The sequence below is a fragment of the Nannocystis punicea genome (assembly GCF_026965555.1).
GTDB lineage: Bacteria > Myxococcota_A > Polyangia > Nannocystales > Nannocystaceae > Nannocystis > Nannocystis punicea.
The window spans coordinates 5232024-5289694 of the sequence record NZ_CP114040.1; the positions used below are offsets into that span (position 1 = coordinate 5232024).

The window sequence follows — 57671 nt, forward strand, 5'->3', positions numbered from 1 at the left end:
GGTCTCGCCCGGGTGCCAGCGGAGGTTCTCGAGCAGCACGATCTGCCCGGCCCGCGTGTCGTGCACCAGCTTGGTGACGCCGTCCCCGACGACCTCGTCGGGCAGCCGCACCTCGCACCCGAGCAGCTCGGCGAGGCGAGCGCCGACCGGCTCCATCGAGTACTTCGGGTCAGGTGCGCCGTCGGGCCGGCCGAGGTGCGAGCCGAGGATCAGCCGCGCGCCGCGCTCCTGCAGCTTGCGAAGGGTGGGGAGGGTGGCCCGGATCCGGGTGTCGTCGCGGACCTGGCCGTCCTTCAAAGGGACGTTGAAGTCGACCCGTACGAACACCCGACGATTGCCGACGTCGAGCCGGTCGATCGTGTTGATCGCGAGCGGGGCGTCTGCGGTAGTCGCCATGGCGGACCCATACCGACCCTCCGCGGGCAAGTCCACGCCGACAGGCGTGAGTTCTCAGGGCGCAGGCAGGGGCCAGACGGACGACGGTCGCAACATCCGAACGAGAATGCGTCGGGCCCGCTCACTCGGCGGCCCAGCGGGCATCCGTCGCCTCGCGGACCTGGCGAAGATCGTGGCTGACGAGCTCGAGCAGCTCTGACGACAGCGCGACGATCTGCTCCGGCGAGTAGCCTTGCTCCCGCATCTGGCGGAACAGGGATCGGGCCAGGATGTTGAGGGCGCGGCGATTGTCGGCGCGGGATGCCCCCTCGGGCGACGGTGCTTGAGCGACTGGAATCATGCGGCGTCCTTCTCGGCCAGGCCGCCCTGCAAGCCTCGGGCAGGGTCCAGAGCATATGCTGCCAGCTCGCCGGAAGAGTCAATATTGGCGCGTGGTTAGAGCGGTCACGACCGGCGGGCCGAGGCGCGGAGTCGCTGCCCGTGCGCATCTGGATGCACGCCGACCGCAACATCGTCCTTCCCGGCGCGCGCACACCTGTGCGCAGCGTGTCGCGATCTGCACCCCCGCGCGTGCGCGCGCCGGGCGATCAGCTCGCCGCCGGGGTCGGCAAGTTGATCTGGCCGAACAGGATCTTCAGCAGCACATCGAACCGCTGCCACACATCCGGCGTGGGCTGCGAGAACGCGACCCCGACCTGGTATCGCCCCTCGGTCGGGGTCAACCACAGCACCTGCCCGAGCAGCGGCAGGGGCTCGCTCATGCCCCACTCGAAGACGAGCCGCAGGTGCGCGGTGACGTTGATCCCCGCGCCCACTGGATCGCCGACGACGCAGCACAGTCCCGACTCGGTGATGTCGCGGATCCGACCGGGGATCCGCGCGCGCCCGGTGTCGAGCTCGACGGCGAGGTCACAGACAAAGCGATCGTTGGCGGGCCGCGCGGCGGTCACGAGCGTGGAGCTTATCAGAAGCGGAGCCCGGTGAGGCCCGTCAGCACTGCCTCGATCTCCGCCACCCGCACTCGCCGACCGATCGCCTCCTGGCCGTCGCGGGCCGGGAGTAGGGCGATCTCGAGCAACAGCTGCTGCCGCTCGAAGTAAAGCTGGGTCACCGCCACCAGCACCCGCTCGCGCTCGGCGGCCGCATCGAGGATCGCCCGGGCCGCCCGCAGCTCGTCCGGGTTGAAGACGAGCCGGCCGAGATCCCACGTGGCCCGGACCCTCGCGCCCCGCCCGGCGCCGAGGTCCTGCGTCAGCGCGTCGGCCGTACCCGCGGCCTGGTCGAGCTGGTAGTCGCGGTCGATCGTCTGGTCGTACTCGCCTTGCAGGCTCGGTAGCGCGGCCGCGGCCCTCGCCCGGGCGAGTAGCCGTCGCGCGCTCCGGGGCCCGAGCGCCAGCCGCTTCACGACCGCCTGCTGGACCTCGGCGATCGTGGGCCGCGCGGGCAAGGCCGCGAGAGCGCGCTCCAGGGCGGCTGGCTCGGGCACCGGCGTGGGTGGAGCCGCCGGCGCGAACGACAGCGTCGACAGGAGGAGCGAACGGAGCGCGATCATCGGACCTCGCCTCCGCACACGATCGCCGCCAGCGCCTCGCGCTCGACCGCTGCCAGCGGCCCGCGGCTGCGCGTCGGCGGGAGCTCGCGGAGCTGCGGGCGACGGGCGGCGTGCAGCTCGTGCCACGCGAGCTGGCGACCGATCCACCGCATCGGGTCGAACGCCACGCCGAGGCTGGCGACCACCGTGGTGTCGGTGGTCGCCTCGCTGGCCATCCCGACGCCGCGGCGCGCCTGGGCCCGCAGCTCGAGGCTGACGAAGAAGTCGAACGCGCTCGGGCGGCGCAGCCTGGCCAGCGCCGGCCCGCGGACGCACTGTCCGGCGGGCAGCGGGCAAGGGGAGGGGGCCCAGGCCCAACTCCCGCGGCTGTAGATCGGGACATGTCCGCTGGGACTGCAAGCGATCGCCGTCAGGCGTTCGCGCGGATCGATCGCCGCGTCGGCGGCCTGCAGCGACGGATCGCCGCGCATCAGCACGAACGTCGCGTCGTCCGCCCCGCGCACCACCGCGGTGGCGGCGTCGAGGAACGCGGCCCGGGCCTCGCGCGGATCGGGCGCACCGGGCGGAAGATCGACGCGCTGCCAGCAAGCCGCGTCGGGAGCACCGCGGCGGGTGCCGTCGTCCCAGCAGATCCACAGGGCCGATTGCACCGCGCCGAGCCAGGCCCGCGGCGCCGCGCTTCCACCGTGCAGCAGCAGCAGCGGCGGCGGCTCGAGCACGCCCGGCGTCGAGAACAACAAGAAGAGAGCGAGGACTGGGTTCACATGGTGAGGTCGTTCGAACCAGGTCCGCTCTTGCATCGCCCGCGAAAAAAAAATCGGCGCTGCAAAAGATCGCCCGCTCGCGACGACCTCACCATGTGCACCCGATCTTCTTCTCGCTGTCGCTCATCTTCTCGGCCCCGCTCGCGCCCCTCGACGTCGGCCCCGGCCTCGCGCCGCCGCCTGCGGGCCCGGGCTTCCACTTCATCGACGTCGGCCAGGGCTCGTCGCTCCTGCTCGTCGGTAGCGAGGGCCACGCAGTGCTCGTCGACGCCGGTCCACCCGCGGGGAGCGAGCCGATCCTCGCCGCCCTCGCCGCGCACGAACTCGCCGTCGTCGACCTCTGGATCTTCTCCCACTTCGACAACGACCACATCGGCGGCTTCGTCCGCGCGCTCGCAGGGCCCGACAACCTCGCCGGGACCGACGACGACCTCGACCTGCGCGAACGGTGGGATCGCGGACTCGACGGCGCGCCCGACACTCCCGCCGCCAGGGCCTACGCCAGCGCGACGAGCTCGCGGCGGGCCGTCGTCCCCGGCGATCGCTGGGACGCGCCAGGCCTGTCTATCCGCGTGATCGAGGCGGGCTCGGCGCCGGAGCGCGCGGCCGAAAACGAGCGCGGGCTGGCGCTCTGCATCGACGTGGAAGGCCTGAGGTTGCTCGCTCCAGGCGATCTCCCGTTCGTGCAAGTCGAGGCGGCGGCGCGAGCATGCGGCGCCGTCGACGTGTTGTGGGCCAGCCATCACGGCAGTCGCGGTGGGATCTCGCAGGCCGTTCTGGCCGCTGCAGCGCCCGCGTTGGTCGTGATCTCGGCCGGCGGCGACAATTCCTACTGCCATCCGCATCCCGAAACGTTGTCTTTGCTCCAGCACCACGCGGTGTGGTCGACGGACCTCGCCGGCGCCTCGCCCCACGGTCCCTGTCCGGGCCTGGCGGCCGCGTGGGGCCCCGAACATCAGGTCGCGCTGGCCGATCTGTGGCTGCCAGCAGGCGGGGCCGGCTGACCTCGAGGGGACGACGGGGCTGCTCAGGCGCGCCGTGGTGCTGGCTCCGCATACGCTGTTACACTGGCGCCGCCCGTGCGGCCCTCCAGCTCCCCCCAGGTCCTTCTCGGCGTCGCCCTCGTCTCCGTTGTGGCTACGGGGTGCAGCGGCTGGGTCGGCTACGGTAACACCTACTACAAGCGCCGCGAGACGCCGGTCTCCCATGAAGCTTCCTACAGCTTCGGAAGCCCCGGCTCGGCCTGGCGTCCGCTCTCGCAAAAGGGCACCCAGGTCGCGTGGTATAATGATGGGCTCGACGCCGTCATCGTCCTCGACAGCCAGTGCGAGATGCACGGCGACAGCTCGCTCGAGCAGTTCACCGATCACTTGCGCATCGATTTTCGTGAGTGGGAGGTGCTGTCGCAGGAGCGGGTCACGCTGGTCCAGCGTGACGCGGTGCGCACCGTCGTGCTCGCCTCCATCGACGGGGTCATCAAGACCCAGATGGAAATTTACGTGGTGAAGAAGGACGGCTGTCTGTTCGACCTCGAGTACATCGCGCCGCCGCGCAGCTTCGAGAGCGGCCGCGGGGACTTCGCCAAGGTCGTCAGCGGTTTTGCCTTCCCGATCCGGGGCGGGTGAGCGTGCGCAGACCGTTCGAATACATCGGTGAAGCGATCCGCGCCGGCTTCGACTGGGCGGGTGGCATCTCTCTCCTTCTGGGTCGGGCGCTGCTCCGCGGCGTGCAGCGGCCGTGGGGCATCTACGACGTCTTCAATCAGATCGTCGCGCTGGGGATCCGGAGCCTCCCGCTGTCGACGCTGATGGGCGTGTTCGTCGGCATGGCGCTGACGTGGCAGTTCGGCGAGGCGCTGATGGGCTTCGGCGCCAAGAACGCCGTCGGCTCCGCGGCCGCGCTCGCGCTCGTGCGCGAGCTGGTGCCCACGCTGATGGCGCTGACGATCGGCGCCAAGATCGCGACCGGCGTCACCGCCGAGCTCGGGTCGATGAAGGTCTCGGAGCAGATCGACGCCATCGCCTCGCTCGGCGCCGACCCGGTCAAAAAGCTGGTGTGGCCGCGCCTCGTCGCCTCGACGGTCACGCTGCCGCTGCTCAACATCTACGGCAACGTGCTCGCGCTGATCGGAGGGGCCTTCATCGCCGACATCGTGTTCGACGTCCCGGCCGAGTACTTCTACGAGACGTACATCGATGAGCTGTACCCGATGGACTACATCTCGGGCCTCGTGAAGTCGTTCACGTTTGGCCTGCTGGTCGGCCTCATCGGCTGCTACCAGGGTTTCCAGACCAAGTTCGGCACCGAGGCGGTCGGTATCTCGACCACCAACACCGTGGTCGCTACCAGTGTGGCGATCATCGTGTTCGACTTCGTGCTGACGACGATCTTCCTGCCGGTCGGATAGTTCGCCATGGCGCCGATCATCGAGCTCCGCAACGTCTACAAGCGCTTCGGCGACAACATCATCTACGAGGACATGAGCTTCGGCGTCGAGCCGGGCGAGACGTTTACGATCATCGGCGGCAGCGGCATGGGCAAGAGCGTGTGCCTCAAGCTGATGATCGGGCTGCTCCCGTACGACGCCGGCCACGTGCTCTACCGCGGCAAGGAGGTCGGCGATATGGACGCCGAGAACCTCCGCGAGCTGCGGCGCAACGTGGCGATGGTGTTCCAGGGCGGCGCGCTCTTTGACTCCATGAGCGTGTTCGACAACGTCACCTACGCCCTGCGCGAACACACCAAGATGTCGGACCAGGAGATGCTCGAGCGCGCCAGGGAGTGCCTCGACATGGTGGGTCTCGGGTACGACAAGGAGATCCTCTACCGGATGCCCGCCAGCCTCAGCGGCGGCATGCGCAAGCGCGCCGCGCTCGCGCGCTCGATCGCCATCAAGCCCGAGGTGATCCTGTACGATGAACCGACGACCGGCCTCGACCCGGCCAACATCGAGCGCATCGGCCACATGATCCGCAAGCTGCAGAAAGAGCTCGGCGTGACCAGCATCGTCGTGACCCACGACATGCCGATCGCGTGGAAGTGCTCGAACCGCGTGGCGATGCTGTGGCAGCGGAAGTTCCCGTACATCGGTACGCCGGACGAGATCCAGGCGAACCCGGCGCCCGAGGTCCACGAGTTCATCAACGGCATCTATCACGAGGACCAGGACTGATGGCCAACCGCAAGAACGAAGCCCGCCTCAACTTGATCGTCGGCATGTTCGTGATCGGCCTCGGGGCCGTCGGTGTGCTGTCGATCTTCATCATCGGTCAGGGCAAGGGCACCTGGAAGGAGAAGGGCCTCGTCTACGCCGACTTCCGCCAGGTCTCGGGCCTCAAGAAGGGCAGCCCGGTCCAGCTCGAAGGCATCGAGATCGGGGTCGTGCAGGACCGCGAGTTCGTCGAGCTCGAGTACCCGTGCAACCCGCTGACCGAGGACCGCGGCCGGTTCGGCCAGGAGCGCACCGACGACTGCGACCGCACCATGTTCTGCGCGCCCGAGGGCAAGTGCGCCGAGCTCGAGGCGTACTCCTTCAACAAGGACCTCCACCCGCCGTGCGAGGAGGACTCGCAGTGCCGTGAGGACGAGGTGTGCGTCACGCAGGAGTTTCGCCGCCGCTACCGCCGCGTCTCGTGGACCGGCAACACCGGCGTGTGCGACGGCTTCACGACCGACCACAAGCGCATCCGCGTGACCCTCAGCGTGTTCGCCGACAGCCTGCAGCACATCCGCGAGGACAGCCGCGCGACGGTGTCGCAGAACGGCCTGCTCGGCGACCAGCTGGTCCAGATCTCGGTCGGCCGCGGCGCCCCGATCCCCTCGGGCGGCCGGATCCAGACCACGCCGTCGCTCATCGAGGAGCTCGACAACGTCAAGGAGCGCGTCGACGGCGTGTTCGGCAAGGTCGAGGAGACCATCGGCGGCATCGCCGAGCTCGCGTCGGCGATGGGGGACGAGAAGACCATCCGCAACGTCCAGGGCCTGCTGGCCAACGTCAACGAGGTGTCGCGCCAGATCGCCGAGGGCAAGGGCCTGGTCGGCGCGTTGCTCAACGACGACCAGTACGTGCGTGACTTCGGCTCGACGCTCCGCAGCGTCCGCGACACCGCGCAGAACCTCAACGGCTTCGTCGCCAAGGCCAAGAGCAGCATGACGAAGATCGACGACAACCTGCAGCCGCTGGTCGACGACGGCCGCAAGGTGATGTCCGACGTCTCGACGGTCATCAAGGACCTCAAGGACCCGAACAACAAGAGCCTGCTCGCCAAGGTCGTCTACGACCCGAAGGGCGAGATCGTGAAGGACCTCGAGGAGACGCTCGACAACGTCAGCAAGGTCGTCTCCACCATCGAGAAGGGCGACGGCACGCTCGGCAAGCTGCTCAAGGACCCCAAGGCGTACGACGACCTGGTGAAGATCCTCGGCAACATCGAGCGCAACAACACCATCAAGAAGCTGGTCCGCTTCGTCGTCGAGAAGGACGAGGCCGCCAGCTCCGCCGCGCCGACCGCCAAGCCCAAGTGAGGCCGACTCGCCCCCCGAGGGGCGGCCGATCCAGCGACTGCCTCGCGCCGGTACGCCGCGAGCTTCTTCACCGGAGCTCTCGTCCTCGCGCCTACGCGGCAACCTCTACTCGTGCTGCGCAGCCACTTCCTCCACTTCACGGCAGTGGCGATGCTGGGCGGCGATCACGTGAGTCTCGGCCGTCCACTTTGGATGTCGGATTAGACATGGCGCATGGGCCATGTCCTCACGGTCATGTCCTCGAGCGCAGCGAGGGCACGACGGTGTGGTCGATGAAGCCGGCGATCTCGTCGGCGATCTCGAGCGGGAACTCGGCCGGCAGGGCGTGCGTGGCGGCGGGGTAGACCTTCCACTGGGCGCGCGGGATCTGGGCCACGAGGGCGCGCATCGTCGCCAGCGGGACGAAGTTGTCGCGCGCCCCGGCGACGACCAGGGTGGGCACGGCGATGGTGGGCAGGACGTCGGCCGCGCTGTGGCGCTGGGCCTCGTCGACGACCGCGAGGAACAGCTCGGGGTTCATCGCCGCGATGCCGCGCATGTACAGCTCGAGGTCGGCGACCTCGATGCGTTCGGCGTTGACCTGACCGCTGCGCAGGCTGAGCTCGCGCGAGAGCGGGGAGGGCAGCCACTTGCGCCACGTGCGGGTGGTGACGTCGCGAGCGATCCGCGTCGCCGCGAGGGCGAGCGGCAGCAGGCGGCGGAAGTTCTGCGTGCCCTGGAAGCTGTCGAGCACGCGCCCGCTGGGGCCGGCCAACGAGAGCAAGCCGGCCACGCGTTCGCGGTGCCGGCGGTACAGCTCCAGCGCGACGGGGAACCCCATGGAGAAACCCACCGCGACCACCGGGCCGATGCCGAGGTGGTCGCATGCGGCCGCCGCGTCGTCGGCCAGCGTGGGGATGCTGAGCCGCCACGGCCGTGGTGGGTCCGGGGACTGTCCGTGCCCGCGATAGTGCATGAGCGCAACGCGCCGCTGCTCACTGAGCAGCGGCACGATGCGTTCGAAGGCCCATCCTGCGCAGCCGAGGCCGTCGAGGATGAGGATCGCGGGCGGGGGAGCGTCCTTGGGGCCGCTGACGAAGAGACGGATCGAGGCTCCGTCGTCGCGCCGGAGGCGAAGCGCGAGCGGCCCGGCCGCCAGGGGGTCGGGGGCGCGGTTACTCGTTCCGCCCGCGCTCGTCATCCGGGGCGTCATCCGCGAGCTCGTTGACGCTGGGGTACTTCATGATGTCCTTGCGCGCGATCTTCCAGGCCTTCTGGACGATCCACGAAAGCGAGCGGTCTTGGCGGTTAGCCTCCTCCTGGATCTCCTTTAGCATTTGTTCGGGGAAATAGAGCGACTGCTTGCGCTTGTCCGAGCTAGCCATGCCGATGTGGTCTCCGCTGGTGAAAATCGCGGAATTTAGGGTAGGCTTCGCGGCGTTTGGCTGTCAACCGCGAGCATGACGCCGACCACGGCGCGCCGGGGTTGGAAGAGGGGGCCGGAACCGCGGCATCCGGCGCTCTCGCCGCCGGCGATCCGCGCGGTTTCGGGCGCCTGCGGCCGGTTTCGGGTCGACCGGACTCAGCCGTGGACGAGGGGTCCGGCAGCGAAGCCGAGAGCGGGACGGATGGACGTTCTGCGCGTGCGCAAGCGCGGCGGGAGCAGCGTCGCGGCCTCATCCTGGCGGCCGCAACCCAGGTGTTCAAGGAGAAGGGCTACCACGCGACGTCGGTCGGCGACATCATCGACGCCGCCCGGATCGCGCGGGGCACTTTCTATCTCTACTTCACCAGCAAGCGTGAGATCTTCGCCGCTCTCTCGGCGGGGTTTTTGGCGGTCATTCGCGGCAGCGTCCGCAAGATCTCGCTCGACCCAGCCGAGGGCGAACCGCTGGCCCAGATGCGGGCCAACTTTCGCCGTGTGATCCACACCGTACTTCAGCACGAAGATCTCGCGACGATCGTGCTTCGCGACGACGCGCTCGACGCCGAGGCACGAGCGCAGCTCGACCTGTTCTACGACCAGGTGATCGGTCTGATCGGACAGGCGGTGCGCGTGGGTCATCGCCTCGGGATCGCTCGCGAGTGCGACGAGACGATCATCGCCGTCAGTGCTCTCGGTGCGCTCAAAGAGATCCTCACGCGCATGCTCGCTAGGCGACGCGCGACCTCGACCGCGGCCAGCGCGCTCGAAGCCGAAGCGAGCGATCCGTCCGCAGTAGCCGGAGCGGGCGGGCCAGACGAAGTCGGTGTCGTCTCTGCGGCGCCGGCCACGCCCTTCGCCGATCCGGATCGGCTCGCTGACGAACTCCTGAGCTTCTTTGTCCGCGGGGTGTTTACCCAGGACAGTCGCTAAGCTACCCTGCCGCCCCATTCTCGAGGTCCGCGCTGGACAACTCGCGAGGCCGGGCCCCACACTGCCTAACCGGGGATCGGTTCGGTGCGCACCCCAGAGAGGACGGAGTCGTCACGATGGCCTTGACGAAAGCCCAGAACGAGAAGTTCCGCGCGATGTTGCTCGAGCGGAGGAACGCCCTCATCAGTCAGGCGCAGCGTACGCTGGAGAGCGACATGGTGTTGTCGCCCGACGATCGCTTCGACGAGGTCGACCAAGCGTCCAGCGAATACATGCAGGCCTTCAGCTTCCGCCTGCGCGGGCGCGAGAAGTTCTTGATGGAGAAGATCGACCTCGCCCTCCGCAAGATCGACCAGAACACCTACGGCACCTGCGAGGAGTGCGAGGAGCCGATCTCGCTCAAGCGCCTGCAAGCACGGCCGGAGACGCCGCTGTGCATCCAGTGTAAAGAGGCGCAAGAGAAGGAAGAGGCGGTCTACGCCGAAGAGTGATCCGCGACGATGGCGCCCGAGCTGTTCACCCTCCCGGGTCTCGGGTGGGCCATCACACCCTACGGGCTCGCCGTCGCCGTCGCGCTGGTGACGGCGTGGCTGGTGTCGCTGCTGCTGGCCCGCCGCGACAAGCTGCCGACCGAGGTGCTCGGCACGGTGTTCGTGCTGTCGGCGATCGCCGGGCTGCTCGCGGCGCGCGCCGGCTTCCTGTTGCAGCAGGGCCAGGCGCTCGATCTGTCGCACCTGCGCTCGCTGCCGGCCGGCGGCCTGGCGGCGTTCGGCGGGCTGTTCGTGGCGCTGGCGGTCGGGGCGATCGGCTGCCGTCGCTTCCGCGTGCCGACGCTGGCGTGGCTCGACTGCTGGGCCCCCGCGGTGGCGATCGGCGGGGCGATCGAACGCGTCGGTGCGTTCTTCGCCGGGGCCGACTTCGGCATGTACGTCGGGCCAGGTGACTTCGGACATGTCCTCGGGGTCACGTATCCCGCGGGCTCGCCGGCGTTCCTGCTCCACACTGCGGCGTTCCCCGGGCTGCCCGGGCTGAGCGAGACGTCGTCGGCGCCGGTGCATCCGGTCCAGCTGTACCTGGCGGTCAGCTGCGCGCTGGCGTTCGCCGTCGGCCTGCTGGTGCGGCGGCGGCGGCGGTTCTCGGGGCAGACGTTCCTCGCGGTCGCGGCGGTGTTCCTGCTCGGTCGGGCGGTGCTGTTCGAGCCGCTGCGCTTCGACGCGTCGCCGCTGGCGCTCGGGCCGTTGCGCCTGCAACAGGTGTCGGGCATCGGGCTGCTGCTCGCGGCCGCGGTGGCGTGGTGGATGCTGTCCGCGCGCGCGGCGGCGCAGCCGAAGCTGGCGCGACAGTGGGAGGGGGGGCCGTGGACGCCGCGAGCGTGACGCGGGCGCCGCCGATCCCGGTGGTGGTGATCCACGGGGCCCTGCGCTCGCGCGTGGGCCTGTGGCCCGTGGTCCGTTATCTGCAGAACCGCGGCTTCCAGGCGGCCGCCTTCGGCTACGCGACCCGCAGCGACAGCCTCGAGCGCCACGCGGAGCGGCTCGAGCAGTTCATCGCCACCTGGCTCGAAGGCCAGAAGGTGCCGACGCTCGGGATCTTGACCCACAGCATGGGCGGGCTGGTCGCGCGGGCCTACCTCGCGCGTCCCGGTGCGGCCCTGCAGGCGCACCGGCAACGCGTGGCCATGCTGGCGCCGCCGAACCAGGGCGCGGTGCTGGCCGCTCGCCTGCGCGGGTTCAAGCCGTTCCGCTGGCTGTACGGCGCGGCGGCCGAGGTGCTGCAGCCCGATCGCGCGGCCACGTTGCCCCCGCCGCCCGCGAGCGCGCAGGTGCTGATCCTCGCCGGGGGCAAGCGCAAGGGCGACCGCGGCTACTCGCGCTGGATCGCCGGCAACAACGACGGGCTGGTCAGCGTGGCCGAGACCGCCCTGCCGGGGATCGATCCGGAGCTGGTCGGCGGGGCCCACAGCGTGCTGCAGTGGCGCCCGACGGTGCTGGCCCGCGCGGCTACGTTCCTGGCCGCGAGCGAGTGAGCCGCGCTTCGAGCCGAGCGGCGTCGAGGACGTCGTCCGCCGAGCGGCGCGGATAGACTATGTCCTTGAGGACATGTCGAAGGGGGCATGTCCTGAGGGATAGGCCTGTTCGGTGGCCCGGCTACATCGGCAGGGGCGGGGCGCAGGTCGAGACGCCGGCGCCGACGATCCGGATCGGCGCCTGCGTGAGCAGGCTGAGCGCCTGATCGCTGTCGTCGCTGTTGTCGAAGTCGAGGTGCCAGACCTCGCTGTTGCTGACGAAGTCGCCGGTGGAGGTGAACAGGTAGAAGTCGCCGCCCCACCAGGCGAACGCGAACGCGTTCTCGCTCTGCAGGCCGGGCAGGGGGAGCACGTCGATCACCTCGCCGGTGTCCTTGTCGTATTCGGTGAGGATCGCGGGCGACGAGCCCTGGAACGCGAACAGCCGCCCGGTGCCGGTGCCGGTCAGCTCGCCCCAGGCGTAGTCGATGCTGGCGATCGTCGACAGCTCGAGGGTCTGCGGATCGATGACGCCGAGGGCGCCGACGTCGGGGCCCTGGAGATCGGGGGCGATGCCGGAGTGGGCGTAGAGCTTGTCGCACGGGTCGTTCAGGCTGTTGGCGACGAAGGCCATGCCGAACTGCGGGAACATCGGGTTGTTGGGGATGAACCCCGGATCCTTGCACTTCACCGGGTCGCTGGCATCGTTGAGATCGACGGTGTAGAGGTCGCCGTCCCAGTATTGAATCCACGCGCGACCCTTGCGGCTGACGCCCATCGAATAGGTGTCGACCAGGCCGCCGCAGTGGATGTCGGCGATGAAGGCGAAGGAGCCCGACTTGGGATCGAAGCTCCACAGCGAACCGACATCGGACAGGACGTACACGAGCTCGGTGCCCTCGGCGCAGGGACAGCCGGCCTCGGGTTCGTTGTCGGCGCCGGTCATCTCGATGCCGGTGGTGGTCGGCTGATCGCCGCCTTCCCATCCCCCATCGCCGCCGGGACCTCCACCCGTGCCGGTCGCGGAGATGAAGCCGTCCGCGTCGTTGCCGTTGCCGTCGCCTCCCGCGTCGCTGTCGTCGTCGTCGAACAGGTCGCCGATGGGGCAGGCGGGCAAGAGTGAGGCGGTGACGAGGAGCCCGAGGAGGCGGACGCTGCGCATGACCTCGACGATAGCGAAGATCGCCGCGCGAGCCCGTACTCGCCCGTCTGGACCGTTTCTGCCGCGGTTCTCGCCGGCCGAAGTCCGACCGTCGTCCGATGGCTCCCCGCCGCACACGACCGCCGGCCGCAGGGCCGCGATCGCCGACGCGCGTCATTCTTCGTGCCGAAGAGATCGGCTCGCTTCGCGGAGCTCGATCCACGATCTCGAGCGCCCCGCGAACGCGAGAGCAGAGGACGATCGCAGCGCCACCTCCGCCTGTGCCAAGGGCCAGGCTCGGATCGTCGGGCGCATGTGACCCATGGCACCTGGCCTTCCAGCGCTGGCGCTTGGGGCATGCCTGAAGGTTCTGGTGCGCGATCAGGCTCTTGGGTGCGGTCCCGAAGGACAGGTCTCAGAGATCCTGTCGCTGGGGCCGGGTTCCCCCATGAGTTATCTCCATTGGGTGACTGTTCTAAGCGCCAGGAATCATGTGTCATGGTCTGACTCTCCCAATCCACCACAGATGAGCGACGGGACCATGAACGAGAACGAAGTTGCACAAGAGATCGGCAAGCGGATCCGCCAATGGCGGATGAATACGCCGCCGCCGAAGACGCGCCGCAAGCGGCAGAACGAGACGGGCTGGCGCCCGCACATGACGATCGAAGAGCTCGCCAAGGCCACCGGCCTGACGGTCACCACCGTCAACAAGCTCGAGCTCGGCTACAAGGCGCCGCGGATCGAGTCGCTGTTGCTGCTCTCGCAAGCCTTCGGTTGCGATCCCAGCGAGCTCCTCCCCAAGACCAAGCACCGCAACAGCGGCAAGGCCGAGCTGCTCAACGAGCTCGCCGCCGCGGCGACCCAGCTCGGCGCGAAGCAGCTCCGCGAGCTCATCAAGCAGGCCCGCGGGATGGAGCCGGGCTGAGGCTCGGCTGGAGGCCGCGGGATCTGTACCGCGGCCGCCGCCCGCCAGCCCGGTTCAGGCTGGCGGGGCTCGAAGTGGGGGCTTGCGGCCGGGCGCGAGGAAGGCTATAAGGCGCCTCCACCCGCTGCGGGCGCGTAACTCAGCGGTAGAGTGCCACCTTCACACGGTGGAAGTCATAGGTTCGAACCCTATCGCGCCCACAAAGTCAAGAAAACCGAGTTCATGGTCCGAGAGCCGCCGCAAGGCGGCTTTCGGCGTTTGGTCGCTCGCAAGGGACGTCCCCTCGCCCGCAGCGCTCGGCCGCCCGCGACCTGCGAAGTGGAGGGCGACGGCGGTGCTGACGATCCTTATCAGGGCCGAGCCGCCGGCAGTCGATGCATTCGCTCGACGAGCTCGCTCGGCGCGCCACGAGCGCGACGCATGTGCATCGCGGCGCTGCCGGCCGAGGCGAGAGGCGAAGCGCTCAGCGACGTCGCGCCCTCGCCTCGGCGCGCGCGTCGATGGCGTCCTTCGCCTCCTTGAGGCCGACGCCGTGGACCTCGCGGTAGCGCTTGATGGCCTGAATCTTCTGATCGCTGCGCAGCAGCTGATCGATCTCGGCCTCGAATGCCGAGAGCGCGGGCCCGGTCGCCTGCGTGAATTCCCAGCGCAGGGCCTCGACCGCGGCGCGGGCTGCCAGCAGGGTGCCGCCGTGACGGGCGTGGTGGCGGCGAATGGCTTCGATGGTCGCGCCGTGGCGGACGAGCTCGCGGATGTCGGCGTCGGTCACCCGGCGATCCTACGCAGGTCGGCGGCGCCGGAGGAGGAAAACCACGGCGAGGCCCGCGGGCGCGGCCGCGAGGACCAGCCAGGGCCAGCGCGGGCGCACGTCCGCGGGAGCGGGTTCCGCGGCGGTGCCCGGCGGTGTGGCGGGTTCCGGGGTGGCGACCGGCCCGGGAGCGGGGGCAGGCGCGGGCGCGGGTTCGGGCCGGCGGATCGTCAGCGCGGATCTGCGCCGGTGGGCGACGAAGTCGAGCTCCGGGAGTCCTGTCCTCGAAGACATGTCCTGAAAGACAACATGGCCGAGGAGCCGGTGGCCGCCGGCGAGGCGGGCGAGCAGCGGCAAGCGGACGGTGAAGGCGTCGATCGGAGCGGGGCAGGTGAAGCCGAGCGAGACGGCGAGGCCATCCTCCTCGACGAAGGTGAGCTTCTCGACCGCGCCGGGGCAGGCGACGTCGCCGCGGGAGATCTGGATGCCCGCGAGGACCTGTCCGCTGAGCAATGTCTCGACGGACAGGAGCTCGACCTCGTCGAGCTGGCCGCTGCGGTCGGCGTCGGCGCCGGGGACGAGCCCGACGATCTCCGGGCGGGCGAACACCAGCTCGGCGGTGAGGCGGGCGTCGGCGATCCGGAATTCGGCCCGCGACAGGCCGCGCTCGTGCGCGTCGGCGACGGCGGAGGCGCCGAGACCGGCGACCACGGCGAGGGCGCCGCGGGCGCGGCGGCCGAGACGACCGGGGCGGAGGTGCACGCGGTCATGGGACGCGAGCGCCGACGCCCGTGCAAGCGGGACTTTCGCGGTCGCGCGGGGCCCGCTAGCCTGGGCGGGTGACCGATGGCCCGCTGAGCCTGACCAAAGTGACGGCGTCGATCGGCGGGGCGCTGCTGGCCGCCTCGTTCTTCCTGCCGCTCGTGGATCTACGCGCCGGCGGTCCGGCGGCGGCCGACGTGTTCGGCGTCGCGTCGATGCGCCGCCAGATCGAGGGTTCGCGCGAGCTCGACAGCGTGAAGCCGTTGATCGCCCCGGCGCTGCAGCAGCTCGACACGTTCGCCGCGGGTCCGAGCCTGCGCAACCTCTCGCGCCTGGTCGGGGCGACGAAGGAGATCGTCGACACGGTGGTGGCCACGGGCGTGGCTCCGGCAGAGGCGAAGATGGCGTCGTCGGCGCTCGGGACCACCCGCCTGGCGCTGTGGCTGGTGCCGCTGGTCGGCGCGTTCCAGGCAGTGTTCCCGCTGCTGACGCGCTTCCGCGGCTACGCGGGCTTCTTCGGCCTGCTGGCCCGGTTCGGCTTCGGTCTGGTGTTCGTGACTCTGGCCCTGATCCCGCTGCTCGGCGCCCCGGGGGCGCGGCCGTTCCTCGGCTTGGCGGTCTACGCGGCGCTGATCGGCGGCGGCTTGATGATGGCGAGCGGGATGTGCGGGGTCACCCGCGGCAACTTCCTGCTGGTGTACGCAGCCCAGGGCGGCGTGCTGGCGGCAGTGGTGTTCGGGCTGCGCGCGCTGGTCGAGGCGGGCCAGCGCGCGCTGTGAGAGATGTATGTGGAGACAGGTTCGATGGGACATGTCCTATCAGACATGGCTCTATATGTATCCGATACGACGGGGCCCGGTTGTGCACTCGCGCGTCGACCTTGGTGAGCTCGCCGAGGTCGGCGCTGGCGTTCATGATGAGGCCGTCGGCGACCTGGTAGATCGCTGAAGATCGCGGCGGACGACGTCGACCGGCCACGATCGAGGCGTGCTTCGTGCGGACGCATGGGACCGTGTGCTGTCCCAAGGGACATGCTGATTCGGTCCAGCCGGGAATTTGCAGCGGCCCGCCGGTACGCGCTCGGGGCATTTGGGCCTCCCTCGTCCGGATCCGGCAGGCCGGGAAGGCGGGGAGGGACGCATGGCGGGGCAATAGGCGCAGCGTGACGGAGAGCGGGCGAGGTGGGTCGAAATGGCCGGTCGCGGTACTCGAGGCGGCGGTGCGTCAGAGGTCGGCGAGGAAGGCGGCGATTTCGTCGCGGCGGGCGATGACGTCGCTGTAGCCGAGCTCGAGCAGGCGGCGGGTGTAAGCTGGCTCGAAGGCCAGGTACGAGAGCAGGTCCCAGCCGCGCTCGCCGGTGGCGCCGATGCCCCGCAACAGGTAGCGGACGACCCGCGGGAACTCGTCGTACTGGTCGACGGCCATGCGCCCGAGGTCCTGCGACGGCTGGAGGGCGAGCACGGGGATCGGGCGCAGGCGGCCGGGGATGTCGGCGTGGCGCTCGAGCGGGACGTGGGCGATCGTCTGATTGATGCGCTCGAGCAGCTCGAGGTCGGACTCGAGCGAGTCGAGGAATACTGCGTTGAGCAGGACGCCGACGATGTCGGCGACCGCGAGCCGATCGCTGCGGGCCTCGTCGTTGAGCTGCAGCGTCTGGTCGGTGGTGCGGGCGTAGCGGATCCCGATCGCCAGCAGCCGGTCGGCGCCGAGGTGGATCGCCGGGCTGGTGGGCGCGTGCATGCGGACGCAGCCGTCGCCGTGGAAGGCGCCGTCGATCGCCACCGGCGGGAAGAAGATCGGGATCGCGGCGGAGGCGAGGACGTGCTCGAGGCGCAACTTCGTGCGCCGTCCGAGGCGGGTGCTCCGCACCCAGGGACGGGCGTCGGCGTCACCCTCGAAGAAGGTGACTGCGGTGCCGGTGAGATAGTTGGTGGCGGTGACCGCCAGTCCGCGCAGACGGCCGGCGCTCAGGTGCTCGCCGATCCGCGTCAGCGGCAGACGGTCGGCCAGCAGGCCGCGCAGCGGGGCAGTGTCGAGGAGGTAGTTGGTCGGGCTCGCGCCGAGCAGGCCGCCGAGGCTGAGGTCGCGCAGCCAGCTGGAGCCGATCGTGGCGAGCCGGCGTGTGTCGGTGCGGTAGACGTGGTCGGGCGTGAGCCGGTGCCAGAAGTCGCGCAGCATCCGGGCGGCGCGGGGGAAGTCGTCGGCGTGGGCGGCCAGGTAGGCGGCGTTGATGGCCCCGGCGGAGACCCCGGCGAGCACGCGGAAGGGCAGTTCGCGGACGCCGGCGAGCTCGGCGAGAGCGTGTATGGCGCCCGCCTGATAAGCGGCTCGCGCTCCGCCGCCGGTGAGGACGAGCCCGTAGGTGGCCACGTCGGCAGGCTAGCACCGAGGCGTGACGTGCGGGCATACTCGCGAGCGCGTTGATCGACCCCACGAAGGCCGCCGAATCGGATGCGCACGGGCTGCGCGATGCGTTTCACCAGCAATTCGGCACGGTGCGAGCCGCCGCCCGCCTGTTCGGGATCCCGTCGTCGTTGCTCGACGACGTGGCCCTGCAGACGTTCGTGATGGCTCACGGGCGTGGCGAGGACCTCCACGAGCCCGCCATCGCCCGCTCGCGGCTGGTCACGCTGACGCGGCGGGTGGCCGAGTGGTACCGCGAGGAGATGCCGGCCTCGACCGTGGACGTGCCGGTGGAATTCCCGGGCGCGGAGGTGCTGACACGCTTCGTCGCCGGCCTCGCGCCGCAGGCGCGCGAGGTGTTCGTGCTGTCCGAGCTCGGCGGTCTGCGGGTGCCGGAGATCTCGGCCGAGCTCGGCGTCGGCTTCGAGACGGCGCGGGCGCAGGTCGTCGAGCTCGTGCGGGACTTCGCCGCGGCGACCGCGGCCGCCGGCGCGGAGGAGGTGCTCCACGATCTGGTGCGGGTCCTCGATCCGCCGCCGGTGCAGCGAGAGCTGCAGCTGGCGGCCCTGGCCGCCCGTCTGGCGCCGCGGTCGTTGACGCCCGAGGGGGCCGAGCCGCCGCATTCCCAGTGGGTGATGCCGATCAGCCTGCGACGAGCTTCGAGCGGCCCGCTGCCTGCGGCCGGCGCTGAATCGAAGATGGCTGAAGGGACAGGTGCTTCGGGACAGCCGGCCTCTGCTGTTGGCGCGGGTGACTCGATGTCTTCAGGGACAGGTGCTTCGGGACAGGCCGATCCGCCGCCGGGCGAGGTTGCCGGGCTGAGGCCGGGGGCGCTGGTGGCCGGGGGCGAGGCGCCGATGTCGGGCGCGCCGGCAGGGGGCTCTGCGGAGGCTTCAGGCGAGGGCCAGCGGGCCGGAGCGAGTGCGCAGGTGGCCGGAGGGACAGGTTCCGCGCCGCCTTGGGGGCTGCCGCCCGGGAGCGGCGCGAGTGCGCAGATGGCCGAAGGGGCAGGCTCCGCGGGGAGCGCGGGAGCGGGCCCGAGTGGGCCGGCGGCCGCGGGGAGCTGGCCTGCTCCGCCCGGAGTCGGACCGGGCGCGCAGGGGGCTGCAGGCGGCGCGGGGCTTGGTGCGCAGATGTCCGGAGGGACAGGTGCGGCGCCCGCGTGGGGTCCGCCGCCGGGCGTCGGTGCGAGTGGGCCCGCGGCTGCGGGGAGCTGGCCGGCTCCGCCGGGAGTCGGAGCCGGGGTGCAGGGGGCTGCAGGCGGCGGCGCGGGGTCGAGTGCCCAGATGGCCGGAGGGACAGGTGGGGCGCCCGCGTGGGGTCCGCCGCCGGGCGTGGGTGCGAGTGCGCCGGGAGCCGTGGGGAGCTGGCCTGCTCCGCCGGGAGTCGGACCGGGTGCGCAGATGGCCGGAGGGACAGGTGGAGCGCCCGCGTGGGGTCCGCCGCCCGGCGTGGGTGCGAGCGGGCCAGGGGCTGCGGGGAGCTGGCCTGCTCCGCCGGGAGTCGGGCCGAGTGCATCCGTCGCTGCAGGCAGCGGCGGGGGGCCGGGTGCGCACATGGCCGAAGGGACAGGTGCGGCGCCGGGATGGGGACCGCCGCCAGGCGTGGGTGCGAGTGGGCCCGCGGCCGCGGGGAGCTGGCCTGCTCCGCCGGGCGCGCAAGCAGCAGGGGGCGCTGGGCCGGGGCCCGGTGCGCAGATGGCCGGAGGGACAGGTGCAGCGCCGGCGTGGGGAGCACCGGCCGGAGTCGGCGCCGCGGGACCAGGGGCCGCGAGCGGCTGGCCTGCTCCGAATGCAGGACCAGGTGCACCGATCGCTGCGAGTGGCGGGCCGGGTGCGCAGTTGCCCGGAGGGGCAGGTGCGGCGCCCGCGTGGGGACCACCGCCGGGGGTCGGCGCGAGCGGGCCCGGGGCTGTGAGCGGCTGGCCTGCTCCGCCTGGAGCGGGGCCGGGTGGACCGATCGCTGCAGGGAGCGCAGGGCCGGGTGATGCGCAGATGGCCGGAGGGACAGGTCCAGCGCCCGTGTGGGGACCGCCGCTCGGGGTCGGCGCCAGCGCGCAGATGGTCGCGGGGACAGGTGCAGCGCAGGGGCCGAGTGCGCAGATGGCCCCGGGGACAGGTCCCGCGCCCGCACCGATTGCGGGGACGGGTGCGGCGCAAGTCTCACCGCCCGTGGCGCCTGCGCCGCCGGGGCCGGGTGCCTGGGGGCAGGGGGCAGCTGCGCCGGTGGGCGCGGTGCCTGTCGCCTGGGGTCCCCCGGGGAGCCCAGGGGCGCCCGGGATCCTGATGCCGCCTGCAGGTCCCGGACAGGGCAGCGCCGGGGCGGGGGCGGGAGCGCCGATCGTCGTCGGCGGACTCGCCGGACCCGGGGTGTCGCCAATGCCTGTCGAGACAGGTCCCTCGGGTCAGCCTCTCGGTGCAGTGATGGCTCCCGGGACAGGTCCCTGGGGACAGGCGACGCCGGGGGCCGGGCAAGGCGCGGGGATGGGGTTGCCGGGGGTCGGGCAAGGTGCGGGGATGGCTCTGGGGACAGGTCCCTGGGGACATCCTGCTCCGGATCCTCAGGCAGGGCCGCCGGGGGTCGGGCCGCAGGCAGGGCCGCCGATGGCGGGGTCGCCGGGGGTCGGGCAAGGCGCGGGGATGGCTCCCGGGACAGGTCCCTGGGGACATCCAGCGCCGGCTGGCCAGGCAGGGCCGCCGATGGCGGGGTCGCCGGGGGTCGGGCGAGACGCGGGAATGGCTCCCGGGACAGGTCCCTGGGGACATCCAGCGCCGGGCCAGGCAGGGCCGCCGATGGCAGGGTCGCCGGGGGCAGGGCAAGGTGTGGGGATGGCCCCGGGAACAGGTCCCTGGGGACATCCAGCGCCGGGCCAGGCAGGGCCGCCGATGGCGGGGTCGCCGGGGGTCGGGCAAGACGCAGGAATGGCTCCCGGGACAGGTCCCTGGGGACATCCAGCGCCGGGCCAGGCAGGGCCGCCGATGGCAGGGTCGCCGGGGGCAGGGCAAGGTGTGGGGATGGCCCCGGGGACAGGTCCCTGGGGACATCCAGCGCCGGGCCTGCAAGCAGCGCCGCCGATGGGGCAAGGTGCGGGGATGGCTCCGGGGACAGGTCCTTGGGGACATCCAGCGCCGGGGCTGCCTGCGGGGGCTCAGGCGGGGCATGGGCGGCCGGTGGCCGCGCCGCAACGCTCGCGCTCGATCGTGGCTGACCTCGACGTGCCGGAGCGCGACCTGACGGAGCGCCCGGGGCGGCTGGTGTCCGGCTCGACGGCGCTCGTCGTGGTCAGCTTGCTGGTGCTCGGGGTCGCGGGCGGGGGCGGGTATCTGGCCTGGCGTCAGACGCAGGTCGACCCGACGGTCGAACAGGAGGTCGAGCCCGAGTCTCCGCCGGAGACGGTAGCTCCGCCGCCCCCCGAGGGGCCCGAGGCGGTTCCTCCGCCGATCGGTCCCGAGCCGACGGCGCCGACCCCAACTCCGACGACCCCGACTTCGACGACCACGACTTCGACGACGTCGACTTCGACGACCACGACTCCGAGTACTCCGCCGACGCCGACGCCGACGACCAAGCCGGGCAAGACGGTGAAGTCCGAGACCGGCGGCTCGACCGCCAAGAAACCGCCGGCCGAGAAAGCGGGCTCGAGCTCCAAGTCGGGCTCGGGAGGCGTCAAGAAGGTCGAGCCGGTCGAGGATCCGCTGGCGAAGCGCAAGGAGCAGGCGGATGCGGCCGATCCGGGTCGGGTGCTGGTCGAGCTGGAGTACCTCAGCGCGATCGACAAGGCGCTCAAGGCCGGCAACTGGGCCCAGGCGCTGGCGTACGTCGAGCAGCACGACAAGGAGCTGCCGGGCGGGCAGTTGGTCGACAAGTTCGACGAGCGGCGGATCCGGGCGCTGTGCGGGATGGGACGCACCAGCGAGGCGCAGGCCAAGGTGACGCAGATCCTGGCCAAGCGGCCGGGCTCGAAGGTGAAGGCGGCGCTGGCCGAGTCCTGCAAGTAGAGCCGGCGCTGGGAACGACCGCGCGGATATGTCTCGAAGGACATGTCCCGCGGGCTCATGTGCGCGGCGTCCTTCGCGGTCGCTGGCAGGTGCGCGTGGCGGGCGAGTGATGTGTCTCCGAGGACATGTGCGAACTATCGCGGGGGAGGCCGAGATCCGCGAGATGTACCTGTCCTTATAGACATGTGCACCCTGTCACCGGGCGAGCCGGCGTGGTCGTTGCGTGGCCTGCTCGATCGGGCATGTGATGACTTCACCCGGCGGAGCGAGCACGTGGTGTCGGGGGGATCCTGGTAGAGGCGCTCGCGCGTAGTCCGGCCGAGTTGCTTGGATTGATCGCAGCCTCGACCATCGGGTCCGTGGAAACCCTCAGGCCCAGCCGCGCGCCGGAGCGGAAGGCGCGGCACGGCCGAAGTCGCACGGACCGGGTGGGCACGTCCGGACTTTTCACTGTTCGCTCGCGGTGGCACGGACGGAGGCGCGTCTGGGCTTTGGCCGCTCGCTCGCAGTGGCGCGGTCGTTCGCAGTGGCTTTCGCCGCTCGCTCGCAGTGGCGCGCTCGTTCGCAGTGGCGCGGTCGTTCGCAGTGGCACGGACGGAGGGCACGTCTGGGCTTTGGCCGCTCGCTCGCAGTGGCGCGCTCGTTCGCAGTGGCGCGGACGGAGTAGGCACGTCTGGGCTTTCGTCGCTCGCTCGCAGTGGCGCGCTCGCTCGCGGTGGCACGGACGGAGGGCACGTCTGGGCTTTGGCCGCTCGCTCGCAATGGCGCGGTCGTTCGCAGTGGCTTTGGCCGCTCGCTCGCAGTGGCGCGCTCGTTCGCAGTGGCGCGGTCGTTCGCAGTGGCACGGACGGAGGGCACGTCTGGGCTTTGGCCGCTCGCTCGCAGTGGCGCGCTCGTTCGCAGTGGCGCGGACGGAGTAGGCACGTCTGGGCTTTCGTCGCTCGCTCGCAGTGGCGCGGTCGTTCGCAGTGGCACGGACGGAGTAGGCACGTCTGGGCTTTCGTCGCTCGCTTGCAGTGGCGCGGTCGTTCGCAGGTGGCGCGAACGGAGTGGGCATGTCTGGGCTTCGCCGCTCGCTCGCAGTGGCGCGGTCGTTCGCAGTGGCGCGAGCGGAGTGGGCATGTCTGGAGGGTCGCTTCTCGCTCGCTCGCAGTGGCACGGACGGAGGGCATGTCTGGGCTTTGGCGCTCGCTCGCTCGCCGTTGCAGGGTCGGAGTGGGCATGTCTGGGCTTTGGCCGCTCCTCGCAGTCGCACGGGCGGAGGGGGCGTCCGGCGTTCGTCGCTCGCGCTCGCAGTCGTACGACCGAGTGGGCACACCTGGGCTTCAGGCCGCTCGCTCGCAGTGGCATGTGCCGAGGGCACGTCTGGGCTTTGGCCGCTGGCTCGCTCGCAGTCCCACGGACGGAATAGGGACGGCCGGCTTTGCCCGCTCGCACGCAGTGGCATGGACCGAGGGCACGTCTGGGCTTTGGCCGCTGGCTCGCTCGCAGTCGCACGGACGGAGGCACCTCCCGGCTTTGGCCGCTCGCACGCAGTGGCATGGACCGCGGGTGCGTCTGGGCTTTGGTCGCTCGCTCGCAGTCGCACAGATGCAGTCGGGACGTCCGGCTTTGGTCGCTCGCGCGCTCGCAGTCGTACGACCGAGTGGGCACGTTCTGGCTTTGGCCGCTCGCTCGCTCGCAGTCCCACGGACTGAGCGGACACGCTGCTCGCAGTCGCATGGACGGAGTGGGCGCGTGCGGTGTTTCGCCGGTCGCTCGTGCCGCCACCAAAAACAAAATCGGAGCAGCGCGGACGCTGCTCCGATTTCGTCGGCGGTCGGGACTGCTCAGGCGCGGCGGCGGGTGGCGGCAGGCTTGGCGTCGCCGGCGCTCTCGCGCGCCTGGGCGGGGGCGGGCTTGGCGTCGGGGAGCTTGGCCTGGAGGTCCTTCATGAGGTCGCCGAGGCTGCCGAGGCCCTTGCCGCCGCCGGCGCCCTTCTTGGCCTCCTTGGCGAAGGTCTTGAAGGCGGACCGCTCCTCGGCGGCCGCGACGCCCTGGATGCTGAAGCGGAGCTTGCCCTCGCCGCCGCCACGGCCGAGGACCACGACTTCGACCTCTTTGCCGACGGGGAAGGCGCGCTTGGCGTCGGCGTTGGGCGGCAGGCCGAGCTCGCTGGTGGGGACGAGGCCGCGCCCGATCTCGGTGTCGACGAACACGCCGAAGTTGGTGACCTGACCGACCTTGCCCGGCAGCACCTGCTCGGCGGCGGCGCTGGCGGCCGACTCGGTCGACTGATCGGCCGACTTCATCGACAGGCTGATCTTGAGGTCGGTCGGGCTGGTGCCGCGCGGCTCGATCGCCAGGACGCGCACCTTGACGGTCTCGCCGATCTTGATCACGTCGGCGATCTTGTCGACGCGACCGTGGCCGAGCTCGGAGATGTGGATCATGCCCTCGATGCCGCCGAGGTCGACGAAGGCGCCGTAGGGCTGGATCGTCTGGACGATGCCCTCGAGCTCGGCGCCGACGACCAGGCGCTCGCGCACGGCCTTGGCCTGGTTCTCGCGCTCGTCCTTGAGGACGGCCTTGCGCGAGACGATGACGGAGCGGCCGCCGTCGCGGATCTCGATGACCTTGAAGAACTGCTTGGTGCCGACGAAGCGCTCGAGGTCCTGGGCGAAGCCGAGGTCGACCTGCGAGGCGGGGCAGAACGCGCGCACGCTGCCGAGCTCGACCTCGAGGCCGGCCTTGACGGCCTTGGTGACAGTGGCCTCGACCGGCACGCCGCTCTGCAGCGCGAGCTCCAGCGACTGGGTGTCGATGCCGCCCTTGCCGATGGCGACGACCAACTGGATGCCTTCGGTCGACACGGCGGAGACGGTGGCCCGCAGCTTGTCGCCGACCTTGACCTTGAGGTTGCCGTCCTTGTCCAGGAGCTGGGTGCGGTCGATCCGCCCCTCGCTCTTGGCGCCGATGTCGAGGAACACGCTGTCGGCGCCGATCTCGACCACCGGACCCTCGACGAGCTGTCCGGGGCGCACGCGCTTGCTCAGCCTGGCGCGCGTCTGCGCACCCTGGGCTTCAAACATCGCGGCGAAGTCTTCATCTTGCTGCTGGGCCATGGGGGGCCAAGCTTGGCAAAGCCGACCTCGCGGGACAAGGGCCGGGCCTCACAAGACGGCGGCTTCGCGACGCGCCGTGAGCCACGCACCTAGCCCGGGCGCTTCTTGCCCGGCGATTTGACCTCGAGCACGGGGGAGATGGGCTTGAGGTCGGGGAACGGCGGCAGGCTGTCGGTGACGGTGAGCGGGCGCCAATTTTGGACCACGTCGATGTAGCCGTCCAAGGTCAGCCGGATCTCGTGCGAGCGGTTGTCGCCGACGGGGACGGTGATCTCACACGGCGACTTGCACTGAAACTGACCGTCGACGTGGACGCTGGCGCCTTCGAGGTTGGCCTTGATGGTGGCGCGGTTCTTCGGCAGGCCCTCGGAGCCGGTCGGTTGCGCCGCCTTGGCCTCCGCCGGCGGCGCCGGGTCGCCACCGGCGCGCTCGTCGCCGCCGCGGAAGATCAGCGCGATCCCCAGAAGCAGCACGACGACGCCGGCGCCGATGGCGATAAACAGGTTGCGGTTCGACTCCTGCGGCGGCAGGGCGCCGTTCATCGTGACCCGCTGCGGCGTGCCGACGGCCGCGAACGGCCCGGTGTGCTGGTTGCTGAGCTCGGGGATGTGGACGACGCGGCCCTCCTCGGCGGCGCGCACGGCCCCGATCGCCTGACCGATGAGTTCGGCGAAGCGACCCGCGCTCTGGATCCGCTTGGTGCGGTCCTTGCGGAGCGCCAGCTGGAGCAGCTTGGCGGTGAACTGCGAGCCGTTGCGCGGGGTCGGGACCTTGGCGCGCACGTGCTTGAGCATGGTCGCCATCGGACTCTCGGCCGAGAACGGCGGCTTGCCCTCGATCATCTCGTAGAGGATGCAGCCCAGCGAATAGATGTCGGTGCGGTGGTCGAGGTCCGTCCCGTTGCATTGCTCGGGGGACATGTACTGCGGCGTGCCGAACACCTCGCCGGCGCGGGTGAGCCGCATGGCGTCGACGCCTCCGGCGATGCCGAAGTCGAGGACCTTGACCACGGTGCTGACGCCGACGGTCTCGATGAAGATGTTGTCGGGCTTGAGGTCGCGGTGGAAGATGCCGTTCTCGTGGGCCTCGCTGAGGCTCTCGGCGATCTGCTTGGCGAACTGCAGCGCCTGCAGCTCCGGGACCTTGCCCTGCTCGAGCCGCTCGCACAGGCTGGTGCCGGTGAGCAGCTCCATCACCATGTACGGCCGGCCGTCCTCACACTCGCCGTGCTCGAACACGCGGATGGTGGAGGGGTGGCGCAGCTGGGCGGTGACCTCGAGCTCGCGGCGGAAGCGGATGATGAACTTGTTGTCGGTGAGGCACTCGCGGCGGACCAGCTTGATCGCGACCTTGCGATCGACGCGGTGGTCGTGGGCCTCGAACACGACGCCCATGCCGCCCTCGCCGATGACGCCGAAGAGCTCGTAGCGGCCGTTGATGACGCGGCCGACGTCTTCGTTGAAAGAGACCTCCAGCGTCGACGAAGAAGCGGCGCTGTCGGCCATCTCGCTCTTGCTCAGCGAGGCGTTCACGGGGCGGCTCTTCGGAAGCGGGGGCATTCGTCGACTGGCTCGGGAGTGTATCGTCTTGGTGGCCACGCCACCATCGGCGCGAATCTCAGGCTCAATTTCGCGTATCCGGCCGAATCACCGCCGCTGGGGGCGAGCGGCGGCGCCGCCACTCAGAGGCCGTGGAAGCTGATGAACGGGTCGGGCGGGCTGTCCTGGCCGGCCTTGAGGTCGAGGTGCAGGTGATTGGCGTGTGCCCGGTCGTGATCCGGTGTAAGCAGGGTGTGTACGAGCCCGCCCTCGGCGGCGACGCAGACCAGACCGAGGAGGAGCTCCGAGGCCGGCGCCCCGACCGGCGGCTCCGCGCCGGGCCCCGTCTCTCGCGGCCCCGGGCACCGCCGCAGGGTCCTCCGCGGATAGTGGTCCTCGACCGTCGCGGCCGCGTCACCGCCACGTCGCAAGGCGTACAGATCGAGCGCGAGGCCGAGGTTGTGCTGACTCTTCGGCTTCTGCTGCACGATCTTGCCCCGCCGCAGGGCGGAAAAGTACTGCACCTCGGTGACGCCCCGGGCGTGCAGCCACTCGGCCAGCGGCACCACAGCGGCGACCAGGCGACAGTCCCAAATTGCATGGGCGTCGCGCTCGAGATCCGTGCTCCACGGGATCGTGAAGGCGACGCCCGCGATCGGGCCGCGCAGGCGCACGGGGATCGCGACCTCGGGCGCCTCGTCGCGGCCCAGGGCGACGAACTCGACCTCGCGCTCGCGCAAGTAGTCGTGACAGCGCGCGGCGTTCATCGCCATCAGCGCGGTCGCGTCGGGCCCGGTCGGCGCGGGCGTCCGCACGGGCGATGGCGCGCGCGTCGGCTCGGGGCGCGCCTGCGCAGCCGGCCGCGCGGTCGGACGCGAGGCGCTCGCGGCCGGACGCGGTGCCGTCTGTCCTTCAGGACCTGTCTCCTTGCACCTGGCGCTTGCGACCTGTACCAGAGCGCGGTTGCCGGCGAAGCCGCTCGGGCAATCGGGCGGGCGGACGGCGGGCAGGCGCCAGCGCGGGCCGTTCGACCAGCCGAGCCGGCCGCTGCCCGCGGCGTCGGCGTTCGTGGGCACGAGCAGGGCGCCGAGCAGCGCGACCCGTAGGGTGGTCGTGAAGGCGCCTCTGTGTGCAGATGTCATACCTCGCGCGATTGTGAGGCATGCCGCGACCTCAAGCAAAAAAAACCCCGCCCGGGCCCCTCAGGTCGGGCCTAAGCTGACCGCCGAGGTCGCCCGGAAGCCATGCCCAGCGTCGATCCAAAGCAAGAGACCCCTGTAAACCCGGTTGTTGGCGGTGAAAATGGGCGCTACGTCGCGCGCCACAAGATCCGCGTGGTGACGGCGGCAGCGCTGTTCGACGGCCACGACGCCGCGATCGGCGTGATGCGCCGGGTGCTGCAGGCGGGCGGCGCGGAGGTGATCCATCTCGGCCACAACCGCGGCGCGGAGGAGGTCGTCGACGCGGCGATCCAGGAGGACGCGCAGGCGATCGCGGTCAGCTCCTACCAGGGCGGCCACATCGAATACTTCAAGTACATGGTCGACCTCCTGCGCGCGAAGGGGGCCGGGCACATTACCGTATGGGGAGGCGGCGGCGGCGTCATCGTCCCGCGCGAGATCGAGGAGCTCCACGCGTACGGAGTGCAGCGCATCTTCAGCCCCGAGGACGGGCGGCGCCACGGGCTCACGGGGATGATCGACATGATCCTCGCGGGCGCCGACTTCGCCACCGCGCCCGCCGATCCGGAGGCCGAACTCTCGGCGCTGTGCGAGCCGGGAGCGCTGGCCGCGGCCGAACACAAGAGCCGGCTGGCGCGGCTGATGACTGCGGTCGAGGCGGCGGTCGCGGCGGGCGGCGAGCAGCCGCTGCTGACGGCCGTGCGCGCCGATGCGGGCGGGCCGCGGGCGCCGGTGCTCGGCATCACCGGCACCGGCGGCGCGGGCAAGTCGTCCCTGACCGACGAGCTGCTGGCACGCCTGCTGCGAGACCACCCCGAGCGCCGGATCGCGGTGGTGTCGGTCGACCCGACGCGGCGGCGCACCGGCGGCGCGCTGCTCGGCGATCGCATCCGCATGAACGCGCTGCGCGACCCACGAGTGATGATGCGCAGCCTGGCCACCCGCGCGGCCGGGGTCGAGCTGTCGCGCGCGACCGACGACATCGTGCGGCTGCTGCAGCGCGTCGGCTACGACCTGGTGATCGTCGAGACGTCGGGCATCGGTCAGGGCGACGCAGAGGTCACGCGAATCGCCGACCTCTGCCTTTACGTGATGACCGCCGAGTACGGGGCGCCGAGTCAGCTCGAGAAGATCGAGATGCTCGACGCGGCGCAATTCATCGCGGTCAACAAGTTCGAGCACAAGGGCAGCAAGGACGCGCTCCGCGACGTCCGCAAGCAGGTCCGGCGCAACCGCGAGATCCCGTATTCGGTGCCCGACGACAAGCTGCCGGTGTTCGGCACCGTCGCCAGTCGATTCTTCGATCGCGGCGTCAACGGGCTGTACGCGGCGCTGTGCGAGGCGCTCAGCGAGCGGCGGCCGGACGCGCCGTGGACGTGCTCGATCGCGGCGGCGCTCCGCGCGGTCGTCTCGGACATCAGCGATTTGATCCCGTCGGAGCGGCAACATTACCTGGCGGAGATCGTGCGACAGGTCCGCGGATACAAGGCACGGGTCAAGCGGCAGGTCCAGCTGGCGCGCGAGATCGGGGCGCTGACGACGGCGCAGCGGCTGCTCGCCGACGAGGCCGATTCACAGGCGTTCGCGCGCAAGCGCGAGGAGCTGCGCGGGCAGCTCGACTCCGACACGCGGCGGGCGCTCGACGAGCTGCCGAAGCTGTTCGCGGCCTATCGCGAGCCGGAGTTCGTGGTGAAGATCCGGCAGTCTCAGGTCCGCTACCCGACCCAGGTGCAGACGCTGTCGGGCACGACGCAGCCGCGCGTGGCGGTGCCGCGCGACGACGAGCCGGGGGCGCTGGTGCGGTTCGCGTTGCTCGAGAACCTGCCGGGTTACTTCCCGTTCACCGCCGGCGTGTTCCCGTTCAAGCGCGAGGGCGAGGATCCGAAGCGGATGTTCGCCGGCGAGGGCGGGCCGGCCCGCACCAACGAGCGCTTCCACTTCCTGTCGAGCGGCGAGCCGGCCAAGCGGCTGTCGACCGCGTTCGACTCGGTGACGCTGTACGGCTGGGACCCCGACGAGCGGCCGGACGTGTTCGGCAAGATCGGCGAGAGCGGTGTCAGCATCTGCACGCTCGACGACGCCAAGCTGCTGTATCGCGGCTTCGATCTGTGCGATGCGGCGACGTCGGTCAGCATGACGATCAACGGACCGGCGCCGATCCTGCTGGCCTTCTACATGAACACCGCGATCGATCAGCAGGTCGAGCGCGAGGAGGCAATGCTCGGGCGCGCGGTCACGGAGGGGGAGCGGGCGGCGATCGCCGATCGCACGCTGCAGGTCGTGCGCGGCACGGTGCAGGCCGACATCCTCAAGGAGGACCAGGCGCAGAACACCTGCATCTTCTCGATCGAGTTCGCCCTGCGGATGATGGGAGACATCCAGGAGTACTTCATTCAGAAGAAGGTGCGGAACTACTACTCGGTGTCGATCAGCGGCTATCACATCGCCGAGGCGGGGGCGAACCCGATCACGCAGCTGGCGTTCACGCTGTCGAACGGGTTCACGTTCGTCGAGTACTACCGGGCCCGCGGCCTCGCCGTCGACGACTTCGCGCCCAACCTGAGCTTCTTCTTCTCGAACGGCCTCGACAGCGAGTACACGGTGATCGGCCGGGTCGCGCGCAGGATCTGGGCAATCGCCATGCGCGATCTCTACGGCGCCGACGAGCGCAGTCAGAAGCTGAAATATCACATCCAGACGTCCGGCCGCTCGCTCCACGCGATGGAGATCGACTTCAACGACATCCGCACGACCCTGCAGGCGCTGTTCGCCTACTACGATCACTGCAATAGTCTGCACACGAACGCATACGACGAGGCGATCACGACGCCGACCGAGGCGAGCGTACGGCGGGCGATGGCGATCCAGCTCATCATCACCCGCGAGCAGGGTCTGGCGAAGACCGAGAACATGCTGCAGGGCAGCTATATCGTCGACGAGTTGACCGAACTGGTGGAGGAGGCGGTGCTCGCCGAATTCCTCCGACTCGACGAGCGCGGCGGGGTGCTCGGGGCGATGGAGCGGCAATACCAGCGAGGGAAGATCCAGGACGAGAGCCTGCTCTATGAACAGCGCAAACATTCGGGCGATCTCCCGATCATCGGAGTGAACACCTTCATCAACCCCAACCGGTCGGGCGACGAGGAGGCTGCCGGCCTCAACCTGACGCGCGCGAGCCACGCCGAGAAGACGGCTCAGATCGACCGTTTGCGGGCGTTTCAGGCCCGTCACGCGGAGGCGGCAGCCGCGGCGCTCGAGCGGCTGCGGCAAGTCGCGTTGTCGGGTGGCAACACTTTCGCCGCGCTGATGGAGACGGCACGAGTCTGCAGTTTGGGACAGATCTCCAGGGCGTTGTTCGAGGTCGGCGGCGAGTATCGTCGCTCGATGTGAGGACTGAGGATGCAGGTCAGGTGGGATGAAATTGCCTGTGAGTGTGCAAATAGATTCCATCGTGTCCAAAGTCTTGTGCTAGCCTAGAGGCCATGTCCAAGTACGACGTGTCCCTGGTGTCCGCGGTCGAAGGCCGTAAGCGCCAGATCCTCGTGGATCTGCTGCGCCAGAACTCCGAGCTGACGCTCGGCGAATTGCATCAATTGTCCAAAGGGGAGCTCGGCAAGCTCCTCAGCTCGATCACTGTCCAGGAGCTCTTGCACGGCGAAGGCGCCGCCCGCGAAGCCGCGAGCGGGGGAGCCAAGCTGCTTCGCCCCGGGCGGCCCGGCCGCAAGCCGGTGGCGAAAGCGCCCGCCGAGAGCAAGCCCGCCAAGGAGGCCGCGGCGCCGGCCAAGGCCGCCAAGGGCGCCAAGGCTGAGCCCGCTGCCGAGGTGAACACCCGCACGCCGTCGGGCCGCGAGGCGTTCGACCAGAGCGTGTTCGAGGTGCTCAAGTCCATCGGCGGTCCGGCCGGGGCCGGGGAGATCCAGCGCCGCGTCGGTGGCACCAACATGCAGGTGCGCTCGGCGGTCAACCGCCTGATCGAGGCCGGCCAGGTGACCTGGACCGGCAAGGCCCGCGGCACACGTTACCGCGTCGCCTGAGTACACGGTCGTCTTGCACCGGTGGAGCCGGTCGCCCAGTCGCCTGCGAGGCGACCGTGCGATCGGCTTCGTCGTGCGGCCCGTTGCGCAGACAGTTGCACACGTCGCAGGCCCGCAGTTGCGCTACGCTGGCGTTGTGGGACGCCTGATCCGAACCTCCGCCCAACTGTCCACCTTCGCCGCAATCGTCGCGCTGGCGGTCGGCTGTTCGCGTGAGCCCAAGGGCACGACCGCGGGCGTGGACACGACCTCCACCACGGCGCCGACGAGCGGCGACAGCGAGACGACGTCCGGCACGCCGACCGGGACGACCACCTCGACCTCGGAGACGCCGCCGACCACGACGATGGCGATCGCCGATATGGGGAGTATCGGCGCCCAGTGCAGCCTGTTCATGCAGGACTGCCCGGCCGAACAGAAGTGCACCGCGTGGAACGAAGACGGCGGGCCGTTCCCCAACGGCACCCGCTGCGTGCCGGTCGACACCAACCCGGCGCTCCCCGGCGAGGACTGCGTGGTGCCGGGCAAGTTCGGCGACGGCATCGACAACTGCGCCAAGGGCTCGCTTTGCCTCGACCTCGAGAACACCGGCAAGGCGACCTGCGTCGCCTACTGCACCGGCAGCATGGACGCGCCCAAGTGCCCGCAGCCCGAGGACCGCTGCGCGTTCCTGTTCGAGCCGACGGTCCCGGTGTGCTTCAGCAAGTGCGACCCGCTGCTGCAAGACTGCAGCGCCGGCGAGACGTGCGTGCCCAACGAGGCCGCTCTCGGCGCGCCGCACTTCGTCTGCATGCCGCGCGTGTTCCCCCAGCTCGGCAAGTACGGCGATTCCTGCTACGCGCTGTCGGGCTGCGATCCGGGCAACCTGTGCATCTACGGCGAGAACCTGCCGAGCTGCAAAACCCCGTACTGCTGCTCGGTGTGGTGCGACCTCGAATCGCCGGACTCCTGCCTCGAGTACGACCCGACGCTGAGCTGCGTGCCGTGGTTCGAGGAAGGCGCCGCCACGCCGGGCTACGAGACAGTCGGTATCTGCGGCGTCATGCAGTAGCGCGTCACAGCGCCTCGATCGCCGCCGGCGTGCACTCCGGCGGCGCCGTGCGCGGGTTGCAGCGCGATGGCGTGCCGTCGGGGATGACGAACACGTAGTCGTACTTGTCGCCCTTGGGCGGCGGATAGTCGGTGCTGATGAAATGGGCGCCGCTCGCCAGCGCCGCCGCGCCGCGCGAGGTGTCGCCGGCGCTGGGCTCGATGTTGTCCGCGTCGGCGCGGGTGCGCACGATGTGGCCGGCCGCCACCGCCGCGTCGATCCGCGCCGCGTCGCCGACCGGATCGTTGAGCGAGTGGACGGCCGCGAACGGCAGCGTCAGGTCGCCGAATGCGTCGGGGAACAGCAGGCGCCCCGCCGTCGAGGTGCCGCCCGCAGTGTACGCGTCGCGCCACTTGCCGCCGTCGTGCAGGACCAGCAGCAGCTTGCCGCGCGCGTCGTCGATCGCCGGCCAGCCGCCCGCGGCCAGGCCGTCGCGCAGATTGGCGGCACCGCCCTGGACGTCGTCGGGCAAGACCAACCGGTCCTCGGGCCAGATTGACAGGATCTGTGATTCGAGGGTCGAGAGCAGCTCCTGCGCGCCGGCCGGATCGAACGCGCTCTTGACCTCGAGCATCACGTACAGCGGGTGATGCATGAGATGTCCGTCGGACCATGTCTTCAAGGTCATCAAGCAGTCGACGAGCGTCGCGCAGGTCGAGGACGTGTCGAGCAGGTCGATGTGATAGACGTCGATCGGCTCGCCGGCGCCGCGGAACCAGATGTCGAGCTCGAACTTGCGAGCGCCCTGCTGCTCCAGCTGCTGGTCGAGCGGCAGGTGCGTGTAGTCCCACTCCTTGACCAGAGTGCCGGGCGAGAGGTGATAGCTGTTGTGAGTCCCGAGCGCCTGCAGCTGATGCAGCCGCAGGCGCCCGTCGGGCTCCATGTCGGTGGTCGGGGCGTCGGTGGTCGGGGCGTCGGTGGTCGAGGTCGCGTCGCCGGTGGTGGTCGTGCCAGTGGTGGTGGCGCCGGTCTCGGCCGCGGTGGTGGACGCATCGGTGGTGGCAGCCGGGCCGCCGCAAGCGGCCATCGTCCACACGAACCAGCACAGCGGCGCGAGGCGGATCATGCCGCGATCGTACCGGGGTCAGTACACGCAGTCGAGGGTGGCCTCATGGACCACGGGGACGTCGACGCCGCCGCTGGTGAAGGTGAGGTCGAGGCGGTAGGGCTGATTGCAGAAGCCGCACCCGGGGGTGGGGGCACCCTTCTGTTTCATCTGCTCCTGATTGAGGGTCTCACCCGGCCCGACCGGGCCGCTCTGGGTCGGGATCACGGTGATGTCGTGGACGCTCGGCATGTCGTTCGGCGACAGGGTGATCGTCGCCTTCGTCAGCGCGGCGGAGGACGTCTCGAGGCCCTGGGAATTGTCGTAGACCACGGTCCACCAGCCGAGGATGTTGTCGGGCTCGACGATGGGCTGGCAATTGGCGTAGAGGACGACCTCCTTGAGCTCGATCGCCAGCGGCTCGCCGACCGGCGTGTCCGTCGTGCTGTCCGAAGAGACAGTCGAGTCGGTGTCGACCTCGGTGGCGCTGCCGCCGGTGGTCGAGGTCGAGGTCGCGTCCGTGTCGGTCGCCACGGCCGTATCGGTGGAGTCGGTCGCGGTGGTGCCCGTGGTCGTGGTGGTCGTGTCGACGCCGGTGGTCTCGCCCATGCTCTCGCCGGTCGAAGCGGTCGAGGTGATGGTCGTGCTGGTGGTCGGGCCGGAAGTCGGTCCGGGATCGGTGGAACCGCCGGTGGTGGTGTCGGTCGTCGCCCCGGTGCCGGTCGAGGCGCCGCCGCTGTCACCGCACGCGGCAATGAAGAGTAGTGAGGTGAATAGGCCAAGGCTCGCGCGGAGTTTCATGGCCGCGGAGGGTGGCAGCCTGAACCGGCCTGGGCAAGCGCACACGCCGAGGACCATCGTTCTGCAGGAGATCGCCTCGCGACTTCGCTCGCGCGTCCGCGCACTCGATCGCCGTCACCGCGTGTGTAAGCATGGGCCCCGCCTCCGCGTTTGCGTGGCGTTTTTGCTCCCCCCCTTCACCCGACTGTGAATCGAGCGCTCCATGCGTGACCACGCCAACAAGCGACAGATCCGGCGCACGGCCCCGGCAGGCCTGTTCGCCGCGATGTTCTTCCTCCCGGCTTGCACCCCCAAGACTCCGCCCCCGGCCGCCGAGACCGGCACGACGCCGGAGACCGCGCAGACGCCCAAGCTCGACCTGTGGGCGGGCGTGCCGGCGATCGAGCCGGAGGCGAGCGACATCGCCAGCGAGTTGACGCCGACCACCGGGCCCAAGCCGCCCCCGAGCGTGAGCGAGAAGGTCGAGCTGCCGTTCCCGCCGCCCGCGCCCCCGAGCAAGCAGACGCAGGACCTGGTCGAGGAGGGCCCGCTGAAGATCCTCCGCACCAGCCCGACCGAGAAGGCGCCCGGGCTGGTCGGCTCGGTCACCGCGGTGTTCAACCAGCCGATGGTGCCGCTGGCCTCGATCGACGACCTCAAGCTCGAGCGCTCGCCGCTGACCATCGAGCCGCTGCCGAAGGGCAAGTTCCGCTGGCTCGGCACGCAGATGATCGCGTTCGAGCCCGAGGGCCGCATGCCGTACTCGACCACCTACACGGCCAAGGTCGTGGCGGGCGAGACGTCGACGCTGGGGACCAAGCTCACCAAAGAGGTGAAGTGGCAGTTCACCACGCCGTCGCTCGAGGTCGAGTCGCAGTTCCCCGACGAGTACGAGTCGGCCACGCTCGACACCGTCGTGGTGGTGCGCTTCAACCAGTCCGTCGACCGCGACAAGCTGCTGGCCGCCCTGCGCGTGAAGGGCGGGGGCGGGCAGGTGAGCGTCACCGCGGTGGCGCCGGAGCAGTGGGCCGGCCTGCCCGAGCCGTTCCGCTCGTACGCGCAGCAGGGCCCGGCGGAGCGGGTGCTCGTGCTGCGGCCGGCGGCCGAGCTGACGGCCAACACCCTCTACACGCTCGAGATCCCGGCCGGCGTGTACGGCGAGGGCCCGAACCCGAGCAAGGCGATCAAGCTGAAGCTCCGCACCTATCCGCCGTTGACGCTGACCGGCCCGCGCTGCGGGTCGCAGTACTACTGGGAATGCAACCCGACGGCGGGGCTCAACATCAACGCCTCGAACTCGCTGCTGTCGACGCCGGACGCGGAGAAGAAGGTCCGGGTCACGCCCGAGGTCCCCGACCTCAAGGTCACCGTCGCCGGCGGCATCCACCTGGCCGGCAAGTTCCGCGGCCTCGGCACCTACACGATCGAGGTCGATCCTGGCCTGAAGGACATCCACGGCCAGGAGCTGAAGGCGCCGTACCGCAAGACTGTCACGCTGCCGGCGCTCGACGCCTCGCTGCAGTGGGCCGACCGCCCGGTCGATCCGGCCGTGCTCGAGCCCAGCCACTCCGGCCTGCTCGAGGCCAAGGCCACCGGCCTGACCTCGGTCGAGGTGCGCGCGCGGTCGTTCGATCCGTCGGAGATCCGCAAGGTCCTCACGGACCGTCACGTGCGCTACGACGGCCTGTGGCCCGAGCCGCTGCAGTCGCCGACGTGGGACAAGCTGTTCGACGTCAAGGACTCGCGGGTCGAGGCGGCGACGCTGGCGCTCGACGCCAAGGCGCTCGGCGCCGGCGCCGGCAAGTTCGTGCTGCTGGGCGCGCGCTCGAACGAGCTCGGCGAGGGCAGCTGGCACTACCGGCAGTCGCTGTCGCAGGTGGTCCAGATCACCCGCCTCGGCGTGACCGCGGCGCTCGACAGCGACAGCGGCGTCATCCTCGTCACCGACATCGAGACCGGCGAGCCGCTGCCCGGCGTCGAGCTCGGGCTGCACAACATGGCGCTCGACGGCCCGGTGTGGTCGGGCAAGTCGGGCCCGGACGGGCTCGCGGAGCTGAAGCATGGCACGATGTACGATCAGCCGTACATCCTCGCGCGCTATCAGGGCGAGGCGGCCTACATCCCGCTGCAGCAGACGGCCGACAATTCGTGGGGCGTGTGGATGAACGGCGGCGGCGAGGACGAGCCGCGGATCTTCTTCTACAGCGACCGTCAGCCGTACAAGCCGGGCGAGACGGTGCACCTGCAAGGCATCGTCCGCGAGGAGACGCGCGGCCCCGCGGGCAAGGTCCAGCTGTGGCGCGCGGGCACGACCGCGAACTACACGGTCAACGGGCCGCGCGGCCACGAGGTCGCCAAGGGCGAGCTCAAGATCGGGCAGTTCGGCACCTTCAGCGTCGACATCCCGATCCCGGCCGACGGCGACACCGGCAGCTACAGCCTGCAGGTCAGCTCGCCGGCGGGGCTGTTCTCGAGCGAGCGCTCGTTCTACCACGCGATCGAGGTCCAGCAGTTCCGCGCGCCCGAGTTCGAGGTCAAGGTCGAGCGGCCGGCCGAGGCGCCGCTGCTGTACGGCGACACGCTGCAGGCGGAGATCCGCGCCAGCTACTTCCACGGCGCGCCCATGGTCGGGGCCCAGGCGACCTACACTCTGCGGCGCCAGGACTCGCCGTACCGCCCGCCGGGCAGCGAGAACGAGTCGTTCACGTTCGGCCAGGGCGGCTCGGAGTGGTGGATGTGGGGCGGCGAGGGCGGCTACGGCGGCGGCCTCTACCGCGGCAAGGGCATCGGCTTCCCGACGCCGTACGGCAGCGGCATGCTGGTGCGCCAGGGCAGCGGTCAGACGGACGCGCGCGGGCTGCTGGCGGTGAGCCACTTGCTCGCCGCGGTCGAGACGCCGTGGGGCCAGAAGACGCCGGTGCCGGCGGCCGGGCCGAAGTCGGAGGAGCCGCCCGGCGCCTCGACTTACACGCTCGAGGCCAACGTCACCGACGAGAACCGGCAGTCGATCGCCGGCCGTGCGACCTACGTGGTCCACCCCGCGAGCGAGTACGCGGGCGTGCGCGCCGATCGCTCGGTCTACCGCGCCGGCGAGCGCGCCCGCCTCGAGGCGGTGGTCGTCGACGTCGACGGCAAGCGCGTCACCGGTCGCGATGTGCAGGTCAAGCTGGTGCGCAAGGAGACCTCGCGCGCCGCGGTGCAAGACAACGGTTCGTGGCAGTACAAGTACGACACCGTCGACGTCGAGGTCGGCAGCTGCGCGCTGGTCTCGGCCGACGCGCCCGTGAATTGCGAGCTCGTGGTCGACAAGGCCGGCAGCTACGACATCCGCGCGCTGATCACCGACCCGAAGGGCAACAAGTCGCTGTCGAAGCACCCGTTCTACGTCTACGGCGACGACGCGGTGGTGTGGCAGCAGGACCAGCACCGCGTCGACATGGTGCCCGACAAGCGCACCTACGAGCCGGGCGACAAGGCGACGGTGCTGGTGCGCTCGCCGTTCGACAAGGCGCGCGGCCTGGTCGTGATCGCCCGCGAGGGCATCGTCTCGCACTACCCGATCGAGGTGAAGGGCGGGGCGGCGACCCTCGAGGTGCCGATCGACGAGGCCCAGATCCCGAACGTGCGCGCCTCGGTGCTGCTGGTGCGCGGGCGCGTCGACGTGCCCGGCGCGCCGCCCGGACAGGACCTCGGCCGCCCGGCCTTCGCCGTCGGCCAGGTCGACCTCAAGGTCGCCGCGACGCGCAAGAAGATCGCGCTCGAGGTGCTGCCCGACAGGACCGAGGTCGCGCCGAAAGACACGCTGAAGCTCAAGATCAAGGCCAAGGACGCCGCCGGCGCGCCGCAGAAGGCCGCCGTCGCGGTGATGGTGGTCGACGAGGGCGTGCTCAGCCTGATGGGCTTCCAGACCCCCGACCCGCTGGCGTTCTTCCACCACGACCGCGACCCGGGCGTCAGCCTCTACGACATGCGCCAGTTCCTGGTGGCGAAGAAGGACGAGCCGCCGCCCCCTCCGCCGGCGCCGCCTCCGACGGAGGAGGCGCAGAACGCCCCGGGCTTCATGCTCAACGGCGACGGCGACACGGGGCTCGGCCTCCGCGGCGAGGGTCGGGGCGGCGGCGGCGGAGCCTACGGCGGCGCGCCGGCGGCGGCGGCGGACAAGGCCGTGGCCGCGCCGGCGCCGATGATGCCGAGGGCCGAGCTCAAGGAGGCCGAGGAGAGCGGCGGTCCGATGAGGAAGAAGTCCCAGCGCACGGCGACGGCGCAGACCATGTCGCTCGACGCCAGCGCGGCGATGAGCCAGCCGATCTCGCTGCGCTCGCTGTTCGCGACCACCGCGTACTTCAACGCCGAGGTCGCGATCGACGCCAGCGGCGAGGCGACGGTCGAGATCCCGATGCCGGAGAACCTGACCAGCTTCCGCGTCATGGCGGTCGCGGTCGACCCCGATCAGGCCGACCGCTTCGGCTCGGGCGAGGCCAACGTCAAGGTGCGCAAGCCGATCATGCTGCGGCCGAGCCTGCCGCGGTTCGCCAACTTCGGCGACAAGTTCGAGGCCTCGGTGATGGTCGACAACCAGACCAGCGAGCCGCAGGCGATCCTCGTCGGCACGCGCGGCACCAACGTCGTCATCTCCGGCGAGCCGACCCAGGGCGTCGAGATCCCGGCCGGCGAGTCGCGCGAGGTCCGGTTCCCGATGGCGGTCGATCGCGTCGGCACCATGCGCGTGCAGTTCGCGGCGCTGTCGAACGGCGGCCGCGACGCCACCGAGCTGGCGCTGCCGGTGCACTACCCGGCGACCCGCCAGGCGTTCGCCGACTACGGCGTGACGGAGGGCAGCACCTCGCGCGAGCTCAAGATCCCGGAGGACGCGCTCGCGGCGTTCGGCGGGCTCGAGCTGAGCATGAGCTCGACCGCGCTGACGGGCCTCGAGGACGCGGTCGACTTCCTCGTCGGCTACAAGTACGAGTGCACCGAGCAGCTGGCCAGCCGCCTGCTGCCGATCTTCGTGCTCGGCCCGGTGCTCGAGCAGTTCCCGATCGCCAGCGTCAGCGACCTGGCCAAGCGGCAGGCGCTGGGCGCCGAGGGCGTCGCGCGGATCCAGTCGCGGCAGAACTGGGACGGCGGCTTCCGCTACTGGGACGAGGCGGCCCGCAGCTCGCCGTACCTGACCGCGTGGGTGACGTTCGCCTGGCTCGAGGGCAAAAAGGCCGGCTTCAAGGTCGACGACGGCGCGATCGATCGGGCGATGAACTACCTCGACAACTTCGTCCGCAACGGCGAATCCACGCCGTGGGGTCGCTACTACGATCACACCAGTCGGGCCTTCGCGCTGTGGCTGATGAGCCGCGACGGCCGCGGCAGCGACCTGTTCGACCGCGTCTACGCCAAGCGCAAGGAGATGCCGCTCTACGCCCACGCGCTGCTGCTGTCGACCGCGCACCGCTACGGCATGACCGGCTCGCGCGACGCGCTGCTGCGCGAGTTCAAGGCCAAGGTGGTCGAGAACGCCAAGACCGCGCACTTCGCCGAGAGCGCGCGCGAGGGCGACGACGGCTACGGCCTGCAGGTGCTCATGCACTCCGACGTGCAGACCGACGCCATCGCGCTGATGGCCCTGCTCGAGGTGGCCGAGGGCGATCCGCTGCTGCCGAAGGTGATGGCGGGGATCCTCGACGACCGCGATCCGCAGAAGGGCGGGCAGTGGGGCACGACCCACGCCAACGCCTGGGCGCTGCTCGCGGCCGGCCGCTACTTCACCGCCATCGAGAAGGACGTGCCCGACTACGTCGCGCGCGTCTGGCTCGACAGCGCGTTCGCCGGCGAGCGCGCCTTCAAGGGCCGCAGCATGGCGGTGGTCGAGCAGCAGATCCCGATGAAGAAGCTGATCGAGCAGAAGCCGCACGAGCTGCTGCTGAGCAAGGACGGCCCGGGCCTCCTCTACTACCGGCTCGGCCTGCGCTACGCGCCCGCGGACCTGACGATGAAGCCCGAGTCGCAGGGCTTCACCGTGCACCGCAGCTACGAGCCGCTGGCGCAGGGCGGGGACAAGCCCGACCTCGAGTCGGTCAAGAAGCTCGACGACGGCACCTGGCAGATCAAGGCCGGCGCGCTCGTGCGGGTCAACCTCACCCTGGTCGCCAAGGATCGCGCCAACTTCGTCGTCGTCGACGACCCGCTGCCGGCCGGCTTCGAGGGCCAGAACGCCAAGTTCGCCACCACCCTGCGCGACGTGCAGGGCGGCGTCGAGAACCAGTCGGTCGACAGCAACGTCGGGCTGTTCGGCGGCGGGCCGGGCGGCTGGTGGTGGTGGCGTCCGTGGTGGCGCTTCGACCACACCGAGATGCGCGACGATCGCATGCTGCTGTTCTCGGACCACCTGCCGGCGGGCGTCTACACGTACAGCTACACCGCGCGCGCGACCACGATCGGCGAGTTCGAGCTGCCGCCCGTGCGCGCCGAGGCGATGTACATGCCCGAGCTGTTCGGCCACGGCGCTTCGACCAAGGTGCGCGTGGTCGAGTGACCGCGCGGCGTCCGGCCCCGCCCGGCGGCTCGCTCGCCGGCGGGGCTGGTCGCGGCGCGCTGCTCGTGTAACCATGGAGAGGACGATGACCGCGCCGCGCTCGCTCGTCCTCTTCTTCGCGCTCGTCGCCTGCGGCGCCCACGGCCGCGGCGGCAAGCGCGACGTCGGCCAGCCCGACGGCGCCCGGGCGCCGGCGGACAAGCTGTTCGACGATTCTACCGTCGAGAGCCGCACCGGCGGCGGCAGCGGCAGCGCCGAGGCCCCGATCCCGCGCTGCGGCCCGCGCGACTCCTATCAATACGTCGCCCGCGAGTTCCGCTGCCCCGGCGGCGGCAACCCGTTCGACGGCGACGCCGCGGCCGCCGCCGACGCGCGCGCCGGCAGCCTCGGTCCCGACGCCCGCGGGCACATGGTCGACGTGTACGAAGTGCCATGTCCCAAGGGCAAGGTCGAGATCTTCGTCGACATGTACGGCTGCCCCGAGATGGAGGCCGAGCTGCTGCGCGATCGCAACCTCGCCGATCCGCTCGAGCTCGACGTCCACTTCGCCGCCGGCCGCTACGACGAGGTCCGGACCCGCTGCATCGCCCTCGCCGACGCCGCCAAGGAGCGCGGCAACAGCGACGAGAGCTCGTCGCTCAGCATCTATCACTGCGGGATCTTCACCCCCGCGCTGCTCGTGCGCGCCGGCCTCCGCGATCAGGCCGTCGCCGCCGCCGGGCAGACCTGCCAGGCCTATCCGCCCGTGTCGCCGCGCAGCAGCGTGCGCGTCGACGTCCTGATCGGCATCGTCGACGCCATCGCCCGCATGTGGGCCGCCGACAAGGTCCCGGCCAAGGAGGGCGGCGACCGCCTCAACGCCTTGCTCCCGCAGCTGCTGCGCGCCTGCGCCGTCGACGCCGAGACCTTCATGCGCGCCTTCGAGGCCGCCAGCGGCGAGTGACCGGCAGGGTCACTTGCGCGAGGTCGTCGTGTCGGGCACCCAGTGGAGTGTCTCTTCGGACATGTCGATGAGAGCATGTCCGAACATCCCCGCGAGCTCGACCCGCAGCGCGCGCGCCAGCGCCTCGTAGTGGGCGACCTCGTTGTACAGCTGGGCGGAGATCCGGATCAGCCGCTGCGGCGGGGCCGGCCACGGCGGGACGGGCACCTCGATGCCGTGGCGCAGCAGCAGCGCGTCCTGCAGCGCGTCGGAGGTCAGGGGCGTGACCTCCTGGCCTTCGGGACCTGGCGGAAGGGGCAGGCTGGCCAGGCTCCCGAGCATGTCCTCGGGGGCAGGCAGCTCGGCGCCGATCGCCGCGGCGACGATCTTGCGGCCGGCGCACACCAGCGCGTGGTTCCGGGCCTGCACCTCGGGCCAGCCGCCGGGCAGCATCTCGCCGAGCTCGCGCAGGGCGGCCGGCACGCACAGCCACGGCGTCGGGTCGGCGGTCCCGGTCCAGTCGAACTCGGCGTGCAGCCGCGAGGCCGAGGCCGGGGCGCCGAAGCCGTGGCTGATCACCGCCGGGTGGATCGGCGCCTGGCGGTCGCGGCGGACGTGCAGGATCGCCGCGCCCTTGGGCGCGCACACCCACTTGTGCAGGTTGCCGGTGAAGTAGGCCGCGCCGATCGCGTCGAGGTCGAGCGGCACCATCCCCGGCGCGTGGGCCCCGTCGACCAGGCAGTCGACGCCGCGCTCGCGCAGGGCGGCGACGATGGCGGCGATCGGCAGGACCAGGCCGGTCGGGCTGGTGATGTGGTCGACGAGCGCCAGGCGGGTGCGCGGGGTGACCGCGGCGAGGATCGCCGCCACCACCTCGTCGGGCCCGGAGATGGGGAAGGGCAGGACGGCGGTGACGACCCGCGCACCTGTCCGAAGAGCCACGTAGCGAGCTGCGTTGTTGCAGGCGTTGTAGCCGTGCGAGGTGATGAGCAGCTCGTCGCCGGCGGCGAACTCGAGCGAGCGCAGGACGGCGTTGACGCCCTCGGTCGCGTTGCGCACGAACACCAGGTCGAGCGGGTCGGCGCCGACGAACGCGGCCACCGCCTCGCGCGCGGCCGCGAGCGGGGCCTGCAGATCGCGGAGGAAGAAGCGCACGGGTTCACGCTCCATGCGCCGTCGCAGCTCCTCCTGGACGGCGAGCACCGCGCGGGGGCAGGCGCCAAAGCTGCCGTGGTTGAGGAACACGACCTCGGGATCGAGGCTCCAGCGGCTCCGGAGGTCGGCTGCGGTGGGCGACATCCCGGATCCTTACCACGCCCGCGGCGCCGCATCCTCATTATACTGTGCAGGTGGTGCGTCCTGAAGACACGGACGAGCAGGACCCCGGAGGGGGCGGGTCGGCCGCGTCATGCTGCACCGTTCCAGCGGGTGAAAGTCCCGTCCGGGTAAGCGCCGGAGCGCCCGGTAGCAGGCCCCAGGCGCGAGGAGAGATCCTCGCGGCCCGAGCGGGGCGTCAAGAGCCTCTACGGAGGGAGCAAGAACGCGGGCCGCAACATCAAGTGAAGCCTGCAGCCTCGTCAGAGAAACAATGGGGGAGCCGAGCCGATCACTTCGCGGCGAAGGCCACGTCCACCGCGCACGAGTCCGGAACAGAAAGCGCGGGGGGTCCACCCGGGGTAGGGGGCGCAGCACGCGTTCAAGGAGCGATGCGGAACAGGAGAGGCCCGTCTGCACGGCCCGTGTCGGGGCAAGGTGGCTCGTATAAGCCGAAGGCGAAGTCGAGCGCTGTGCAGCGGGAGTCCGAGGGGGTCGTAGTACCGGCGATGGCGGCGCAGAACAACGCCGCCGGAGGGAAGGGCCCCTGGGGTGGTCGTGTCGGAGAAGAAGGTAAGCGCGAGGGCATGGCCTGCAGGACAGGTCCCAACAACCCCACGCGGCGCAGGCCACGTGACAAAGTGCGAGAACTTCGACGCCGACTGTGGGCCGCAGCCAAGCGGCATCCGGGAAGACGTTTCCATGCGCTGTACGACCGCATCTTCAGGCGTGACGTCCTGAAGGAAGCATGGAGGCGGGTGAAGAAGAACAGGGGGTCAGCGGGCATCGATGCCCAGACGCTGGCCGAGGTGGAAGAGCTCGGCGTCGATCGCTTCCTCGAAGAGATCGGTGCAGAGCTCGAGGCGGGGACGTACCGGCCGAGCGCGGTCATGCGGCGGTACATCCCGAAGGCGGACGGGAAGAAGCGGCCGCTGGGGATCCCGACAGTCCGGGACCGAGTGGTGCAGATGGCGGCGAAGCTGGTGTTGGAGCCGATATTCGAGGCGGACTTCCTTCCGTGCTCGTATGGCTTCCGGCCGAAGCGCAGCGCGACGCAGGCGCTCGAGCGCCTGCGCGTGTTGGGAGCGCGAGGTGGAAACCATGTGCTCGACGCCGACATCCGCGACTACTTCGGCAGCATCGATCACGAGCGACTCATGAAGCTCGTCGAGATGCGGATCTCGGATCGAAGGGTCCTCAAGCTGGTGCGGCAATGGCTCGAAGCCGGGGTGATGGAAGACGGCGAGGTGACGGCGATGCTCTCGGGGACACCCCAGGGCGGGGTCATCTCACCGCTGCTGTCGAACATCTACCTCGGCGTCCTCGACAAGTTGTGGCAGCGACGGCACGCCCACCTGGGCGAGCTCGTGCGCTACTGCGATGACTTCGTGATCCTGTGCAGGACCAGGAAGGCGTGCGAGGAGGCCGAGGTCAGGGTCCGCGAGATCCTGCGTCGACTTCGACTCGAGCTGCATCCCGAGAAGACGAGGCGCGTCGAGCTGAGCCGGGGACGGCAAGGCTTCGACTTCCTCGGCTGTCACCTGCGTAAGCGCATGTCCGGTCCGATCTGGGAGAAGGAACGCCGCAGAGCGTACTTCCTCCAGCGCTGGCCTTCGACGCGCAGCTTGACGCGGGTGCGACAGCGTGTGAAGGAGCTGACCGGTCGTAACCGCCACGGGGTCAAAGATGTGCGGGTGATCATCCGCGACATCAATCCGGTGCTGCGCGGCTGGGCCAACTACTTCCTCACCGGGAACGCCGCCGCGAAGTTCAACCAGATCGACACCTACGTATGGAGTCGACTCCGCGCCTTCATGGTGAAGCGCAAAGGTCGACATCTCCACGCGGGGGAGGCCAAGGTCTGGACACGCGACTTCTTCCACAACCACGGCCTCCATCGTCTGCGGGGGACCGTGCAGTACCCGGAGGCAGCGTAATGCAACGGCCCGAAAGTCCACCGGTAAGCCGTGTGCGGGAAATCCGCATGCACGGTTTGAACGGGGGTCCTGCCCTTCCTCCGGGGCAACAGCCGTACTCGGCAAGACCGAAGGAAGGGTAGGATCTACCAGTGCTGCGCCGCGTCGTCGAGCAGATCTTCGGGGTCGCGTTACGGATCTTCTTCCGCCGGATCGAGCTCGACGGGCTGTCCCGCGTGCCCTCCGAGGGCCCGGTGATGTTCGTGCTCAACCACCCCAACGCGCTGATCGACCCGGCCTTCCTGCTGTGTCTGTCGCCGCGGCCGGTGTCGTTCCTGGCCAAGGCGCCGCTGTTCAAGACACCTGTCCTCGGGGCCATCGTCCGCGCGTTCGACTCGATCCCGGTCTACCGCCGCCAGGACGAGGGCGGCGCGCGGGTCGACAACCAGGACACGTTCCGCCACGCGCGCGAGCTGCTGCTGCGCGGCCGGGCCGTCGCCATCTTCCCGGAGGGCACCTCGCACTCCGATCCCGACCTCAAGCCGATGAAGACCGGGGCCGCGCGCATTGCCCTCGGGACAGGTCTCGAAGACCTCACGATCATCCCGGCCGGCCTCTTCTACACCGCCAAGGCGCGGTTCCGCAGCGACGCTCTGGTCTACTTCGGCGCCCCGCTGAGCGTCCCGTACGCCCCGCTCGACGCGCGCGGCGAGCCGCCGCCGGGCGCGGTCGCGGCGCTGACCCGCGACATCGACGTGGCCCTGCGCGCCGTCACCTTGCACGGCGACGACCACGAGATCCTCGCGCTCGTCGAGCGCACCTCCGAGATCTTCGCCGCCGCCAGCGAGGAGGCGTGGAGCGTCGCCGAGGCGTTCGAGCTGCGCCAGAAGCTGCTGACCGGCCACGCCCGCCTGCGCGCCCGCGACCCCGCGCGCCTCGACGCTCTGGTCGCCCGCGTCCTCCGCTACGAGCGCGACCTCGCCGAGCTCGGCCTCGGCCCCGACCACCTCGCGCCCCACAACATCACCTTCGCCGCCAGCCTGCGCTACGCCCTCCGCAGCCTGTTCGCGCTCGGGATCGTCTTCCCGCTCGCGCTCGCCGGCACCGCGATCCACTACCTCGCGTACCGCATCAGCGGCATGGTCGCCGCCCGCGTCGCCGGCCAGTTCGAGGACATGCTCGCCACCGGCAAGCTGCTCGCGGCCATGACCTTCTTCCCGCTCACGTGGCTGGTCGTCGGCCTCGGCGCCGGCTACGCCTGGGGCCTGAAGGCGGGGCTCGTCGCCGGCCTCTTGTTCGCGCCGATCGCCGGCTGGGCCGCGCTCCACTTCTGGGAGCGCTTCGCCACGGTGCGGGCCGCCGCGCACGGCCTCGGCCTGTTCCTCGTGCGCCGCAACCTGCTCGCGCACCTGAGCGACGAGCGCCGGGCCATCCGCGCCGAGATCCTCGCGCTCGCCGACGTCGTCGCCTGAACCGCCGGCCCGAGGTCCGCCCGGATCGAGGTGTTGCTGGAGCGACACCTGCCGGATTTGTCAGCGGAATTACAGAAAGAATTCTCGCTGCGCGGCCGCAATGCGCCGTGCCCGCTGTGCCGCGCGAACCCGCGCTGAGCTATTAAGGCCCGGCTGTGAACGCTCCGCACCACTCGGCCGACACGCCGGTCATGCGCCAGTTCCTCGACATCAAGCGTCAGTTCGCCGACGCCATCGTGATGTTCCGGATGGGCGACTTCTACGAGATGTTCTTCGACGACGCGATCACCGTCGCGCCCGTCCTCGAGATCGCCGTCACCACCCGCGACAAGGGCGAGGTCGAGAACCCGGTGCCGATGGCGGGCGTGCCGTACCACGCGATCGGCGGCTACCTGCGCACTCTGGTCGAGCGCGGCTTCAAGGTCGCGATCTGCGAGCAGATGGAGACGCCGGAGCAGGCCCGCCTGCGCAAGGGCCCCAACAAGATCGTCCGCCGCGAGGTCGTCCGCGTCGTCACCCCGGGCGTCCTGGTCGACGAGGAGCACCTGCGCGGCGAGGAGCCGAACTACCTGGTCGCGCTGGTCCACGACGCCGCCGGCACCTACGGCCTCGGCGTGCTCGACATCTCGTGCGGCGAGTTCTTCGTCATGACATGCGAGGGCGCCGGGGCGGTGCGGGCGGCCCTGTCGCGCCTGGCGCCGCGCGAGATCGTGTGCGAGCCCGGGCTGCACCCGTGGCTGGGGCTCGAGCTGGGCCCGCTGTGTCCGCGGCTCGAGGGCCGCGATCCCGCCGCCGTGGGCGCCGCGCAGCTGGCCCGCGTCAAGCGCCTGCGCGAGGAGAGCGGCGGCGAGGCGCTGGTGCCGGTCGAGGAGCGGGCCGCCGCGCTCGCGCTGGCCTACGCCGAGGACACCCAGCCGGGCCAGACCTTGCTGCTGCACCGTCTGCGGCGCCAGGCCTTCGAGGCCCACCTCGTGCTCGACGACGCCTCGCTGCGCAACCTCGAGGTGTTCCGCACGCTCCGCGACGGCCAGCGCAAGGGCAGCCTGCTGTGGGCCGTCGACGCCACCCGCACCGCCATGGGCGCGCGCCTCTTGCGGGCCTGGCTCGGCGCCCCGCTGCGCGCGCTCGGGGCCATCCGCGAGCGCCACGACGCCATCGAGGCGCTGCTCGCCGAGCCGCGGGTGCGCGGCGACCTCCAGGACCGCCTGCGGGACGTCCGCGACATCGCCCGCCTGGCCGCGCGCGCCCGCCTCGGCACCGTCAGCCCGCGCGAGCTGGCGGCCCTGCGCCAGTCGCTGGCGGCCCTGCCCGGGGTCGCCGAGCTGCTCGGCGAGCTGGCCCGCCGGCGCGCCCCGCTGCTCACCGAGGGACCGGTCCCCGGGGACATGTCCGCAGGGGCAGGTTCAAAAAGCCAGGCCGAGGCGGCGCGCCTGCCGGTCCTGCTCGACCTCGGCGAGGACCTGCTGCAGGACGTCCACGCCGCGCTGGTCCGCCTGCTGGTCGACGACCCGCCGGCGCACCAGCGCGACGGCGGCATGATCCGCGCCGGCGCCGACGCGGAGCTCGACCGCCAGCTCGGCCTGCGCGACGGCGGGCGCGAGGCGCTGGCGGCGATCGAGGCCCGCGAGCGCGAGCGCACCGGCATCGCCAACCTCCGCGTCCAGCACAACCGCGTGTTCGGCTACTACATCGAGGTCCTCAAGACCCAGCTGTCGCGGGTCCCGGCCGAGTACGTACGCAAGCAGACCACCGCCAACGCCGAGCGCTACGTCACCGCCGAGCTGGCCGAGCACGAGACCGCGGTGCTCGGCGCCGTCGCGGCCGCGCTCGAGCGCGAGCAGCAGCTCTTCACCGCGCTGCGCGAGCAGGTCTCGGCCGCCGGCGACCGCCTGCTGGCCGTCGCCGAGGCGCTGGCGCGGCTCGACGTGCTGGCCGGCCTGGCCGAGATCGCCGAGAGCCACGCGTATGTCCGTCCGGACATGGTCGAAGAGCCAGTCCTCGACATCGAGGAGGGCCGCCACCCGGTGGTCGAGCGCATGCTCGACGCCGGCCGCTTCGTGCCCAACAACCTGTCGCTGCGCGCCTCGACCACCGCGAGCGGCGGGGCAGGGCGCCTGGCCCTGCTCACCGGCCCGAACATGGGCGGCAAGAGCACGGCGATGCGCATGGCGGCGCTGGTGGCGATCCTCGCCCACGCGGGCGCCTTCGTCCCGGCCGTGCGCGCCCGCGTCGGCGTGGTCGACCGCGTGTTCACCCGCGTCGGCGCCGCCGACGACCTCGGCCGCGGCGAGTCGACCTTCATGGTCGAGATGCGCGAGGCCGCCCAGATCTTGAGCCAGGCGACCCCGCGCAGCCTGGTCCTGCTCGACGAGATCGGCCGCGGCACCGCCACCTACGACGGCCTCGCCCTCGCCTGGGCGATCACCGAGTTCCTCCACGACCAGATCGGCTGCCGGGCCCTGTTCGCCACCCACTACCACGAGCTCACGCAGCTGCAGGCGCGCCTGGTCGGCCTGCGCAACGCCCACGTCACCGTCCACGAGGAGCGCGGCAGCATCGTCTTCCTCCACCGCGTCGAGCCCGGCCCGGCCGAGCGCAGCTACGGGATCCAGGTCGGTCGCCTCGCCGGCCTGCCGGCGTCGGTCCTGCGGCGGGCGCAGAAGCTGCTCACGCGCCTGGAGCAGGCCCAGGGCGAGGCGCGGCCGATGCCGCAGCTCGACCTGTTCACCCCGCCCGCGCCGGCCCCGCAGCCGGTCGACGCCGTCCCCCCGCCGCTGGCCGCGATCCTCGCCGATCTGCGGGCCTTGCACCCCGACGAGCTCAGCCCGCGCAACGCTCACGAGGCCCTGCGCCGGCTCCACGAGCGGCTGGTCGCGGTCGAGGGCGGCGCTGGGGGACATGTTCTTTGAGCCATGTCTGAACGTGCAGCATCATCCACATTCGAGGACTCAACGCGCGCGTCCGTCCGGGGCAAGCTCGCCCTTATGCCTCGCGCACGCCTCTGCCTGACCGATTTGCTGGGCGTCTTGCTGAGTGTCTTGGCCCTCGCGGCGACCTCGCTCGCCTGCCCGGCGCTGGTCCCCGACGAGGGCGCGAGCAGCGACAGCGGCGGCGCCGACACCTCGACCTCGGAGCCGGCCCCGCCGGACCTGCCGCCACCTGGCCCCGAGGACATCGTCGTCGCCACCTTCAACGTGCACCTGTTCTTCGACATGGTGTGCGACAGCGGCTCGTGCGGCGGCGGGGCGTTCGAGGAGGTCTACTCGCAGGCCGAGTTCGACTACCGCGCCGACCAGATCGCCGACGCCATCGACGGGCTGAAGGCCGACGTGGTGCTCCTGCAAGAGGTCGAGAGCGAGGCCTGCCTCGACGCGCTGGTCGAGCGCCTGCCGCAGTTCCAGACCGCGTACCTCGGCGAGACCGGCTTCGTGGCCTCGATCGACACCGCGATCCTCTCGACCTTGCCGCTGATCGAGATCCGCAGCCACGGCGAGGCCCCGATCCCGCTGCCGGGCGGCGGCTCGACCCACTTCGCCCGCGACTACCTCGAGGCCCACCTCGACGCCGGCGGTCGGCGCCTGATCGCCTTCGTCGCCCACTTCAAGTCGAAGAACGACGACGACCCCGAGCGCCGCCTCGCCGAGGCGACCGCCGCCCGCGACCTGATCGACCTCGCCGCCGACAACTACCCCGACGCGCTGGTGCTGATGGGCGGCGACCTCAACGACGTACCCGAGTCGCAGCCGCTGCAGGCGATCGAGGCCGGCGGCGGCACCGAGCGCGTCGCCGCCGAGCTGGGCGACGACGACTGGACCTACGTGTACGACGGCGACACGCGCGCCCTCGACCACCTCTACCTGTCCACCCGCAGCGGCGGCGGCAGCTTCGTCAAGGGCACCGCCCGCGTCCTCCGCGGCGCCGGCACCGACGGCTGGGGCGGCTCGGATCACGCCGCAGTGCGCGGCACCTTCCGCGTCGGCGGCTGAGCGTCGTTCGCCGGCGTGAGCACCTCGCCGAAGGGACGCTCGTGCGCAACAAAGTCGCGCGAGCTGAGCTGCTCGAGCGCGAGAGGTTCAGCGCGGTGCCCCGGGTCGCGGTGACCCGCGCGGCAGGGCAGGGCGCCGCTCCGCATCGGGGCAGCCAGCGCGCGCACCTGTGATACCGTGAGGCCCGCTCCAGCATGCGCGTTCGGCCCATCCTCCCGCTGCTCGCCGCGCTCGCGCTCCCCTGCGCGTGCGCCCGCGAGGAGTTCGCGCCGCAGCGTTCGGTCGTGTGCGAGGGCGAGGTCGACGTCCCCGATCCGGCCCTGCGCGCGCTGCTCCTCGACATCCTCGCCGATCCCGAGGCGCACGACGACGACAGCACCACCGGCGAGCCCGTGCTCACCGCGGAGTCGCTGGCCACGCTCACCGGCTTGCAAGCGGCCGAGCTGGGGATCGCCGACCTGCAGGGGCTCGAGTGCGCCGTCAACCTCCGCACCCTCGGCCTCGCGCGCAACGAGATCGCCGACATCCGCCCGCTGACCTGGCTCACCGAGCTGCGCGAGGTCGAGCTGTCGGAGAACCCGATCGTGGGCCACGATCCGCTGGCCCGCCTCGTCGAGCTCGAGAAGCTCGTGCTCGGCGGCGCCGGCGTGAAGTCGATCGCCTTCGTCGCCGGCATGACCGCGCTGCGTCACCTCGACGTCGCCCGCGGCGAGGTCGACGACCTCGCCCCGCTCGCCGGCCTCGTCGAGCTCGAGTCGCTCGTCCTGTCCGACAACAAGATCGGCGACCTCGGCCCGCTCGCCGGCCTCCATCAATTGTTCGCGCTCTCGCTCAACGGCAACGCCGTCGGCGACCTCGGCCCGCTCGCCGGCCTCGAGCGGCTCGAGTACCTCGACCTCGACGAGAACGCGATCGAGTCGCTCGCCCCGCTGGCCGACCTGGTCCGCCTACGGCGCCTCGAGGCCAACGCCAACGCCCTCCGCGACACCAGCGGCCTGGCCGGCAAGCCCGACCTCGTCGAGCTCGGGCTCGAGAAGAACCAGATCGCCGCGCTCACCGACCTCACCGGCCTCACCGGCCTCGTCACCCTCGACCTCGACGAGAACCTGCTCACCAGCCTCGACGGCCTCGAGGTGCTGCCGCAGCTGCGTACGCTCACCGCCCGGATCAACGCCATCGCCGACATCGGCGCGGTCGCCGGGCTCGCCGACCTGCGACGCCTCGACCTGCGCGACAACCCGGGCCTCGACGACCTCGGCCCCGTCGCCGGCCTGCAGTACCTCGACTACCTCGGCCTCGGCGGGCAGGGCGTCGCGCCGGACCTCGCGCCGCTGACCGGCCTCCCGCTGCTGCGCCAGCTCGACCTCATCGACGGCGCCACCGACGACTACACGGTCGTCACCACCTTGCCGGCGCTCCGCGTCCTGCGGCTGCTCAACGCCCCGCTCGACGTCGCCGACCTCGAGGCGATCGCCGGCGTCACCGCGCTCACCACCCTCGACATCTCCGGCGCCCCCGTGACCGACCTCGGCCCGCTCGCGCCGCTCACCGCCCTGGTCGACTTCACCGCCAGTGGCACCCGGATCACCGCGCTGGGCCCCGTCACCGACTGGCTCGAGCTCGACTTCCTCCGCGTCGCTCGCACCCCGCTGCAGAGCCTCGACGGGATCGAGACGGTGCTCGGCGTCGACCAGATCGACATCAGCGACACCCAGGTCGACGACATCAGCGCGCTGCTCGGCATCAAGGCGTTCCGCAAGAACGACCGCCTCGATGCCCGCGGCGCCCCGCTCGACGACGGCGACTGCGCCGACATCCGCGCCCTCCGCGAGCGCGGCGTGACCGTCCTCGCCGACCCCGCGTGTGAGTGAGCGGGCGCGGGCGGGTAGCGACGAGCCCGCGCCCAGCATGTCGGAAAGGACAGGTGCAGGGAGCCGCCCGAGGGCAGTGGACCCGCGACGAGCCGGGGCGTGGATGTCTTGAAAGACATGTCGAATCCGCAGGTCTCAAGGTGCTCCCGTGCGCCGCGGCAGCCACGCGCGAGGCCCGCTCGCTCGCAGGTCCCCGGGCGGCAGAAGTCCTCCGGCGCGCCTCGCGTCCCGGCGGCCTCGCCGGCGCGACGCAAATTTCGTGACCCGGCGGCCTCGCGCTACACCTCGGGCATGCGCGACGCGGTCGAGCGCTTTCTCGAGCACCTGCGGGACGAGCGGAGGCTCTCGCCGCACACCCTCCGGGCCTATCGCGGCGACCTGCTCGACTTCCTCGACCGCTTCGAGGCCCGCCGCGGGCGGGCGGCCGAGCTCGCCGATCTGGGCGTGCGCGAGGTCCGGGCCGACCTCGCCGAGCGCTTCGGCGAGCAGGCCGCCAGCACCTCCGCGCGCAAGCTCTCGACCCTGCGCAGCTTCGCCGAGTTCCTGCGCCGGCGCGGAGAGCTGGCCGACAACGAGGCCGCGCTGGTGCGTCGGCCCAAGCTGCCGCAGCGGCTGCCGGTCGCGCTCCCGGTCGAGGACCTCACCGACATCATCGACGGCCCCGGCCACGCCGACGGCGCGCTCGGCCTGCGCGACCGCGCGATCCTCGAGATCCTCTACGGCGCCGGCCTGCGCGTCGGCGAGTGCGTCGCCCTCGACCTCGAGCACCTGCGCTGGGACGGCGACGAGCTGACGCTGCGGGTCGTCGGCGGCAAGGGCAACAAGGACCGCGAGGTCCCGCTGGGTGGACCCGGCGCCGCCGCCGTGCGGGCCTGGCTCCGCGTCCGCGAGCAGCTCGTGCCGCCCGCGCGGCGCATGTCCGAAAGTGCAGGTTCGAAGCGCGCCCCCGCGAAGGGCGAGCGGGCGCTGTTCCTCGGCCGTCGCGGCCAGCGGATCGGCGATCGCAGCGTGCGCGCCCTAGTCTACCGCCGCTGCGAGTCGACCGGGGCGCGCGCCCGCGTCGGCCCGCACGGCCTGCGCCACAGCTTCGCCACCCACCTGCTCGAGGGCGGCTGCGACCTGCGCAGCATCCAGGCCATGCTCGGTCACGCGAGCCTCAGCACCACCCAGCGCTACACCCACCTCGACCTCGGCCGGATCGTCGACGTCTACGAGCGCGCCCACCCGCGCGCCCGGGCGACCGCCGCCGAGCCGGCCCAGAGCCGCGCACGCCGCCGCGCGTGAAGCGGTGCAGCGGCTCCGCCGCGAACGCGAGCGTGAGCCGAGCCAGCGCCCGACGCGGCGGCGAACGCGAGCCAGTGCATGTCGCTCGGCCGCGAGCCCGAGCCCGACTAGGACCCGCACCCATCGCCGCGGCCGCGAGCCTGCGCGGGTCTTCGGCGGTCCCGGGCAGCTGTCGCTGTTCGAGCTCGAGGACATGTCGAATGGGACATGCCTCATGAAGCATGGCACTTTGGACATGCCTCCGAGGGCATGTCCAATTTACGCGCGAGCCCCAGTCGGCCCTCAGAGCGCGGCGTCGAGCAGCACCTCGGCGGAGCCACGCTGCTTGCGCTCCAGCCGGTCGGTGGCGGTGCGGCGCACGCGGTCGCTGCGGACCGGCATCTCGCGCTCGTACCAGGCGCCGTCGATGTACACGTCGACGAACGGGGCGGGCAGGCCGAGCTCGCCCTGCGGCGAGGTCGCCTTGGTCGCCACGTGGAAGTGGATGTGGGGCCCGCTGCTGTGGCCCGAGTTGCCGACCTTGCCGAGCTCCTGGCCGAGCTCGACCTTGTCGCCGACCTTCACCTTCACCGTGCCCGGGATCATGTGCCACAGCGACGACGCCTCGCCGAACCCGTGGTCGATGACGACGCCGTTGCCGCCGCCCTCGCCGGTGGCCCCGGGGCCGTTCTCGGCCACGTCGTTGACGGCCCGGATCACCGTCCCCGAGGCGGGCGCCAGCACCGGGTAGCCGTAGCAGTACGAGGCCTTGTTGCCGGTGCCGCCGACCGGCTTGCTGCGGCCACCCTTCATCACGACCATGTCGTACGCGAAGCGCTGGCCGCGGTGGTTGTGGTGGTAGTTCGTCATGCGGCGCGGGCCGCCGTGCACGATGGTCCACTCGCCGGTGCTCACGAAGTGCAGGCGCGTCACCGTCGAGTAGCGGCGGGCCGGGCCGGCGATCTGCTCGAACGCCAGGTGTTCGCGGACCAGCAGGCGGTCGAGCGCGCGGTCGGGGGTGATGGCGAACTGGAACAGCACCTGCCGCACCTTGCGGTCGGGCGCGCCGGCCTTGCCGCGGGCGTAGACCACCAGGCCCGAGTACCAGGTCAGATCGCCTTCCTTGTGGACCTTCTCTTCGAGGATCCCGATCGGCTGGCCGTAGCGGCTCCGCAGGCGCTCGCCGGTGGCTGCCAGCTCCGGCGGGCGTACTACCGACTTGAGGCTGGGGGACATCCACGCGTGCAGCTCCGACACGCGGCCCAGGAGGAGCCCGTTGATCAGGCGATCCGCCTCCGGCATCAGCGCCGACGTCGGCTTCAGCGACGCGTGGTTGGGCTCGCGCAGCTCCTTGGGCTTGCAGCCGAGCCCGGCGGCCAGCGACAGCGCGACGACGAGGACCCGCAGGGGGTGCATGCCGGCGTCATCCTAGCTGTTCTCTCGCGGCCTTCACCGGGCGTCCGCGCTCCCTCACCGGCGCCTCGGGACCCTCGGGACCGCCGCGAGGTCCGCGGACCCGGGCCGTCTCGAGGCGCGATTTTGTGACGATCTTCACCTCGGTCGGCGCGCGAACGCGAGCGTCCCCGGGGTAGGCTCGTTTTCGCCATGCGTCCCGCCACCGCCGTCGAAATGCCGCTCCACGGCCCGTCCAGCCCGGTGCTGCACGCGCCGTCGGCCGCCTCGCCGCCGTCGTGGACGGCCGGCGATCCGGTCGCGCGCTGGTTGGCCGCGTGTCGTTGCGTCGGCGGTCGCTGGAGCGTGCGGCTCGAGCTGCGCGGTGGCCCGCGCGTCCGCGACGATCTCGACCTCGCGCGCGCCGAGCAGGACCGCTTGCTCGCGTTGTGGGCGCGGCGCGATCAGATCGGTCACTTCGAGCGACTGGGACTCGCGCCGACCGGCGACGGCGCCGCGATCCGTCGCGCCTGGCTCGAGACCTGTCGCCACCTGCACCCGGATCGTTACTACGGCAAACGGCTCGGCGCGTTCGCGGCGATCCTCGCCGAACTCTTCGATCGCGCCCGGGCGTCCGCCGAGTTCCTCGCCGATCCTCGGCGTCGAGCCCGCTACCTGGCGGAGCTCGAAGTGGACGGCCGCGACGAGGTCGACACCGGAGCGCGCTGAGCCATGTGTCTCTACACACGGCTTTTTGCGCGGCAGCCCACGCCCTGAGCGTGGTAGGTCTGCGACCTCGTCATGGCCGAGCACGTCGTCGGGATCGACCTGGGGACCACCAACACCTGCGTCGCGATCGTCGAGCAAGGTGTCCCGAAGGTCATCCCCAACAAGGGCGGATACCGCACCACGCCGTCGATGGTCGCGCTGTCGGAGAGCGGGCGGCGGCTGGTTGGCCACCTCGCCAAGCGGCAGGTGTTGACCAACCCGCAGAACACCATCTACGCGGCCAAGCGCCTGATCGGTCGCAAGTGGAACTCGACCGCCGGCCGCACCGTGGCCCAGACCTGCCCGTACACCATCGCCGAGGGCCCGCACGGCGACATCCGCCTCAAGATCCGCGACCAGGTCTACAGCGTCCCCGAGATCAGCGCCTTCATCCTGCAGGAGATGAAGATGATCGCCGAGGCGCACCTCGGCGTCCCGGTCGAGAAGGCCGTCATCACCGTCCCGGCCTACTTCAACGACAACCAGCGCCAGGCCACCAAGGACGCCGGCCGGATCGCCGGGCTCGAGGTCATCCGCATCATCAACGAGCCGACCGCGGCCGCGCTGGCCTACGGGTTCGGCAAGAACCTCGAGCGCAAGGTCGCGGTGTACGACCTCGGCGGCGGCACCTTCGACGTCTCGATCCTCGCCATCGGCCACGGCGTGTTCGAGGTCATCTCGACCGCCGGCGACACCTTCCTCGGCGGCGAGAACTTCGACCTGCGGGTCATGCAGTACCTCATCGAGACCTTCGAGGAGGACACCGGCGTCAACCTGCGCGAGGATCGGATGGCGATGCAGCGGCTCAAGGACGCGGCGGAGAAGGCCCGCTGCGACCTGTCGAGCGCGCGCGAGGTGATCGTCGACCTGCCGTTTTTGCACACCAGCCCGAGCGGCAAGGTGTTCCACCTGCAGGAGCCGCTGACGCAGCAACAGCTCGAGGACCTCACCGAGGACCTGGTCGTCCAGACGATCAAGATCTGCGAGCGCACCCTGGCCAGCGCCGGCGTCGATCGCAAGCAGCTCGACGACGTCGTGCTGGTCGGCGGCATGACCCGCATGCCGCTGGTGCAGCGGCGCGTCGCCGAGTTCTTCGCCATCGAGCCGTGCAAGGGCGTCAACCCCGACGAGGTCGTCGCCCTCGGCGCCGCGATCCAGGCCGCCGCGCTGGTCGACGAGCAGCACGACCTCCTGTTGCTCGACGTCACCCCGCACAGCCTCGGGATCATGATCGTCGGCGGCTACTTCCACCGCCTCATCGAGCAGAACACGACCATCCCGACCCGCGCCGGCCACGTCTTCACGACGGTGCGCGACAACCAGACGTCGGTGAAGATCCTGGTGCTGCAGGGCGAGAGCGAGAAGGCGGCCGAGAACGAGCTGCTCGGCGAGTTCATCCTCAGCGGCCTGCGCAAGGCCCCGCGCGGCCAGGTCGAGGTCGAGGTGACCTTCTCGATCTCCGTCGACGGCATCGTCAGCGTCGCCGCCAAGGACCTCGAGACCGGCCGCGAGCAGTGCATCACCGTCACCGCCACCAGCGGCCTGACGGAGGACGAGCTCAAGGAGCTGGTCAAGCAGTCGCAGGCCTACATGATCGAGCTGCGCGCCTCGGAGGAGCTCGAGCGCCGGCGCCAGCAGTGCGAGAAGCTGATCGACAGCATCCGCGAGCTGCTGCCGCAGGTCCAGGAGGCGATGTCGGGCACCCGCTTCGGCCGCGACGCGATCGCCAAGGCCGAGGCCGTGGTCCGCCGCGCCGAGGGCGAGCTGGCCCGCGCCGACGCCCGCGCCCTCGGCGACACGCTCGAGAGCCTCGACCGCACGGTCAGCATGTTCCGCAACGTCGCCCACAAGCGCTCCGAGGCCGCCCAGCGCTGACGCGCGGGGTAGGGGCAGGGCAGGGCGAGCGGCTCGCC

Annotated in this window: 43 protein-coding genes and 1 tRNA gene (1 of these 44 only partly in view); 26 read left to right on the plus strand and 18 right to left on the minus strand. The window is 71.0% G+C overall.

The window, feature by feature from the left end; all coding sequences use genetic code 11:
* From O0S08_RS20225 to O0S08_RS20245, 5 genes are all read right to left on the minus strand, one after another.
* Positions 1 to 396, minus strand: partial view of a phosphoglycerate kinase gene (locus O0S08_RS20225; RefSeq protein ID WP_269040839.1) — the 5' end (the start) only. Its footprint begins 840 nt before the window's first position; only the first 396 of its 1236 coding nucleotides appear in the window; its start codon is at positions 394 to 396; its stop codon lies off the left edge, out of view.
* Between the two features lie 121 nt (positions 397 to 517).
* On the minus strand, positions 518 to 736 hold the full coding sequence (locus O0S08_RS20230; protein WP_269040840.1) for a hypothetical protein: 219 nt from the start codon (positions 734 to 736) through the stop codon (positions 518 to 520).
* A gap of 247 nt (positions 737 to 983) precedes the next feature.
* Entirely contained in the window at positions 984 to 1346 is a 363-nt protein-coding gene (locus O0S08_RS20235) for a PilZ domain-containing protein (protein WP_269040841.1), read from the minus strand.
* 14 nt (positions 1347 to 1360) lie between these two features.
* Positions 1361 to 1948, minus strand: coding sequence for a hypothetical protein (locus tag O0S08_RS20240; RefSeq protein WP_269040842.1), 588 nt, complete (start codon positions 1946 to 1948; stop codon positions 1361 to 1363).
* The gene (locus O0S08_RS20245) at positions 1945 to 2712 is read right to left on the minus strand and encodes a hypothetical protein (protein WP_269040843.1); all 768 of its coding nucleotides are present in this window, start codon (positions 2710 to 2712) and stop codon (positions 1945 to 1947) included. The genes O0S08_RS20240 and O0S08_RS20245 overlap by 4 nt, the downstream gene beginning before the upstream one ends.
* Positions 2713 to 2807: 95 nt before the next feature.
* On the opposite strand from O0S08_RS20245, the gene O0S08_RS20250 reads away from it, so the two are divergent.
* The 5 genes from O0S08_RS20250 (at position 2808) to O0S08_RS20270 (ending at position 7236) form a co-directional block, all read left to right on the plus strand.
* Positions 2808 to 3716, plus strand: a complete 909-nt coding sequence (locus O0S08_RS20250) for a ComEC/Rec2 family competence protein (RefSeq protein WP_269040844.1) — start codon at positions 2808 to 2810, stop codon at positions 3714 to 3716.
* A 75-nt stretch (positions 3717 to 3791) separates the two neighbouring features.
* Positions 3792 to 4337, plus strand: a complete 546-nt coding sequence (locus O0S08_RS20255; RefSeq protein ID WP_269040845.1) for a hypothetical protein — start codon at positions 3792 to 3794, stop codon at positions 4335 to 4337.
* Positions 4334 to 5119, plus strand: a complete 786-nt coding sequence (locus O0S08_RS20260; RefSeq protein WP_269040846.1) for an MlaE family ABC transporter permease — start codon at positions 4334 to 4336, stop codon at positions 5117 to 5119. The genes O0S08_RS20255 and O0S08_RS20260 overlap by 4 nt, the downstream gene beginning before the upstream one ends.
* A gap of 6 nt (positions 5120 to 5125) precedes the next feature.
* Positions 5126 to 5884 (plus strand): ABC transporter ATP-binding protein, encoded by a 759-nt coding sequence (locus tag O0S08_RS20265; RefSeq protein WP_269040847.1) that lies wholly within the window; start codon positions 5126 to 5128, stop codon positions 5882 to 5884.
* Positions 5884 to 7236: an MlaD family protein gene (locus O0S08_RS20270; protein WP_269040848.1), complete on the plus strand. Its 1353-nt coding sequence runs from the start codon at positions 5884 to 5886 to the stop codon at positions 7234 to 7236. The genes O0S08_RS20265 and O0S08_RS20270 overlap by 1 nt, the downstream gene beginning before the upstream one ends.
* A 232-nt stretch (positions 7237 to 7468) precedes the next feature.
* Here the strand turns inward: O0S08_RS20270 and O0S08_RS20275 are convergent, their stop codons facing one another.
* Together O0S08_RS20275 and O0S08_RS20280 are read right to left on the minus strand one after the other, a co-directional pair.
* Entirely contained in the window at positions 7469 to 8416 is a 948-nt protein-coding gene (locus tag O0S08_RS20275) for an alpha/beta fold hydrolase (RefSeq protein WP_269040849.1), read from the minus strand.
* Positions 8391 to 8600 carry a TIGR04563 family protein gene (locus O0S08_RS20280; protein ID WP_096334150.1) on the minus strand — a complete coding sequence of 70 codons (210 nt, stop codon included), beginning with the start codon at positions 8598 to 8600 and terminating at the stop codon, positions 8391 to 8393. Before O0S08_RS20280 ends, O0S08_RS20275 begins: the two co-directional genes overlap by 26 nt.
* 56 nt (positions 8601 to 8656) lie before the next feature.
* Between O0S08_RS20280 and O0S08_RS20285 the strand changes: the two genes are divergently transcribed.
* From O0S08_RS20285 to O0S08_RS20300, 4 genes are all read left to right on the plus strand, one after another.
* Positions 8657 to 9571: a TetR/AcrR family transcriptional regulator gene (locus O0S08_RS20285; RefSeq protein WP_269040850.1), complete on the plus strand. Its 915-nt coding sequence runs from the start codon at positions 8657 to 8659 to the stop codon at positions 9569 to 9571.
* Between the two features lie 116 nt (positions 9572 to 9687).
* Positions 9688 to 10062 carry a TraR/DksA family transcriptional regulator gene (locus O0S08_RS20290; protein ID WP_267689369.1) on the plus strand — a complete coding sequence of 125 codons (375 nt, stop codon included), beginning with the start codon at positions 9688 to 9690 and terminating at the stop codon, positions 10060 to 10062.
* 9 nt (positions 10063 to 10071) lie between these two features.
* Positions 10072 to 10947 carry a prolipoprotein diacylglyceryl transferase gene (locus tag O0S08_RS20295; RefSeq protein ID WP_269040851.1) on the plus strand — a complete coding sequence of 292 codons (876 nt, stop codon included), beginning with the start codon at positions 10072 to 10074 and terminating at the stop codon, positions 10945 to 10947.
* Positions 10929 to 11597, plus strand: coding sequence for an alpha/beta hydrolase family protein (locus O0S08_RS20300; RefSeq protein ID WP_269040852.1), 669 nt, complete (start codon positions 10929 to 10931; stop codon positions 11595 to 11597). Before O0S08_RS20295 ends, O0S08_RS20300 begins: the two co-directional genes overlap by 19 nt.
* A 121-nt stretch (positions 11598 to 11718) precedes the next feature.
* Here O0S08_RS20300 and O0S08_RS20305 read toward each other — a convergent pair whose 3' ends face one another.
* Positions 11719 to 12738, minus strand: coding sequence for a hypothetical protein (locus O0S08_RS20305; RefSeq protein WP_269040853.1), 1020 nt, complete (start codon positions 12736 to 12738; stop codon positions 11719 to 11721).
* Positions 12739 to 13243: 505 nt separating this feature from the next.
* Between O0S08_RS20305 and O0S08_RS20310 the strand changes: the two genes are divergently transcribed.
* Both O0S08_RS20310 and O0S08_RS20315 read left to right on the plus strand, forming a co-directional pair.
* Positions 13244 to 13645: a helix-turn-helix domain-containing protein gene (locus tag O0S08_RS20310; RefSeq protein WP_269040854.1), complete on the plus strand. Its 402-nt coding sequence runs from the start codon at positions 13244 to 13246 to the stop codon at positions 13643 to 13645.
* A 128-nt stretch (positions 13646 to 13773) separates the two neighbouring features.
* Positions 13774 to 13845 (plus strand) — tRNA-Val (locus O0S08_RS20315).
* Positions 13846 to 14108: 263 nt separating this feature from the next.
* Here O0S08_RS20315 and O0S08_RS20320 read toward each other — a convergent pair.
* The gene (locus tag O0S08_RS20320) at positions 14109 to 14414 is read right to left on the minus strand and encodes a ribosomal protein L7/L12 (protein ID WP_269040855.1); all 306 of its coding nucleotides are present in this window, start codon (positions 14412 to 14414) and stop codon (positions 14109 to 14111) included.
* Positions 14415 to 14423: 9 nt separating this feature from the next.
* Positions 14424 to 15155: a hypothetical protein gene (locus O0S08_RS20325; RefSeq protein WP_269040856.1), complete on the minus strand. Its 732-nt coding sequence runs from the start codon at positions 15153 to 15155 to the stop codon at positions 14424 to 14426.
* 77 nt (positions 15156 to 15232) lie between these two features.
* On the opposite strand from O0S08_RS20325, the gene O0S08_RS20330 reads away from it, so the two are divergent.
* Positions 15233 to 15934, plus strand: a complete 702-nt coding sequence (locus O0S08_RS20330; RefSeq protein ID WP_269040857.1) for a hypothetical protein — start codon at positions 15233 to 15235, stop codon at positions 15932 to 15934.
* Between the two features lie 445 nt (positions 15935 to 16379).
* Here the strand turns inward: O0S08_RS20330 and O0S08_RS20335 are convergent, their stop codons facing one another.
* Entirely contained in the window at positions 16380 to 17525 is a 1146-nt protein-coding gene (locus tag O0S08_RS20335) for a patatin-like phospholipase family protein (RefSeq protein WP_269040858.1), read from the minus strand.
* A 3233-nt stretch (positions 17526 to 20758) separates the two neighbouring features.
* Between O0S08_RS20335 and O0S08_RS20340 the strand changes: the two genes are divergently transcribed.
* Positions 20759 to 21556, plus strand: coding sequence for a hypothetical protein (locus O0S08_RS20340; protein WP_269040859.1), 798 nt, complete (start codon positions 20759 to 20761; stop codon positions 21554 to 21556).
* 1829 nt (positions 21557 to 23385) lie between these two features.
* Here O0S08_RS20340 and O0S08_RS20345 read toward each other — a convergent pair.
* The 3 genes from O0S08_RS20345 to O0S08_RS20355 all read right to left on the minus strand — a co-directional run bounded on the left by O0S08_RS20345 (position 23386) and on the right by O0S08_RS20355 (position 27340).
* Complete coding sequence (locus O0S08_RS20345; protein WP_269040860.1) at positions 23386 to 24660, minus strand: 30S ribosomal protein S1; 1275 nt, start codon at positions 24658 to 24660, stop codon at positions 23386 to 23388.
* A gap of 89 nt (positions 24661 to 24749) precedes the next feature.
* Entirely contained in the window at positions 24750 to 26192 is a 1443-nt protein-coding gene (locus tag O0S08_RS20350) for a serine/threonine-protein kinase (protein WP_269040861.1), read from the minus strand.
* 149 nt (positions 26193 to 26341) lie between these two features.
* Entirely contained in the window at positions 26342 to 27340 is a 999-nt protein-coding gene (locus tag O0S08_RS20355; protein WP_269040862.1) for a hypothetical protein, read from the minus strand.
* A 192-nt stretch (positions 27341 to 27532) separates the two neighbouring features.
* Here O0S08_RS20355 and icmF point away from each other — a divergent pair, with 192 nt between their 5' ends.
* The 3 genes from icmF to O0S08_RS20370 all read left to right on the plus strand — a co-directional run bounded on the left by icmF (position 27533) and on the right by O0S08_RS20370 (position 32464).
* A complete protein-coding gene (gene icmF / locus O0S08_RS20360) occupies positions 27533 to 30769 on the plus strand; it encodes a fused isobutyryl-CoA mutase/GTPase IcmF (protein WP_269040863.1) in 3237 nt (1078 codons plus the stop codon).
* Between the two features lie 92 nt (positions 30770 to 30861).
* The gene (locus tag O0S08_RS20365) at positions 30862 to 31413 is read left to right on the plus strand and encodes a PIN domain-containing protein (RefSeq protein ID WP_269040864.1); all 552 of its coding nucleotides are present in this window, start codon (positions 30862 to 30864) and stop codon (positions 31411 to 31413) included.
* 136 nt (positions 31414 to 31549) lie between these two features.
* Positions 31550 to 32464: a hypothetical protein gene (locus O0S08_RS20370; protein ID WP_269040865.1), complete on the plus strand. Its 915-nt coding sequence runs from the start codon at positions 31550 to 31552 to the stop codon at positions 32462 to 32464.
* Between the two features lie 4 nt (positions 32465 to 32468).
* Here the strand turns inward: O0S08_RS20370 and O0S08_RS20375 are convergent, their stop codons facing one another.
* Both O0S08_RS20375 and O0S08_RS20380 read right to left on the minus strand, forming a co-directional pair.
* The gene (locus O0S08_RS20375) at positions 32469 to 33569 is read right to left on the minus strand and encodes a Ca2+-dependent phosphoinositide-specific phospholipase C (protein ID WP_269040866.1); all 1101 of its coding nucleotides are present in this window, start codon (positions 33567 to 33569) and stop codon (positions 32469 to 32471) included.
* A gap of 18 nt (positions 33570 to 33587) precedes the next feature.
* The gene (locus O0S08_RS20380) at positions 33588 to 34349 is read right to left on the minus strand and encodes a hypothetical protein (protein WP_269040867.1); all 762 of its coding nucleotides are present in this window, start codon (positions 34347 to 34349) and stop codon (positions 33588 to 33590) included.
* Between the two features lie 202 nt (positions 34350 to 34551).
* Here O0S08_RS20380 and O0S08_RS20385 point away from each other — a divergent pair, with 202 nt between their 5' ends.
* Positions 34552 to 40854 (plus strand): Ig-like domain-containing alpha-2-macroglobulin family protein, encoded by a 6303-nt coding sequence (locus tag O0S08_RS20385; RefSeq protein ID WP_269040868.1) that lies wholly within the window; start codon positions 34552 to 34554, stop codon positions 40852 to 40854.
* Positions 40855 to 40939: 85 nt separating this feature from the next.
* Complete coding sequence (locus tag O0S08_RS20390; RefSeq protein ID WP_269040869.1) at positions 40940 to 41797, plus strand: hypothetical protein; 858 nt, start codon at positions 40940 to 40942, stop codon at positions 41795 to 41797.
* Between the two features lie 9 nt (positions 41798 to 41806).
* Here the strand turns inward: O0S08_RS20390 and O0S08_RS20395 are convergent, their stop codons facing one another.
* Positions 41807 to 43075, minus strand: a complete 1269-nt coding sequence (locus tag O0S08_RS20395; protein ID WP_269040870.1) for an aminotransferase class V-fold PLP-dependent enzyme — start codon at positions 43073 to 43075, stop codon at positions 41807 to 41809.
* 524 nt (positions 43076 to 43599) lie between these two features.
* Here O0S08_RS20395 and ltrA point away from each other — a divergent pair.
* The 6 genes from ltrA to O0S08_RS20425 all read left to right on the plus strand — a co-directional run bounded on the left by ltrA (position 43600) and on the right by O0S08_RS20425 (position 53619).
* Complete coding sequence (gene ltrA / locus O0S08_RS20400) at positions 43600 to 45027, plus strand: group II intron reverse transcriptase/maturase (protein ID WP_269032840.1); 1428 nt, start codon at positions 43600 to 43602, stop codon at positions 45025 to 45027.
* A gap of 131 nt (positions 45028 to 45158) precedes the next feature.
* Positions 45159 to 46478 (plus strand): lysophospholipid acyltransferase family protein, encoded by a 1320-nt coding sequence (locus O0S08_RS20405; protein ID WP_269040871.1) that lies wholly within the window; start codon positions 45159 to 45161, stop codon positions 46476 to 46478.
* A 155-nt stretch (positions 46479 to 46633) separates the two neighbouring features.
* On the plus strand, positions 46634 to 49387 hold the full coding sequence (mutS, locus tag O0S08_RS20410; RefSeq protein ID WP_269040872.1) for a DNA mismatch repair protein MutS: 2754 nt from the start codon (positions 46634 to 46636) through the stop codon (positions 49385 to 49387).
* A 117-nt stretch (positions 49388 to 49504) separates the two neighbouring features.
* Positions 49505 to 50464 (plus strand): endonuclease/exonuclease/phosphatase family protein, encoded by a 960-nt coding sequence (locus tag O0S08_RS20415; RefSeq protein ID WP_269040873.1) that lies wholly within the window; start codon positions 49505 to 49507, stop codon positions 50462 to 50464.
* Between the two features lie 194 nt (positions 50465 to 50658).
* The gene (locus O0S08_RS20420; RefSeq protein ID WP_269040874.1) at positions 50659 to 52335 is read left to right on the plus strand and encodes a leucine-rich repeat domain-containing protein; all 1677 of its coding nucleotides are present in this window, start codon (positions 50659 to 50661) and stop codon (positions 52333 to 52335) included.
* Positions 52336 to 52626: 291 nt separating this feature from the next.
* A complete protein-coding gene (locus O0S08_RS20425; protein ID WP_269040875.1) occupies positions 52627 to 53619 on the plus strand; it encodes a tyrosine recombinase XerC in 993 nt (330 codons plus the stop codon).
* A 282-nt stretch (positions 53620 to 53901) separates the two neighbouring features.
* On the opposite strand, the gene O0S08_RS20430 is transcribed toward O0S08_RS20425, so the two are convergent.
* Positions 53902 to 55014 (minus strand): M23 family metallopeptidase, encoded by a 1113-nt coding sequence (locus O0S08_RS20430; protein ID WP_269040876.1) that lies wholly within the window; start codon positions 55012 to 55014, stop codon positions 53902 to 53904.
* Positions 55015 to 55203: 189 nt separating this feature from the next.
* Between O0S08_RS20430 and O0S08_RS20435 the strand changes: the two genes are divergently transcribed.
* Entirely contained in the window at positions 55204 to 55719 is a 516-nt protein-coding gene (locus tag O0S08_RS20435) for a J domain-containing protein (RefSeq protein WP_269040877.1), read from the plus strand.
* A gap of 72 nt (positions 55720 to 55791) precedes the next feature.
* Positions 55792 to 57633, plus strand: a complete 1842-nt coding sequence (gene dnaK, locus O0S08_RS20440) for a molecular chaperone DnaK (protein ID WP_269040878.1) — start codon at positions 55792 to 55794, stop codon at positions 57631 to 57633.
* Positions 57634 to 57671: the final 38 nt, after the last annotated feature.

Coding starts and splice junctions, on each gene's coding strand:
- O0S08_RS20230 (WP_269040840.1), bottom strand. CDS start 736: ATGATTCCAGTCGCTCAAGCACCGTCGCCCGAGGGGGCATCCCGCGCC.
- O0S08_RS20240 (WP_269040842.1), bottom strand. CDS start 1,948: ATGATCGCGCTCCGTTCGCTCCTCCTGTCGACGCTGTCGTTCGCGCCG.
- O0S08_RS20265 (WP_269040847.1), top strand. CDS start 5,126: ATGGCGCCGATCATCGAGCTCCGCAACGTCTACAAGCGCTTCGGCGAC.
- O0S08_RS20270 (WP_269040848.1), top strand. CDS start 5,884: ATGGCCAACCGCAAGAACGAAGCCCGCCTCAACTTGATCGTCGGCATG.
- O0S08_RS20275 (WP_269040849.1), bottom strand. CDS start 8,416: ATGACGAGCGCGGGCGGAACGAGTAACCGCGCCCCCGACCCCCTGGCG.
- O0S08_RS20280 (WP_096334150.1), bottom strand. CDS start 8,600: ATGGCTAGCTCGGACAAGCGCAAGCAGTCGCTCTATTTCCCCGAACAA.
- O0S08_RS20290 (WP_267689369.1), top strand. CDS start 9,688: ATGGCCTTGACGAAAGCCCAGAACGAGAAGTTCCGCGCGATGTTGCTC.
- O0S08_RS20295 (WP_269040851.1), top strand. CDS start 10,072: ATGGCGCCCGAGCTGTTCACCCTCCCGGGTCTCGGGTGGGCCATCACA.
- O0S08_RS20305 (WP_269040853.1), bottom strand. CDS start 12,738: ATGCGCAGCGTCCGCCTCCTCGGGCTCCTCGTCACCGCCTCACTCTTG.
- O0S08_RS20310 (WP_269040854.1), top strand. CDS start 13,244: ATGAGCGACGGGACCATGAACGAGAACGAAGTTGCACAAGAGATCGGC.
- O0S08_RS20345 (WP_269040860.1), bottom strand. CDS start 24,660: ATGGCCCAGCAGCAAGATGAAGACTTCGCCGCGATGTTTGAAGCCCAG.
- O0S08_RS20355 (WP_269040862.1), bottom strand. CDS start 27,340: ATGACATCTGCACACAGAGGCGCCTTCACGACCACCCTACGGGTCGCG.
- O0S08_RS20365 (WP_269040864.1), top strand. CDS start 30,862: ATGTCCAAGTACGACGTGTCCCTGGTGTCCGCGGTCGAAGGCCGTAAG.
- O0S08_RS20375 (WP_269040866.1), bottom strand. CDS start 33,569: ATGATCCGCCTCGCGCCGCTGTGCTGGTTCGTGTGGACGATGGCCGCT.
- O0S08_RS20380 (WP_269040867.1), bottom strand. CDS start 34,349: ATGAAACTCCGCGCGAGCCTTGGCCTATTCACCTCACTACTCTTCATT.
- O0S08_RS20385 (WP_269040868.1), top strand. CDS start 34,552: ATGCGTGACCACGCCAACAAGCGACAGATCCGGCGCACGGCCCCGGCA.
- O0S08_RS20390 (WP_269040869.1), top strand. CDS start 40,940: ATGACCGCGCCGCGCTCGCTCGTCCTCTTCTTCGCGCTCGTCGCCTGC.
- O0S08_RS20395 (WP_269040870.1), bottom strand. CDS start 43,075: ATGTCGCCCACCGCAGCCGACCTCCGGAGCCGCTGGAGCCTCGATCCC.
- ltrA (WP_269032840.1), top strand. CDS start 43,600: ATGGCGGCGCAGAACAACGCCGCCGGAGGGAAGGGCCCCTGGGGTGGT.
- O0S08_RS20420 (WP_269040874.1), top strand. CDS start 50,659: ATGCGCGTTCGGCCCATCCTCCCGCTGCTCGCCGCGCTCGCGCTCCCC.
- O0S08_RS20425 (WP_269040875.1), top strand. CDS start 52,627: ATGCGCGACGCGGTCGAGCGCTTTCTCGAGCACCTGCGGGACGAGCGG.
- O0S08_RS20430 (WP_269040876.1), bottom strand. CDS start 55,014: ATGCACCCCCTGCGGGTCCTCGTCGTCGCGCTGTCGCTGGCCGCCGGG.
- O0S08_RS20435 (WP_269040877.1), top strand. CDS start 55,204: ATGCGTCCCGCCACCGCCGTCGAAATGCCGCTCCACGGCCCGTCCAGC.
- dnaK (WP_269040878.1), top strand. CDS start 55,792: ATGGCCGAGCACGTCGTCGGGATCGACCTGGGGACCACCAACACCTGC.